Raw genomic sequence first — 57,671 nt, 5'->3', positions numbered from 1 at the left:
CATAAACAGCATCGCATTATACCATTCGTTCCATCTGGCGACCGCGTAAAACAAGGTAATCGCAGCAATCGTCGGCTTGGAAATCGGAATGACGATGCGAAAGAGGATATACAGATCATTCGCCCCATCGATCTTAGCGGACTCCTCGAGACTCGGCGGGATCGTGCGAAAGTGATTGATCATGACAATCAAGAAGAAGGTGCTGACTGCTACAGGGAATATCATGGCTCCATAGTGATTGATCAACTGAAGCCCCTTAATCGTCAAATAATATGGAATAAGTCCTCCCGAAAAGAGCATCGTAAATACGATGCCTGCCATCATAATGGAGCGGCCGGGCATGGATTTCTTGGACAAGGCATAAGCTCCGCATGTGGTCACCAGCATATTAACCGACGTTCCGAACACCGTGACAATGAGGGAGTTCAACAGCGCTTTCCCGACATAACTGCCGTCAAGCAGCATACGGTATGAGCTGAGATTAAAGCTGGTGGGAATTAAATAGAACTGCTGCTTAACGACCGACGCCGGATCGGCAAATGAAGTGATGAATACATTGTAAAAGGGCAGAATGGTCATGACGGCCATCAGCATAAGCAGGATGTGAATCATGTAATCGGCTCCATTCGCTTTCGGTTTCATTGGCGTCCTCCTTTCACCCGAAATACAAGCAGCAACGCAGCTTGGCATGCTTTAGTAGAGACCATCCTGGCCCAACCTCTTGGCCGCGCGGTTTGCCGCTACCAGCAGCGCAAGATTGATGATGGATTTAAACAAGCCGACGGCCGTTGACGTCCCATAGCTGTCGCCGACCGAAAAAGTCCTTCGGTAGACATAGGTATCGAGAATATCCGCTTTTTCATAAACAGCCGGGTTGTACAGATTAAAAATTTGGTCAAACCCGCTCCCACCGGAACTCATCGTATTGCCGATTTGCAGAATCAACAGGATCACAACCGTGCTCTTTAGAGACGGCCAGGTAATATATCGCATCTGGTGAAACCGATTGGCTCCATCGATGCTGGCCGCTTCGTAGAGTGACGGATTAATCCCGGCGATGGCCGCCAAATAAATGATCGTCCCCCACCCCATATCCTTCCAAATGCTGCTGCCGAACAAAAGACCGCGAAATGATTCGGGGTCTACCAGCAGGCTGACTTTTTCAAACCCCAATATGTCCAGCAATTGATTCAGTACGCCGAACGAGCCCAGAAAATTAACGAGAATTCCGCTAACGATAACCCAAGATAAAAAGTGCGGAAACGTGTACACAACCTGATAAAATTTCTTTAGTCTGGCCGTTCGGACTTCATTCAGAAGCAGTGCAACTACAATCGGTACGGGAAATTCAAAGATTAGCCGGCCAAGTGCAATGATGACCGTGTTTCGGAACGCCGTCCAAAAGTCATCCAATAAAAAGATCTCTTGAAAATTGGCCAGTCCAATCCATTCGCTGCCCCATACGCCCTCGGCGAAATTAAATTCCTTGAAGGCAAGCTGCAGGCCATACAGCGGGACATACTCGAACAGGATGTAGAACACTAGCAGCGGAAACACGAGCAAGTACATGTATTTATGCTCCACCATCCGCGCCCATAAGCTTTTCTCCATCGCATCTGCCCTCTCTTTCATGGCGTTATCTTTTAATGCTCCAAGTATACGGTGCGCTGAAGGTAAACCATATGTACGATCCTCAGATATGCTATGTACTTTTCTAACATCATTCGCTCAAAGCCTTGCGTGTCAAATCCGCTTCAGTCGCACGAAAAAGCCCCGGACACACTAGGTGTTCCGAGGCATTCAGCGGGGCTGATCCGAATCTATGGTTTTGTCGATGCATCTATGGAACGGTACTCGGTCGGCGTCAAGCCCGTGTGCCGTTTAAACATTTTTGCGAAATAGAAATAGTCTTTGTACCCGGCCTGTTCCGCCACCTCTCGGACGGATAAGCGACTGTTGAGCAATAAGCTGCAAGCGTGCTCCATTCGGATATCGTTTAGAAACTTCGTGAAATTGACCCCGAATTCCCGTTTAAACAGCGAACTTAAATAGTTCGGATGGAGAAAGAACTGTCTGGAAATATCCTGAACCGTTAGAGGCTCCCGGAAATTCCCGCGAATGTACTGCTCAATCGAGCGCAGTGTATCGTCCCCCGGGCGCGAATCTGCCGTATCCGTAATCGCGTCAGATGGCCGAATGGCTTCGGGCTGCTTTTCGCGTTTCAGACGATTCTTCAAACCCTGCAGCACTTCGGATATTTCTTCGTTACGAAATGGTTTAAGGATATATCCGCCAGCACCGTAATGCATAGCTTGCCTGGCGTACTCAAACTCCGCGTATCCGCTGGCGACCACGCAACAGACCCCGGTCTCTTCTTCATACAGCTTCTGGATCAATTCGATTCCGTTCATGCCCGGCATCCGGATATCAATGAACGCAACATCCGGTCGATGGTGCTTCATCTGCCGGTAAGCATCCAGTCCGTTGCTGGATTCCCCCACAATTTCAAAACCGTGGGACGGCCAGTCAAGCATTCGCTTCAAGCTTTCCAAGATCCAGGGTTCGTCATCTGCAAGCCAAACCTTATACTGCATTTGTCATTCCTCCATGCGGAAGCTTGATAACTACTCTGGTTCCGTTCGACGGTTCGCTATCGACCGATACGATGCCGTACGCCGGCCCATAGGTATATCGGATTCGGTTGTTTACGTTTAACATGCCGATAAATTTTGTATCCGAGGTCAGGTCCGGGCCAGACTTGTCCTCTAAATGAGCACGGATTTCATCCAGCTGGGCAGGCTCCATGCCTACACCATCGTCTTGCACCCATATCAGCATGCTGCTGCCCTCAATCCGGCTTCCTACCGTTAGGAGGCATCGCTCAAGGCTCGGTTCTATTCCATGGAACACCGCATTCTCCACAAGCGGTTGCAAAATCATCTTGATGACCGAAACCCGCAAGCTTCGTTCATCCACATCATACACAACGTCAAACCGATCCTGGAATCGAATCTGTTGAATCCGGATATAGGCATTAACGATCGCAAGCTCCTCCTTGAGCCGTACTTCGTCTCCGCCTTTAATGCTGTAGCGGAAGATGAGTCCAAGAGAATCCGTCATTTCCCGAATCTCGGGGACGTTCTTCACATATGCGATTCCTTTAATGGTTTCGAGCGTATTGTAAAGAAAATGGGGATTGATCTGATTCTTTAAAAATTGCAGCTCCGCTTGCTTCCTAAGAAGCTTCAGCTCATAAATATATGTTTTTGAATCGACAAGCTTCGCAGCCAGATCGTCGATCTCATCGAGCAGTGTATTGAACTGCCTGGCCATGATGCTAATCTCCGCATACCCGTCAAGCGATACACGTTTGTTCGGATTATCTAATCCTTGCGATCGCAGGCCGCTGATAATTTTCATGAAAGCGCGGATCGGGTTAAGGATGTTGCGGCTTATAGCGGTGTAAAAGGCATATAAGATTACGATGGACAACGAAAAGATGCCAAGAACAAGGGTCAGCATATCCTTCAATCCGCTGAATAGCTCACCTGTTTCGAACACGCTTACGATACTTCCGCCGATCGCCGGCACCGGCCTGGCATGCAGGATGAAATCTCCCTCTTCGTTCTGAAACTTAACGGGCTCGCCCTCCTTGACTTGAAGCGCACGAGCAGCATCCTCTGCCATTCCGCCAACCGATTGGCCGATGCTTGGAGCGTCGTTACTTGTCACTACGATTCCGTTACGGTCCAGTACATAAAATTTCCCGGCAAGATGAGTCGACATCGAGCCGAGCTGGGGTGCGATCGCATCGGCCTCCAGAACGATGACGGCATAACCGATTTTTTTCCCGATTGTCACAACGTTTTTCTTATCATACACAGGCGTACCCACATACACCACATTCTTCGTCGGACTTGAGAGCTTATAGTGATAAAGTCCTGAATAATAGGCGTTGGTCTGGTCGGGAATATCGTCAAAAGGAATATAATCCTTGCAGTTTACGCAATTATAGAAGCCTCCCCCTACCGTAGAGAGGAGCACGATTCTATCGATCCCCTGTTTCATGGACTGAAGATTAACAAGAAGTGCTTCAACTGCTCCCTGCAGTTCGAACTGAGCCAGGCGCTCGCGCTCCATCAAAAATCGCTGAATCGTCTCATTATAAGCGATATTAGGCAAAATGCGGTTAATGGAGTCCGCGTTGTCCGCGATATTTTTCTGAATCGTTGATATCAGCTCCAGGGTATATTCGCTGTTCCGTTTGTAGGTGATTCCCCGCATTTGGTCATAACTCCATAGAAAAGTCCCGAACAATAACAGCAGCATCGCCCCACCGATGGTAAGCAGCTGAACGCGGATGGAATACTTCCGGAGTATAGTGATCACGAACGCTCCTCCGTTCTATGAAAGTTATCATTCTGCAAGCGGAGTCACCCCCGCTACGGACCACGGAACATATCCCTCTTCTAACTCCGTATTCTAGCACAAGATGATTCGGTGCCATATATATCATGAGGTTCATCTTCTTATGCGCTGAAACCGCCATCTGAAAGGGGAACGATTGCCTGTTGTTCATATCGATCCATTGGAAGACTCAGGGTTCATACGAACGTTTCCTTAGCCGGCAAATGTATATCTTGCCATCATATCTCCCCAAGGTGCGATCCCCGCTTTCCGAAAACCGGTCTGGAGATATAATCTCTCCGCCCGCTCATTCTCTTTCTTATAACAAAGCATCACATGCTTCGTCTGATCAGGCGCGCTGCGGATCTCTTCGAGCACTAGCCGCAGGGCCGGCTTCGCATAATGCAGCCCCTGATAATGCTCATCGATCATGAACCTGTAAATCCAATAATTATCATCGTAGGTATGAACCCCGTACATGACAAAGCCGATCATGTCCTCATCATGATAAATGGCCCTTGTTCGGAATCCCTCCATAAACTGCGCCTCAGCGATGGAGTAAAGGTTGGGGGCAATCCACTTTGCTTGCTCAGCCTTCGGCTTGAGGCGAATGCAATCCTCCCAGTTGTTTTTATTGATCGCATGAAGTGAAATCATACGCAAGACTCCTTTTTATCTGGTGTATGGGTCTATCCTAATCCAAACCGGGAAGCCGTTCACGGTATTAATCAGATATAACTGAATAATTCACCTGGAAACCTCAACATCGGAGGATGAAGCGTCAGGAGCAAGAGAATGATTCATTATAAATGTTCTCGGCATATGCCAGAGTACGGCTGGGTGGATAAACTATTAGTAACTTTATTGAATATGGAGGCGGTATTGATGCGGCAACTGAAACAGAATGCGCAATCGAAAGGAACGATCACAATGAATTTAATAATGAGGGCTGCTATATATGAAGAACATATTGAATATCGGGGTGTTGGCCCATGTTGATGCTGGCAAAACGACATTAACCGAACAGATTCTCTTTAAGACAGGCGTGATCAACCGAGCCGGCTCGGTTGATCAAGGCAATACAACGACCGATTCGCTCGATATTGAGCGCCGTCGGGGAATTACGGTCAAATCCGCGGCGGTTTCGTTTATGCTGGGAGAATTGAAGGTCAATTTGATCGACACGCCAGGTCATGCGGATTTTATATCGGAAGTCGAGCATTCGTTAAGCGTTCTGGACGGCGTTATCCTGGTTATTTCTGCCGTTGAAGGCGTGCAGGCACAAACAAGGGTACTGATGCAAACGTTGAAGGAACAGGGCATCCCGACCATTTTATTTATAAACAAGCTCGACCGGATGGGGGCGGACTACCGCAAAGTCTGCAGCATGATCCGTCAGCGGCTGAGCGGGAACGTTTGCGAGATGTCGGTCCCATCGGAGGAAGGTACGGCGTGGGCCACGGTCCGTCCCGCCGACCCACATGAAGCTGGCTGGCTCGAGATTCTGGCTTCGAACAACGAAGATATGCTGAGGCATTATGCGCATGACATCCCTGTTTCTGCGGTTCGATTGCAGGCGGAATTGCGCCAGCAGACCAAGAATGCTGCAGCTTATCCGCTATTTGCGGGATCCGCAGCCAGGGGCGTAGGGATCGACCCCCTCCTGGAGGCATTACAGTCGTTCCTGCCTGTTCATACTCCCGTCGAGGACAGCGCCGATCCTTTATCCGGCCTTGCATTCAAGGTCATGAAGCAGGCAAATGGGGAGCGTCTTGTCTATCTCCGGCTGTTCGCCGGAAGCATCCGGAAGCGGGAGCGAATACCGGTCGTTTCGAAAGACGGGCACACAACGTATATGAAGGTAAAACAGCTGTTTTGCCTGATGCATGGAGCCATCGTGCCAACGGACGGCGTCTATGCCGGGGACATCGCGGTGCTGGGCGGCGTGGATGTGAAGGTAGGCGACGTGATCGGCGTTGTATCCGATCGGATGAAGTCCTTCCGCTTTGAACGCCCCCCGATCCAGGTCAAGGTATCCGCTATGGATTCAAAGGATGCTCCTATCCTGCATCTCGCATTGAGCGACCTCACCATGGAGGACCCTTTCCTGCAATATACGCGCGATTCAAGAACGCAAGAAAGCTTCATTCACGTATTCGGCAAGGTCCAGCAGGAAATCCTGCTTGAAATCATACGGGAGCAGTACGGCATCGAAGCCGTCTTCTCCGCTCCAAAAGTGATTTGTTTGGAGAAGCCGGTTTCTATCGGAGCGGCCGTGGAGCGGATGGGAGAGCCTCAGAACCCCTTCTATGCAACCGTCGGTTTCCGGGTGGAGCCGGGAATCGACGGATCGGGATTGCAATACCGATTGGAGGTCGAGCTTGGCTCCCTTCCGCTGTCCTTTCAGAAAGCGATCAAAGATACCGTGTTCGAGGTCCTGCAGGAAGGGCTCTTTGGATGGTCCGTCACGGATATTGTCGTAACGTTAACTCATACCGGCTATGCAAGTCCCGTCTCGACGGCCAAGGATTTCCGGAGTCTGACGCCGCTCGTGCTGATGAAGGCCTTGAACGAGGCTGGAACGAATGTCTATGAACCGGTGAACAAGCTTCAATTCATCGTACCGGAATTTAGCTTGAGCAAGGTGTTATCGTCCCTGGGTGCATTAGAAGGAACCTTCGAGGAGCCGCGGTTTGTGAACGGCATCGTCCACATCAACGGAACGATCCCTGTTCGCACCTCTGACCAGCTCAAAGCCGAGGTTCATGCCTTGACGAGCGGCGAAGGTCTGCTGACCATCAGGCCCGGGGGCCACGTTCGTGTTCGCGGCAATATTCCGGAGAACAGCCGCAAGCAGGTAAACCCGCTTCATCGCGGGGAGTATATGCTCTACTTGAACAACATCATGTGACCGGACCCTAATCCGTCCTTCGCGAGTTGCTCAGCCGTCCGTGGCGAGCTTCGAGCAGCTGCTGTCTATGAGGCGCGCAAACCGGCGGCTATGATTTCCCCTCTCTATTTTTCTTAGTCCGGTGCAACTCTTTTTGCCTCTCGTCACTTATTAAGTGATAGGAAACAACGTTGCTCTAGACCCACCCGTCATCGCCTTGATAATATAGTCAAGTATTGTTTGAGGGATGCGGAAGGAGTCGGCTAGATGTGGAACAACAGCGTTACGAAGATTTGAAAACAGGTGAAAAGGGCGCCATTATCAGTATAATTGCTTATCTGTGCTTATCTGCAATTAAACTCGTAATAGGTTATGCCGGGAACTCCGAAGCCCTAAGGGCGGACGGATTGAATAATGCAACAGACATCGTTGCCTCGATTGCGGTGCTGATCGGGCTCCGCTTATCGCAGAAGCCAGCGGATCAAGACCATCCGTACGGACATTGGAAGGCCGAAACGGTCGCTTCCTTAATGGCCTCCTTCATCATGATGGCGGTCGGTATACAGGTGCTCTTTGGGGCGGTTTCTTCTATATTTGAAGGCAAGCATGAGGCGCCTGACCTGATCTCTGCGTGGACCGGAGCATTCTGCGCCATTGTGATGTACTTTGTCTATCGGTACAATAAGCGCCTCGCCGCCAAAATCAACAGCCAAGCGGTCATGGCTGCAGCCAAGGACAACCTGTCGGATGCTTGGGTGAGCATCGGCACCGTTGTCGGTATTGTCGGCGCCGCTCTCGGCTTGCCTTGGCTCGATCCGGTGACGGCCGTGCTTGTCGGCTTCCTGATCTGCAAGACGGCATGGGATATTTTTCGCGATGCCTCCCACCACTTAACCGATGGTTTCGATGAGGATAAGATCAGCGCCTTCCGAAAAACGGTGCAGCGCGTTCAGGGCGTTAAAGGCGTTAAAAACATCCGCGCCAGGAATTACGGCAGTAACGCCGTGGTCGATGTCGTCATTCTCGTGAAATCCAATATGGACATTCGGGTTGCTCATGATATCGCCGATGAGGTGGAGCATGCATTAAAGCTCTCGCACGGCGTCTATGATGTTCATGTTCATATCGAGCCCAATTGAGAGGGAAAGTCAGCAGCGAACTTGTAAAAAGGGACGGCCGTCATCGAACGGCCGTCCCTTTTTCATGATCACAAACTCACTTCCATCCATCCCTTGTCAGCCATGGAATGGATACCCGCCCCCTGCTTAGCCCCCAGCATCTCCGCGATAACGAAGGCGTCCTTCGAACCTGTCCGCACACATGCTCCGACTAAACGATGCGAAATTGTTTGCATGTTGGAAGCTTGGATTCCTGCTTTTATGCCTTCTAGTCCTTCAGCTTGGCATAATTGTCTATCACCAAGAAATACAATATAATCATATTGCATAATTTTTCTAAAGAAAGCGGTGCATAGGAAATGAGCAGTATGCTTGGTGTATCCGGACTTGCGTTCTTATTAGTAACCTTATTTACGCCGCTCCTCATCTGGGGGCTGCGCACATTGAAGCTGATGCAGCCGATCCGCACGGAGCTTCCTCCCGATCATCAAGCCAAGCGCGGAACGCCTCTCATGGCCGGTCTTATCCTCTTGATCGGAATCATCGTCTCTTTGCAATTTCATCCCGATCCGCTCATGATCTTCTTATGCTCGACCTTTCTTCTGTTCAGCTCGATCGGCTTCATGGATGATTTTAAAAAGGCTGTCTTTCAGGATCCCTCCGGCATATCCGGGCGGATGAAGCTGGTGTTTCAATTTCTGTTTACCGGCGGGCTGCTGCTCGTACTATTCCGGTATTTCTCGCTCTCAAGCGATATCGAACTATTGGGCGGATATTCCCTGCAGCTGCCGATTGCCGCGTACGTGATTATCATGCTGCTCTTTATCGTCGGATCCGCCAATGCGATCAATTTTACTGACGGATTGGACGGGCTGCTGATCAACGTATCCATTCCCACTTATTTCTTCTTTTTTCTCATATCCGACAAGCCGGAGGTACAAGCATTCTCGCTTGTCATGATCGGCTGTCTTCTCGGTTTGCTGCTGTACAACATTTATCCTGCCAGAGCGTTCATGGGGGATACGGGATCGCTTGCCATCGGCGGCTCCCTTTCATTCCTGGCTGTTATCGAGAAGGTTGAAATTTTAATTCCGCTTCTATTTTTCGTTTATTTAGCCGAGCAGCTTTCAGTCATTCTGCAAGTCTGGTATTACAAGCGCACGAAGCTGAGATTATTCCGAATGACACCCATCCATTTTCATTTCAGCTTGAAATACGGCTGGAGCGAGAACAAAATTGTTGTAATCTTCGGATTTGTATCATGGTTTATGGTGTTCACCAGCTGGCTGATTGCTCGTTATGTAATGTGAGGGATCTTCATATCTCGGCTTCGAACTCGAGCAGCTCTTTACGCAGACTGTCCAGCGTATTCCTGCGTTCTTCTTCGGCCTGTTCGTCATACAACAGCTGCTCCATGAATTCCCAAATATCTTCAAGCCGACGCCTGATTTGATAAAACCGCAGCGCATCTTCATCCATCTGGTAGCCGTTATGCCGGGAACGATAAATATGCATAAATTGCTCAAAATACGGCGTATCCGTCATAAACATCAGATCCGATTCCACCGGCGCTAATTTCATTCCTTCCCAGTCGAGAAGCACTAATTCATCCCCGCTCTGCATCAGATTCCAGTGGTGCAGATCCATATGGCAGAGCGCCATGCGCAGATTGCGGCCTGCTAAACGCTCTGATAGCGTGCGAACCGTACGCATCCCTTTGACCAAGTGCGAACGAGCCGGGGCTATTGCTGCTTCCATATCATCCGGCAAGCCTTCTTGCATGCGATCCTCCAGCTTGCGCAGAAACGGAACCTCGAAGCTCTCGCGAATGCCTTGCGTAGAATACGGGATTTCCTCTCCCAGCAGGTGAAGCTCGCTGACGATTTCGGACAGCTGCTTGACCTGCTCTCCCGTCAATTCGTTCTCGCCAATCGTTTCGCCTTCAATATACTCAAACAGCAGATAGATCCCGTGTTCATCCTCACAGCGGTACTGGCCGTCCAGGGTTTGAACAGGCACCGGCACCTTTCCGCGAAAGGATTCCTGCTCCGAAAGCCACGCCAGGATCGGGATGTATTCCCGAATGGCCGCCGTCCATTTCGGCGTAGAGGCGCGGCTCTTCTCATATTGCTTAAGAAAATAGGCGCGGCGATCATCGCTCACTTTAAATGCCAATGCGGCCCAGCCGCCTTGCTGCGGCCTGACACCACTTATTTCGATGCCGTAGTGATTTTTCATAATGGACTGAATCCGTTGCATCCTAACGTTTCCCCCCTTTCATGAATTAGTATAACCTCCCCTGCTCCAATACGTCGATCCGTATTCCATGCCGGAATCCCGCCCTCCGTACCAGTTACACATTCAATCGCTTTTGGAATCTTACGCTGCATTGCAGACGAACGAATTTGGGCTTACAATGAATGAGCCATTTCCATTATGGATAAACCATTCCGTCCTTGAAGCTGCAGCCAATCAAAGGGGGTAATACCATGTGTGCAAATCCTTGGGATCCCGAGTGGGATGTATCCTCCGGACTCGTCCGGCGTTTGCTGGACCGCCAGTTCCCGGAGCTCTCTGCTGAAACGGTTGAGCGGCTGGGCCATGGCTGGGATAATATCGTCTACCGCATCGGGTCCGACTATGTTTTCCGGTTTCCAAGAAGACGGGCCGCCGTGCCTCTACTGCAAACCGAAGCACGGATTCTGCCGAAGCTATCTGATTACATAACCGTACCTTATTCGAAACCGCTTTATTTTGGCAAGGAAAGCACGGACTATCCGGCACCTTTTCTGGGCTATACCCATGTACCCGGCGTGCTTCCAACCGGCTTAAGCGACGCTCAGCGCGCTCGTTCCGCGCAGATTCTTGCGCAATTTCTAAAGTCTCTTCACGCGTTCCCCCTGGATACGGCCGAAGCGGAAGGGGTTCCGCATGATCAGCGAAATCTATCGGATATCGCTGGACGCAAAGAACGCATGCTGGGCTTTCTGCCGAAGCTGAGCCCGCATCTCGGAAGCGAAACGGCCGGCGCGCTTGAAAGCTATATCCATACGATCACGCTCGGCCGGGCTTCCACGCAGAAAGCCCTGATTCACGGTGATCTGCATTATAAAAACATGCTGGTCGACAACACCGGGATCATATCCGGGATCATCGATTGGGGCGACGTTAATGTGGGGCATCCCGCATGCGACTTAAGCGTAGCCTATAGCTTCCTGCCCCCGTCTTCCCGGCCCGCCTTCTTTGAAACGTATGGTGAGGTCGACGATGAGACTCATGTCCTGGCACGCATGCTCGCTGTATTTATGCCGATGCTCATTTTGCTGCAGTCCATCGACGACCGGGATGAACGAAACAAGCTCGAGGCAACCCGGACCATTTTGCGTGCGCTCGCGTAAACGGCCCATTTACTTACCGCGTGCCTCTCCCGGCGCGAAGGTGTAATGATGACTGCTGCGCGATTATCGTCGACGCTCGGACGACAAACCATGCAGGCAAACAAGAAAGAAGCTTGATTCGATCAAGCTTCTTTCACATGGAGAATCTGTGGAACGACCTCAAATCTTCAACATATTGAGGAGAGGCATGATAGACTGGATTACATTCACGCCAAGCTTGATGTGAGGCAAGATATCGCCGATGAATCCGAGTGGTCCCGGGCCACCTCGGTTTTCGGCTTCGGCGGCAGCTCCGGCAGCAGCTGGAGAACCGCTGCTGAACGCGCCGGCACCGAATAAATCGCTGAATAATCCGGAAATTCGAGCACGTTCGCCGTTCTTGGCGATTCGGGCCGCCATCTGGTCATTAACCCGGAATCCCGACAGGGTGACTTCCTTGCCGTGCACCTTATTCAGTTCGCCGACATAACAGCTGCCGTCCTTCAGCACCACAACGACCGGGTGGCCGACCCATCGCTTGGCCGTTTCGGATCTGGATGTTGCACGTCTCTTCCGTCTTGAAGGCATCCTGCACTGTTCACCTCGCTCCCACTCTAGTAGTTACTACATCCTATGCCGGCTCCTGCTTTATTTCTTGTGCCTTTATAAGCAGGGTATGCGTATACTTTGAGAGCGAAGAATCGCGTAAATCTTCCGATTACGGTAAATGGCAGAGCTGCATGTTCCCTAGGTTGCAGGACGATTGGAAGCTCTCACGGTGCCTTGGTTGGATGAGTGATCGGTACATAGCAGCAGTATCAGCCAATAACCGAAATAACCGAGAAGTCCCCCGAAACCGTTGAGAATCAGATCATCCACATCAAAGCTCCCTAAGGAGAAGAGCAGCTGCGAGCATTCCAGCGCAAGACTGACAGCCAGAGAAGCGACCAAGGCTCCTACGGCTTTCCTTTTGGTCAGAAGTCCCAGGAATATGCCGTTCGGCATAAAAATGACCAGATTTCCCAGAAAATTAATCATATGATGCGGGTCCGAGATCCGCCGGATATTCAGTCGAATCGTTAGAAAAGGCGTGAAATTCGCGGACTCCAGCCCATTCTGTATCATATCGGGGTGCTGCATCGCGCGAGCCAGCTGTTTCAACAGAAACGATGCATCCACCGCGCCGAACTTAAACAGGATAACCTTGAGCAGTACATACAAATATCCGCAATACAGCAGCATTAACGTCCATTTGGGCAATGCCTTCATTATCGGTCACCCCCGCTTCGTTTCACCGTGACGATAACACCATCCATATTGCTGCCGGAGAGCTCATATTGGCTATTCTGAGGAAGCTCAATCACGGTGCCGCCGTTTGCAACGGGTACATAGCGAATATCGTACTGCTGTCCTTCGACGGTTGTCGAGTACGCTTTCTCCTTCTTCAAAAACATTAAGTATTCTTCTAACGTAAACCGCTTCTCTTCCATGATCAGACTGTGCGGCAAGCCGACATACCGGAAATGCCAAGGTTCATATTGGATCCCCGTAATTTCAGTCTTATCCTTCGGATACCTGAGAATAAAGCCATGCTTCCAGGCATGCTCCTGAAGCCATTTGCCTTCCGGCGATTGGTCAATCGGCATCTGGGTTGAGCCGATATCCATGGACAGGCCGAGATTATGCTCGCTGTAGCCGGCGGGCAGCGCATAGTCAGCCCCTTTTTCACGATACAGCTGCTCCTGTTCCTCCATGTCCCGATAGCCGCTGCTGAGCATGAAATGGACAACTCCATCCTCCGCGGCAGCTTCCATCATCCCGTTGAATTGCTCGGCTACTTGTCGTGACAGCCGGATCGAGTTGTCCAGCAGCACATACCCTTGCAAGAGCTCGGGGGTATCGTTCAGATTAACGATATCGGATGGTACTGCCCCGGCATCCAGCTTGAACTCCTTGTTTACCAGGACCAGATTACCTCGACGAACTTGATCTTCTTCTACTAGAACGGTCTGCACCTCGGCATCCGGTTTTTGATTCGTCTGATTTTCATCTTTTTTCTGCTTGGCTGGATGAACACCGGAACCCTGACCCAAACCCTCGTTCCCGGCACTCCCCGTAGGGTGCGGTTCCTCGGTCGGTTCGCAGCCGGCCAGCATGAATACGATCAACAGCATGATCCATTTCTTCAACTTTAGCATCTCCCTCTGTCGTCATTAACTCCCTCAGATTACGTGACAACTATTAAGAAAATAGCAGATGAAACCTAAAGATTTTCTTAAGAAGCGGTCGCCCACGATAAAAATATATCCCTTTGACAATCCGTGAGAGAATGGCTTAACTTGGTAACTAGACCATACCCCAAATACCATACACCATACACTAAAAGAAGGTGAATCGCACTCTTGCTCAAATTATTCCGTTACTTGCGCCCCCACTGGGTCGCGGCTGTTCTAGCACCGCTGCTCATGCTGCTGGAGGTAGCCATGGATCTCCTTCAGCCGGTTTTCATGGCGCGCATTATCGACGAAGGAGTCATGCAGAATGATACGACCCGCATCCTGCATACAGGCTTGCTTATGCTAGGATGTGCCGGAGTCGGGCTGCTGGGCGGTCTCGGATGCACCGTCTATTCCTCGATCGCTTCCCAGCGCTTCGGAGCCGACCTGCGGCGGGATTTGTTCCGCAAAGTCCAGACCCTCTCCTTCCGTAACCTGGATGAGCTGTCGACCGGTTCGCTGATTACGCGGCTGACAAATGATATCGTGCAGCTCCAGACAATGGTCCAAATGCTGCTCCGCATTTTCGTACGCTCCCCGCTGCTGGCCATTGGCAGCATGATCATGGCGGTAATCATCAGCCCCAAGCTTGCAGGCATCCTGGCTCTTGCCGTACCGCTGCTGTTCATTGTCATGTTTCTGCTGATCCGGGCAACCTTGCCGCTGTTTTCCAAGGTTCAGAACAAACTCGACAAGGTAAATACGGTACTTAAAGAGAACTTTGCAGGCATCCGCGTATCCAAGGCCTTTGTCAGGGCCGGATACGAGAAGCGGAGATTTCACGAGGCAAACGCGGATTTCACGGATGCTTCCGTCAAAACCCAGCGCCTTGTGGCGCTGAATATGCCGATCCTGACGATGATTTTGAATGTCAGCATCGTTGCCGTCTTATGGTTTGGCGGAAAAAATGCCATCGATGGCAGCTTTGAAGTCGGCAGCCTTGTCGCATTCATCAATTACGTCACCCAGGTGCTGTTTGCCGTCTCATCCGTCGCCATGATGCTGGTGAGGATATCTACCGCCAAGGTCTCGGCCGACCGGATCCAGGAAGTAATGAACACCCAGCCTGATATTGTCTCCCCATCCGCTCCGGTTAAACAGGTGGAGCCTCATGGCGAGGTGGTATTTGACCAGGTTTCATTCGCTTATCGAGCTGACAGCGGAAAGCCTGTTCTGCAAGATATCCAGTTCAGGGCACAGCCCGGACAGAAAATCGCCATCATGGGTGCAACCGGATCAGGCAAGAGCTCTTTGGTTGCCTTGCTTCCTCGTCTGTACGACGTATCGGCCGGAAGCGTGCGGATCGACGGCGTGGATGTGCGGGAATACGATTTGGCTGCGCTGCGCGAGCGGATCGGCATCGTTCTGCAAGAGACCATTCTCTTTACCGGCACGATCCGTGATAACATCCGTTACGGCAAACCGGATGCATCCGACGAGGAGGTTGTTGCTGCGGCAAAAGCAGCCCAAGCGCATGATTTTATCGCCGCCATGCCGGATGGTTACGATACGGTACTCGGACAACGGGGCGTCAATCTGTCTGGCGGGCAGAAACAGCGGATTTCGATTGCCCGGGCTTTGCTTGTAAGGCCGTCCATTTTAATTCTCGATGATAGCACAAGCGCGCTCGATATGAGCACCGAATCCAGATTGCAGCAGGAATTGTCCCGGCTCATGTCAGGCCGGACTTGCTTTATGATCGCGCAGCGGGTCTCGTCCGTAATCGACGCGGACAAAATCCTGGTCATGGATGACGGAAGAATCGTGGCGGAAGGCACGCACACCGAGCTTCTCGCTTCCTGCGAGCTGTATCGGGATATTTACCAATCCCAATACGGCAAGGAGGTGTCCGCCCATGGCTAGAACGGATCAGGAAAGATCGGCTCAGGATGGATCGGAACAGGGTGGATCGGAACAGGAAAGAACGCAGCGTTCGGATCATGCCCCGGATCTTAGCATGCGGGGCGGAAGACCGACGCATGGCATGACCGTAGCAAAAAGCAAGCCCAAGAATACATTCGGCACCATTCGCCGGATTTGGAGCTATATACGGCCTTACAGGGCAGGAATGGCAGCCGTATTCCTGTTCACCCTGGTCAGTACGGTGCTCTCCCTCATCGCTCCATACTTGCTCGGGAGCGCTGTGGATGACTACATTATCCCGGGGGATTATAAGGGGCTTGCCGGTTTATGTGCGGTTCTATTGTCCGTGTATGCAGGGACAGCCCTCTTTGCCTGGCTGCAGCAGCATGTGATGGTGAAGGTTTCCCAATTGTCCATTCAGGACATGCGCCGGGATATTTTTGCTAGGCTGCAGCTCCTCCCTCTTCGTTTTTTTGACAGCAAGACGCACGGAGAACTGATGAGCCGCACAACAAACGATATCGAGAACGTCTCCGGGACGCTGAACCAAAGCGTAACGCAGCTGATCGCCAGCATCCTGTCTCTCATCGGCTCGCTTGGCATTATGCTTTACTTAAACCTATGGCTGACTCTGCTCAGCATGGTAACCATACCACTGGTGATGCTGTTCACGAAGACGGTAGCCGGACGTACCCGCAAGTATTTCTCCAAGCAGCAGGCAAATTTGGGTGAGCTTAACGGGTTTATTGAAGAGACCGTCTCCGGGCAGAAGGTGGTCCAGATCTACCGGAGAGAGCGGCATGCAGGGGAGCAGTTTGACGCGTATAACAAAAAGCTGACCGAAGCGAGCATCCAGGCACAGATCTATGCCGGCACCGTCGGTCCCGTTATGAACGTGCTGAACAACGTCAGCTTCGCTTTGATCGCTGCGGTTGGGGGTTACATGGCCTTCCAGGATTGGACCACCGTTGGAATCGTCGTAGCTTTCCTGAATTATTCCAAGCAGTTCCAGCGTCCGCTGAACGATCTGGCGAATCAGTTCAACCTCGTGCAGTCAGCCGTCGCAGGAGCCGAGCGCGTATTTGAAATCATGGATACGGAATCCGAGTACGAGAATGAAGAACCAATGCAGGACGCCGGCCGCCTACGTGGCGAGGTAGTATTTGATCGGGTATCCTTCAGCTATAAGGAAGATGTGACGGTTCTGAACGATGTGTCGCTAACAGCCAGCCCAGGACAAACCATCGCACTGGTTGGCCCGACAGGCGCGGGCAAAACAACCATCATCAACCTGCTCACCCGTTTCTACGAGATTGATTCGGGCAGCATTACGCTGGATGGCATGGATATCCGACTGCTCGATAAAGACAGCCTCCGCCGCAAGCTGGGCATCGTGCTGCAAGAAGCCTATGTCTTCTCCGCTTCCATCAGGGAGAACATCCGCTACGGTCGAACCGATGCAACGGATGAAGAGATCGAGGTTGCGGCCAAGCTGGCGAACGCCCATGATTTTATCATGAAGCTGCCGGAGGGCTATGACACGATGCTGGTATCCGGCGGGAGCAACCTGAGCCAAGGGCAACGGCAGCTCCTGACCATTGCAAGAGCTGTGCTCGCCGATCCGGTCATTCTGATCCTGGACGAAGCGACCAGCAGCATCGATACGCGGACCGAGATGCATATCCAGTCCGCGATGCGCACGCTGATGCAGGGTCGAACCAGCTTTGTCATTGCGCACCGTCTCAGCACGATCCGCGAAGCGGACGAAATTCTCGTCATGCACCAGGGCGGCATTGCGGAGCGCGGATCGCACGAGCAGCTGCTCGCAAAGCGCGGCTTCTACTACGATCTGTACAACAGCCAATTCAAGCTTCCCGGGTAACGCGAGGCATCCCCATGCATAGGCATGGGGATTTTTTCGCGCCGCCTTAGCGTACAAGAGCCCTAGCTTGTGAACGTATTCCATTAAGCTGGCTTATGTGGGCCCTGCCCGGATATCCTTAGTCCATTCCGTTAAGTCACTTCAGGGAGAACAGAAGCGATTCGAGTATCTGTCTCCGTTTAGAAGTCCCCAGGAGACATGTTACGCTATAACTTCCCTACAAAGGTGTGATCGATCCCCATTCACTTTTGCGGGTCCGTGTGACTTTACTGCAGCTTAAGAACCCGCAATCAACCCAAAGGCAAGGTAAGCAGCCGTCCCCCACATGATTACCGCCGAAATCCGGTTGATCACCGTAAGCAGTCGGCCCGAGGTGTCCATGCTTCCCACAGCCTTCCCGGCGATTCCAAGGGCTATAAACCACAACCAGGATACCCCGATGCACACTGCAGCAAAAACCGCTTTCTGCACTCCTGCATACTGAAGAGAGCTGGTGCCGATAACACCGACCGTATCAAGCAGTGCATGCGGATTCAGCAGCGATACGGACATCGCGAAGGCAATCTGCTTCTTGGGGGTTAACGAACGGGGACTGCCTTCCTCCTGCTTCCGGGGCTTGCTCTTCCATGTCGCTTGCCCCATGTAGATTAGAAACCCGATCCCGAGCGTGATCATGGTCATGCGCAGCCAATCGTATTGTAGAACGACCACCGATACTCCCATAACGGCCAATGTAATGAGCAGCGTATCACACAGCGCTGCGGTGATAATCACAGGCAGCGCCCTAATAAGTCGCGGTTGGACCGCCCCCTGATTAAATACAAACACATTTTGCACCCCCAAGGGCAGAATCAGACCCAATGCCAATATAAATCCATGAACAATAACGCCGGCCATTTTATTTCATTACGCCTCCAGCTCCATTTTTACCTCATTGTAGGGGAAGGTTGCCCTGGTGTCTCCGTCCAATTGGTTGGCATTTCACCCAACCAATTCGATATAATAGTGGAATCACCATACGGAAAGCTGGGGTAACTGTGTCAGAAGAATGGAGCTTGAACAAGTCAGCAGGCATACCGCTTCATCAGCAAATTTATGACCGTATCAAAGAGAAGATTATGAACGGGGAGTGGCCTGTCGGCACCCGGATTCCACCGCAGCGGGAGCTGGCCGAGCGGTTCGGGGTGAACCGGAGCACGGTGGTGTATGCGCTGGGCGAGCTTGCTGCCGACGGCTTGATTGAAGCCATGACCGGCAGGGGAACCGTCGTTGCCAACAACACCTGGAATCTGCTGTCTTCCGCACCTTCGCCTGATTGGAACCGATATGTGAGCTCGGGCTTCTATCAGCCTAATATTCGGATGATTCAGGCCATCAATAAGGCAGAGGCCGATCCCGGCATCGTTCGCCTCGGGACGGGCGAGCTTTCTTCGGAACTGCTGCCTGCCGGCGAGATGCTGGATAAGCTTAACCGGAGCCATGCCGCAGCCTTTTCACTAGGCTATTCCGAGCCGAAAGGCAGCCTGGCGTTACGAGAAGCCGTCAGCCGTTATTTGCGCAGCAAAGCGATTATCGCATCGCCCGCATCTATTTTGATCGTATCCGGCGGTCTCCAAGCGCTTCAGCTCATCTCATTAGGCCTGCTGCACCGCGGCTCCACCATATTCGTTGAAAATCCGTCCTATCTAAATTCCATTCATGTATTCCAATCGGCAGGCGTGCATATGCATGGGCTTCCCATGGACGAGGAAGGGCTGCGGACAGAGTCGATCAGCCGATTGAAACGGCAGCATAACGCTTCACTGCTTTATACCATCCCCTCCTTCCACAATCCGACCGGCTCGCATATGTCATCCGCAAGACGGCAGGAGCTGCTGAATTTATGCTCCCGGGAACGGCTTCCTGTCATCGAAGATGATGTTTACGGTGATCTCTGGTTGGAGCAGCCGGCGCCGCTTCCGTTAAAAGCAAGGGATCAGCAAGGTCTTGTGCTCTACTTGGGAAGCATGTCCAAGACACTAGGTCCCGGCCTTCGCATCGGCTGGATTGTCGGACCGGAACCGGTCATTGACCGTCTGGCGGACATTAAAATGCAGACCGATTACGGCTCGAGCGCCTTGTCACAGCATGCTGTAGCGCAGTGGCTGTCAGAAGGGCTGTATGAGGAGCATTTGACACGGATTCGCAGAGTATTGAAGCTTCGCAGAGATTATACCCTTCGTTTATTGGAGGAGGATTATCGCGAGCTTGCGGATTGGAGCTGCCCTCAGGGCGGATTTTACATATGGCTCCGTTTCAAACGGGCCCTCTCGATTCGGTCCCTGTTCGATCATGCCCTGGCGGAGGGCATACTGCTTAACCCCGGCATGATCTACGACCGGAACGACCGGCAGCACCTCAGGCTTTCCTATGCCTATGCATCCATGGAGGAGCTGCGCGATGGGCTCCAGCGTCTTTCCCGCATGATCCGCGGGTTGGCATAGCCGGAGCATCCGATTGACGGAACAAATAAGGGCAACCGGAGTAGATGCCTTCCGGCTGCCCTTTTTTTAGGTCGAATCGCCATTATCCCGCTGCATGGATCCTATGATATTGAATAATGTGATCATAACATGGCGATACATGCAATTGAGAGATATTTCACTCAACATGATTTGTTAGGAGAAGTGTTGTCATACATGACGCCGTTCCATCAGATTGATTCCGATGCCCATACATAAAACTGCGATCAGAATAAGCTTGGACAGCGGCAGCCACAGCTCCCCGATTCCATTGTCGTATATCGCAATCCCGGTCAAAGCCTCCATCGCGTGCGTGATCGGAAAGATTTCCGCCACCCCCAGCAGGATCGGGCTCGTAATGGTTCCCGGCGGCATATATACGCCGCTGACGAGCGGCATAATCGGAACGATGGACGGAAACAGCATGTTAAATTTTTCGGGTGTCCGGAGTATCCCCGCCAGCAGGATGCACATCGCAACTATGGTCATGGAGTACAGGGCAATGACCAGAAGCAATAATCCGTATCGATGGCCCAAACCGAAGTTGAAGGCGTAGCGAAAGATCAGAAATACGACTGTGATTTGCACGATGCCAATCATTGTGCTGTATAACAAATGCCCAAAGTAAATCTCCGATTTCCGAACAGGTGACAGGATGAGTCTGCTCCATATGCCAGTGATTTTGTCCTTCGTGATCGTGTTAACTTTGAATCCGATCGTCAGCATCACGAGGAACAAAGAGAACCCAAACATCAGCTGCAGGCCCATGTCGTAACGAAGCAGTTCCTCACCGTCTGTTCCCTTGACCTGAAGCGTTAACGGCGGTTCTTCCAGGTAGGTGTCTATCCGACTGCGAAATCCCTTTTCATCCCCTGCAGCGGCCGATACGGCCCGCAGCTCGAGCTCCCGCTCGAACACGGTGCGAATATGCTGCTCGGCGAGTTGAGCATTGGGACTTTCCTTTACGGCGATTATCCGATAATCGTCCCCCGTCAGCTTGACGGCCAGATCGGCGCGTCCCTCCCTCACCTTCGTTCTCGCAGATTGCTCGTCTTGAGCCCTAAACTTGAACGTATCGCCCTTGTTTAACAGAAGGAGCCATTCCTTCTCACTCTCCTTCAACTCCCCGGTCTCGCTGAACACGTCAATTTTCATCTTCTGCGTCATGCCCCCGCCGAACATCAGGGTCGCGATGATGCTAATTCCGATGAACAAAAGCAGCAGAAAGGGATTTCTTCGTTCTCTCATCCAATGCGATAAAAGAATGGAAACCATCAGATCCCCCCCTTTTTAGGAAACATCCATAAACCAGCAGCCATGATTATCACCGTATATATGCCTAAAGACAGCATCGGAAGCCACAGCTCCTGAAGCGGTGTACCCTGAATCCATTGAATCAGGGAGGTTAGCGCAAGCCCGTTTGGAGTCAGCCGGCCAACTTCCATCAGCCAATCCGGTAAAATATACATCGGTACCATGCTCCCTCCAATAACGCCAAGGAGGATCAACGCGATAAATGAAATCCCTACAGCCACATCCCCATCCTTCATGCGAAAAACCATCGCGGTAAACAAACCGGCGAATGCAGCCACCACTGCACAGAGCAAAACCATGAATATCCCTAACCCCAGCCAGAAGGACAGCGGCCTTCCGGGAAACAATTGAAACAAGACATGCGAGAGCAGGATCACGACCAACATTTGAAGCAAGGCGATGCAAAAAGTAGATGCCATCTTTCCGAGTTGAAACTGCATTGGCCGTGCCCCGGAGTACAGAAGACGAGTAAACACCTTCTCCCTCTTCTCTGTGATCGATTTCGAAGCCATTGTAATTGAGATGGACAGCGTGACAAAAATGGTGATCGCAAACGCAAAATATTGAAAAGATGTAATCATCCTGACACCTTCGATCCGTTCGAGTCCGCCGACGGGTGTTCGGGGAGCGGACCACGTACTACCGTCTGACCCGCTACCGGCGGCATGGCTCAAGGCCGCTTGATAATTGACTGTGCTTAGTAAACCGTTTAGCATATTTTGAAGGACGCTAACCTTGGTGGTGTCCTCCTCAGCAGTCAGAAGAAGCGCAGCTCCATCCCCTTCGTTCAGCAACAGCTTGTTTAACGAATCCAATGTATATGTTTCTGGAATCGTTATGACGGCGGTTACTTCCCCCGCTTTCAATTTCGTGTACGCTGTTTCGTGATCCAGTTGCAATACTTCTATATACCTGCTGACATCCTCGCTTCGAAACATTCCCATCAGCATTGCTTCCGGATCAAGATCAAGCATTGCAGTCTCCTCTACAAGCCCATCCTGTTCATCTGGAGACAACAAGCTTCCCTTCAGCTGCTCGTGAAAACGGGCTACCCCTTCCGTATGGCGGTTCTGGTTCACGAGCGCCACCTTCATTTCCAATGACGGATTGGAGTTATTCACCCAGCCCGGCAACGCAAACCCAAGGATTAGCGTCAATGCAATGGGCAAAAGCAATGCGACCAGCACTTCTTTACGGTCTCTCCAGAACAGCAGGATATCCTTTTTAAAATAGATGCCCAAAGGACGATCCTCCCCTCTAATCCCGCAAATTCCGGCCGGTCAGATGAAGGAACACATCTTCAAGGCTCGGTGAATCAATATGAATGTTTAGGATTTGAACGTCAAAACGTTCAGCCGCTTGGACGACCCGAGAGAGGATTTGATGGTTTTTCGTAACAATCAGCTTCAATCCAAGTTCGGTTTCCTCCACCTGCCGGACGGCCGCAAGTGTCTGCAGCTCCTCCGTAAACTCCGCATGCTGACGGTCTAGCCGAAGGAGCAGCGTTTCCTCACCGGATAAAATAAGCTGAAGCTCTTCCTTCGTTCCCGAAGCGATGATCCGGCCATGATCCATGATATACATCCGGCTGCAGAGCTGCTCGACCTCCTCCATGTAATGACTCGTATACAACACGGTCGTTCCCTTTTCACGGCTCAGGTGACGTACGGTATCGAGGATATGATTGCGGGACTGCGGGTCGATGCCCACTGTCGGTTCATCCATGATCACGATTTTCGGATCGTGCATAAGCGCCACCGCAATGTTAATCCGTCGCTTCATCCCTCCGGAATAGGTCCGGATGAGCTCCTTCTGGCGATCACGAAGTCCCACCATGTCGAGCAGCTCCTGAATTTTTAGCTCTAGCTCCTTCCCTTTAAGTCCATAAACCTTTCCGAAAAACTTCAGGTTCTCGTATGAACTGAGCTCCTCGTACAGTGCGATTTCCTGCGGAACAACCCCCAGCACCTTGCGAAGTTGCTGCGGATGCTTAATGACGCTTTGGCCGTTCAGTCGAACGTCTCCAGCCGTCGGCTTAAGAAGCGAAGAAATCATGGAGATGGTGGTTGATTTTCCAGCCCCGTTCGGGCCGATCAATCCAACCGACTCCCCCTCTTTCAAATACAGGCTGACTTCTTCCACCGCCGTCTTGCCTTTAAAAACTTTACGAAGCTCTACCGTTTCCAGCACGTTGTATCCCCCATTTCATGAAAAGGAATATCGCACAGCGAATGGCCGCGGATACCTAATATTTCGAGCTTGCTTACAGCTTCAAGTGTACATGGAAAAAGGCAGTGAATTCACTGCCCCCGGTCACTGCTTTCATATCAAACCATGACTTCAGTCATGTTACGTTCGTATGTATCTATCATCCTCAATTAAGGCCCCTATTCTTCGTCCGTCTATACGACATTGTGACGAATCGCATAAATCGCCAGCTGGGTACGGTCCCGTAGGTCCAGCTTATCCATGATTTGGCTGACATGATTCTTCACGGTGCCGACCGACAACCCAAGCTCACCAGCGATTTCGCGGTTGCTGCGGCCCTCCCCCACCAGACGCATAATGTCCAGCTCCCGTGGTGTAATCGACGTATCGACCGTCAGCTCCTTCCTCTCCTCCAGCAGCTTAGGGATCACCTTCGCCGCAACGTCTTCCTGCAGCGGAAGCCCGCCTGAGAGGCAGCTTTGAATCGCTCGAATCAGTGCTTCAGGCTCAGCATCCTTGAGCATGTATCCGCTCGCCCCGCTCTTCAGCGCTTCCACGGCATACTGATCGTCATTAAAGGTAGTAAGCATCAGTACCTTCAACTTCGGCCATCTCGCGCGAATCGTTCGGGCAGCCTCCAGACCGCTCATCTCGGGCATCCGGATGTCCAGCACCGCTACATCGTAAATATGGCTTTCGCAGAGCGCGACCGCCTCTTTACCGTTACCTGCTTCCCCGGTCACCCGCATGCTCCCACTGCTTTCAATCATCAATTTCAATCCTTGCCGAACCATGGCCTGATCTTCCGCCAACAAAATCCGTATCAGTTGACTCCCTCCTTGGTCTCCCGGTTCAATAACAACTCTCCTCTTACAACGAACACGTTGTCGTAATGCACAACCTCAAGCGAGCCGCCCTCACTCTCCAAACGCTCCCGCATCGATTGAAGGCCGTATCCCTCGCGGAACGACGACCGGAAGCCTTGGTACGGATTCGAAACCTCGAACCTGAACATTCCGCCGCCCGGCGCTTCAAACAGGATGGATACTTCCCGGGTGCTGCCATGCTTCATGGCATTGGTCATCGCTTCTTGAACCGCCCGGTACACTGCAATCGATTGCGAATTGCTAAGCGGGGTGGTAAGTGCACCGTGCCTGGCGGTAAGATGAACCCGCATGAAGCGCTCGGCCTCCAGCCGGCGAAGCAGGCCCATAATCCCTGCAAGGCCCCCGGTTTCTTGCTGCTTCAGCGACTTTACCGCGTTTCTCGTCTCCTCGAGACTTTCTTTTGCCAGCACTTTCAGCCCTTGCAGCACGTTTGCGGTATCATGATCTGCTTGGAGCCGCTGCATCTCAAGCTGCATGAGGAGGGCGGTCAACTTATGTCCGACGGAATCATGGATATCCCTGCCTACCTGCGCCCTCTCCTCCCGTCTCGCCAGCTGCTCATCCGTGACGAGACGGCGTTTCATATTCCGGTACTCGCTTAGCAGGGCTTCATTACGTGCCAGTGTTTCCTCGTATCTTGCCCTTTGCATCCGAAAGATCCCCAGGCCGAGGGCAAGCAGTATCGCGTACAACAGGAGAAACGGCAGCGGTAATCCAGGATACCCCATCAGTTTCGGTAACATCGCGCCGATCAACAGCACTATGCCGATTCCGATGGATTGGGCCGGGGAGACCCTGTATGCAGCCTTGCCAGCAAGTATGGAGAATACCAGCAGACTATATATATTGGGGCTTCCTTCACTGGCTGGCCATAACGAAACGACAGCAAAGACAGAGGCCGTCAATAATGTGACAAATAACATGGCAGGACGGTTCCGGAACAGCGGTGCGATAAAAAATGCGGCCAGAAATACGGCACTGCTCCCGATCCGCCATGAAAGTACATCGAGATCCCCAAGACTAAGATGCCATAACGCAAGCAACCAGCTGGCGATCAGAAGGAGCAGCCATATCCAAAATGAGCGCAAAGCCTTCCCCCGCTTTCTACGATGGTACCGTGCAGCCGAAACCGATCAGTCCATTCATTATTTTACCAATTGTTAGTTCAGCATCATCATATCATACGCCCTAGGCTCGGTTAACAATCAAATTGGAAATGATCTTCGGCTGTTCATCATTTGTGAAATTAACAACATACCAGCTTGAGGCCTTATAAATAAAGGGCTCTCTAGGTTGTATCCTTCCTCTAAATCAAGCAAAAACACGCCCGGATTTGTGACGAAACTGGTAACTCTCGTGAAGTTTTGAACAAAGTATGAACTGCCGAAAAACCGCGCCATTACAATGATTTCTCTCATAGCCCCCTCGTTTTGTAACAATTTGCACACATAACGTTAAACACATTGACAAATATCTGGATTTTTATGTTAGCAAAACCTGTTTATGTCTTTTGCAAAGCATTGCAGAACTTCCTAGTATATAGGTGACAAGAACATTGAATCGAACGAAGCCGTTTCAAGGAAAGGGGTACATCATGAACAAAAGAGGGCCGTTATTTGCAATGTTTGTAATTTTTACCTTGCTCTTATCGGGATGCAGCTCGCTTACGGTATTAAATCCGAAAGGACCGGCTGCCAGAACCCTATCCGATACAATCATATTCTCCATTCTGATGATGATCGGAATTTTGGTTGTAGTTTATGTGCTTTACATCTTCATGCTCACCAAATACCGGGCGAGAAAATCCAACGAGGGATATGAGCCTCCTCACGAGGAAGGGAACAAATGGCTGGAAATCCTGTGGACGGCCATCCCGATTGTGATCGTCGCGATCCTGTCTGTCGTCACGGTTAAGACAACGGTGGCTGTTGAAAAAGTGCCAGAAGGCTACGAGAATCAGAAGCCTCTCGTCATTTATGCTTCCTCATCCAACTGGAAATGGCACTTCAGCTATCCGGAAGAAGGGATCGAAACCGTCAATTACGTTAACATCCCGACCAACCGACCGATCGAGTTCAGACTCTACTCGTTCGGCCCGATTACAAGCTTCTGGATCCCGCAGCTGCACGGCCAGAAATACGCGATGAGCGATATGGTCACTAAGCTGAACATGGTTGCCGACGAGCCGGGCTCCATGCTGGGCCGGAACGCAAACTTCAGCGGCGAAGGCTTCGCCCACATGGAATTCGAGGCGCTGGCGATGTCGCCTGCCGATTACGAAGAATGGGTCAAGGACGTGAAGGATACGGCTCCTGAGCTGACACAGGACGAATTCAATAAGCTTCTGAAAACCGAGCATGTCGGAAGAATGACTTTCTCGACCAACCACTTGGAGTTCAGTCCTCCGCCTGAAGGTCATCATCATGGCGGCGACAGTAACGGCAATGAAGAGCACCAGGGACATAAAGAGCTGCATCCGGACCCTGCCACAACGGAAGAAACGGAGTTCGACAGTGAGAGCAACGTCAATCCGGATGAGCCGCTGCCAACTTCCCCGGCTGAAGAAAGTTCAACACATCAACATGATGGACATTAATTTGGAAGCTTTTGATGCGAAGCGTCTGATCGACTTCATACATCTAGAAAGGAGCTAGGCCTTTATGAAATGGGACGAATTTTTCGTTACCGGTGAACCGTTAATTTACGGTGCCATGGTGAGCATTGTTCTCGTCTCGCTCGCAATCCTCTTCGGATTGACCTATTACAAGAAATGGGGATATCTTTGGCGGGAATGGCTGACCACCGTGGATCACAAGAAAATCGGTGTCATGTACATCATCTGTGCACTGATCATGCTGTTCCGCGGCGGCGTGGACGCAATCATGATGCGCGCGCAGACCGCTGCGCCGGATATGAAGTTTCTTGACGGACAGCACTATAACGAGGTATTTACAACCCATGGCGTCATCATGATTCTGTTTATGGCGATGCCGTTTATTTTCGGTCTTATGAACGTTGTCGTGCCGCTGCAGATCGGCGCGCGCGACGTTGCGTTCCCCAAATTGAATGCGATCAGCTTCTGGTTGTTCTTTGCCGGAGCGATGCTGTTCAATATCTCCTTCGTGATTGGAGGATCTCCGGATGCCGGCTGGACCGCATACTTCCCATTGGCAAGTATCGAATTCAGTCCGACAGTCGGTAACAACTACTATTCCCTGGCGCTTCAGATCTCAGGGATCGGTACGCTGCTTACGGGGGTTAACTTTATCGTAACCATCCTGAAGATGCGTGCGAAAGGCATGACTCTGATGCGCATGCCGATGTTTACTTGGTCCGTGCTGATTACGTGTGTCATCATCATTTTTGCATTCCCGGTCCTTACGATCGCCCTGCTGCTGATGATGTTCGACCGTATCTTCGGTTCCCAGTTCTTCACGATGGCCAATGGCGGTATGGATATGCTGTGGGCCAACCTGTTCTGGGTATGGGGTCACCCTGAAGTCTATATCGTTATTCTCCCGGCGTTCGGGATTTTCAGTGAGATTATCTCGGCGTTTTCGCGGAAAAATCTGTACGGCTACAGCTCAATGGTCGCGAGTATGGTTGTCATCTCCGGCCTGTCCTTCCTAGTCTGGGCCCACCACTTTTATACGATGGGTCAAGGCGCAATGGTCAACGGCTTCTTCTCCATTACCACGATGGCGATTGCCGTTCCGACGGGTGTCAAAATATTCAACTGGCTCTTTACGCTTCATAAGGGCCGAATCAGCTTTACAACACCGATGCTTTATTCACTCGCCTTCATCCCGATCTTTACGATTGGCGGCGTGACCGGCGTCATGCTGGCTATGGCCAGCGCAGACTACCAATATCATAATACGATGTTCCTGGTTGCCCACTTCCACTATGTGCTCATTCCAGGTGCCGTATTCGCCGTCATTGCCGGCTTCCATTACTGGTTCCCTAAAGTATTCGGCTTCCGCCTGAACGAAAAGCTTGGCAAAACGGCATTCTGGTTCATCGCGATTTCGTTCAACGTCACCTTCTTCCCGCTGTTCTTCCTGGGACTGATGGGTATGACGCGCCGGACGTACACGTATTCGGCCGAGACCGGCTTCGGTCCTCTGAACATGCTGTCGATGGTCGGTGCGATCGGCCTGGCGATCGGATTTATCCTGCTGGTATACAACATTTACTGGAGTACGCGTTATCAGCCGCGGGATAAAACGGGTGACCCATGGGATGCACGCTCACTTGAATGGTCTACGCCAAGCCCAGTGCCAGTCTATAACTTTGCGGTTGCGCCTGAGGTTAAAGGCCGCGATGCATTCTGGTTCTCGAAGAAGAATAACGAACCGCTGTCGAATGAGAAAATTACGAAGATTCATATGCCGAGCAATACCGGAAAGCCGTTTATTCTGGGCATCGCCTTCTTCTTCCTTGGCTTCTTCCTGGTATTCAGCTGGTGGATTCCGTCCATCATCGCCGGTATTGCCGTGCTGATCATATTGGCTACCATGTCCTTTGACCGTGATCATGGTTATTACATTCCGGTTGAAGAGATCGTTCAAACCGAACAGAAACTGCGGGGTGATACGGTATGAAAATAGATGCCTCTCAGCCGCTGGAATATGGAACAGAGGAGAACCGTAATCGCATATTTGGATTCTGGCTGTTCCTCGGAGCTGAAATTGCGCTCTTTGCTACCTTGTTTACCGTCTACTTCGTCCTCGCAGACCGCCATGCCAGCGGTCCGAGCGGAGCGGAAATCTTTGAAATTACGCCGGTACTGCTTGAAACGTTCGTGCTCCTGACAAGCAGCTTTACCATCGGCCTTGCGGTTCACGCGATGCGCCTTGGCCTTAAGAAGCAGATGATGATCTTTATGATCATCACGCTTCTCCTGGGAGCAGGCTTTCTCGGAATCGAAATTTTCGAATTCTTTACGTATGTGCACGAAGGCGTCACGCTGTCTACCAGTGCCTTCGCATCAAGCTTGTTCACCCTTCTGGGTACGCACGGAGCTCACGTGACCTTCGGTCTGCTCTGGGGGACCGCGATCCTCATTCAACTCAAGAAATACGGGCTGGATCATTCAACAGCGAACAAGTCCTTCATTTTCTCGCTGTACTGGCATTTCCTTGATGTTGTCTGGATCTTTATCTTCAGCTTTGTTTATCTGAAAGGACTGATGTGACATGTTAAAACAGCTGTTTCCTATTAAGCATGTAGCGGGTTATATCTCGTCCCTCGTCCTTTCAGCCGTCGCCCTTGTCGTCCTGCTGGATATTCCGGCAGGATCGAAAATGGCCATTTTGCTGGTAACTGCAGTTTTGCAGGCTGCCGTTCAGCTTATGCTCTTCATGCACGTCGGAGAAAGCGAGGATAAGAAGTCCGTCTACATCAATATCGCCTATGCCCTTTTCGTTGCGCTAGTGACCATCCTGGGTACGCTGTTCATCTTTGTATGGGGCTGGTACTCCTAAACGGGAGTCCGCCGCAGCGCGGCAAATGAATATGAGAATAGATCTAGACTGCAAGGAACTGTCCCATTCGTAGGTTTTCTACGGCGGGACAGTTTTTTTATGTTGTCGATCAAACCCGTGGATATTGAGAGCCATGGGGCTGCTCTTCTCCGTCTTTACGTTTTCGACATAGCATTTGCAGGATTTCCGATCTTACGATTCCTGTAGCATTTATGTAAGAGTACTAGTCTTACGATTGCCCTAACCTTACGTTTCCCATACGCTTTCAAGGGGAAGTCCCCGTTCTGTTCGCGCTAAATCAACAACGCGCTGGATAAAGGCTGTTTTTGCCTTCGTGTATTCTTCCGGATCGTCATGATACCGTTCAGCCAACATGCGTTTAAGTTCGCCGTATTCCAGGACCAAATCGGGGTGAGCCCGGAGGTAGTCGCGAAACAGCAATTCCTTTCTTTCGTAAAATCCCTCCTTCGGCAGGATATGCAAGTGATGCGTGCGCACCCTTGCATGTTCTTTTATGAATAAATAGCGTCCGGTCATGCCGTTCTCCATAAAGCGGTAGCCTGAATTGCTAAGCAAAGCTGCATAGTCTTGTTTTTGAAGCAATGGGTGTACGGCCGCGTACATATCGATGATTGGCTTGGCATCTTGATTCGGTATCGACGTACTGCCTGCATGTTCGATGGTGACGATGTGAGGGGCCAGAGCGTTAAGCAATCGGTCTTTCTCTTTCTCAAATTCCAGAGACCATTCCGTTTTGTAAGATACTACTTTGACCACATACTTAGACATTGATTCATCCTCCTTCCCTTATCAGGGCGCTAAATATAACAGGACCTCCAAGAGTATCATTTGATGATGGCTTTGTCAATTATATCCAGCCATAAGGAGTGTCTTTCCAAACAAAAACAGGAGGCCCCCCAAAGATCTAGAGATCTTATAGGACTGCCTCCCTTAAAATCGAGCACGAGAATTATAGTTCTTCGAGCAGCTTTTCCTCCTCCATATCGGTTGACAGGGCTAACCGTTCGCCGGAGCGCCTCTGCATCAGCTGATCCTTGAGCATCCGGACGAATGCATCGTCCCGGGCGAGCCAGACGCCATACTGCCGCTTCAAGTGCCGCTCCGCTTCGTCGAAGGAACCGAATCGAAAAGGCAGCTCCTCCCCGTTCCACTCCACGATCCATTCTCCGGACCGGCAGTATACGAAAACAAGGTCCTCTCCCCAGCTCTCATACAGCACTCCCGATTCGGAGCCTTTGAGATTGAATTGATTCCGGTGCGCATCCAGCCGGATCGGCTCCAATTCGAAAGGCTCGGCTGCAAACAGCCTGTACACCTCCTCCGTGATCGTGCACCCGGATGCCTTGGAGTGGCCACCGCCTCCGTAACGCATTGCCACTTCGGATACATCGACATGGTCGTGAATCGTCCGCAGGCTCAATTTCCGGCCGCCCATATTCAAAATGGCGATATAGTCCAGATGCGGGTAGATCGTCCCCAGCTCACTGGCCAATTCGGAATGATAGGACTCTGCATATACGATGCCGACGCAGTACTCATCAATGAAGGTTTGAATGATCTCCCGCTGCTTGCGCCGAATATAGCGGCCAATCTTGTCCTCCTCCATGTCCAGAATCTTTTCTTCGAACTCGTCGAAATAAAACTCTTCCGCACTGCGCAGACGCTCGACCATCTTCGATTCAAACTCATCGATGGACAGCATGTAGAACAGATCGTTCAGCCGCTTGGCCTCCGGCTTCTCGGCTTCCTCCCATTCCCAGGTATCGTACAGCCGCACAAGCTCCACGAATTGATCGAGGGATTCGGATTGGCTGAGATGCCCGTGTTGAATGAGATACTCGTAGAGCAGGGAGGTTGCCGATGCCAATCGTCCGTCCCTGTGCGTTACCGTCACCTGGCCCCACATATAATCGTTTAAATGGAGCGCGGTTTTATGATGATCAATAAGCTGTACCTGTCCGCCTTCCTCTACGAACAGATTCAACTGCTTCTCAATGTCGGGTGCTACCGACAGATCCGTTATGAATAACATGTCGTAGGGATGCTCTTCTAAGGAGAAGCGGTTCAAGTATCTTGCAACCTGCTGGTTCAATCCATTGATCGTGTTGTAGCGCACGTCGACTCCATCGCCGAACGCACATTTTGCAATAATGCCGCAGCCAACGCCATCCAGGTCGTTGTGACTGTAGAGATGGTACATATCCAGCATCCTCCTTGCAGGTCGTATATAGAATCAATCAGGACAATCTCCACACCATACGATTCCCTAATATCTTCCGTTTTAATCTCCGGATCAGATGACCGTGATCAACAAAAAAAAAGAAGCGTATGCGAATACGCTTCCTCGTTCACAAATACAGCTATGATCTAATTAAGCCTGTTGAACAGATCTCGGACCTTTCGTTGCCTTAACTTCATACATGGCATGGCTCGAGCTGATGACATGTTCGGGCTGCGGCTTGCCGCGGGAATCGCGGTGCCCTTGAATATGAGCGGGACTGGTCTCCCAGCGCTTCCAGGCTTCCTTGTCTTCCCAACGGATCATGACGATCACTTCTTCGGTCTCATCGCTCCGCTTGGCATTCTTAACGAGAACGCTCAGATCGATAAATCCTTCGATTTCTTCAATCGGCCCGGGCTTGCTGAAGCGCTCGACAACCAGATGCGAGGTGCCGGCTTTTACGACGATGGTTTTCGTTTCAATTAACATATTCAAAAAGCACTCCTTTGATAATAATACGATTTACATAATAACTCCATTCTAAATGATAACGATTATCATTGTCAAATCAGCGCCAGTGAGACAGCTGTTCAAGCTCGCCGGTTAATTAAGCGTATGTTTCGGATTGAAAAAAGTCTGGTCAGCAATCAGTTTGCTGACCAGACCTTCATGAATTTAGCGTTGGACGCCGCACGGATTGACAACCCTTGCAATCTTCCTGCAGATAGGAAAGGGTACGAAACCCTGCTTTCTTCAGTTTCCGTGCCGCACGGAAGCCGTCGGAGCGCTTGGGTGTTACGATTACAACATGATCGCCTGGGCGAAGCTCTTTCTCCCATACATAAGGCAATCTTCCGAGCGATATATTGATCATTTCTTTATGTGGGTCCGGCGTAAACTCAGAGACATCGCGGACATCCAACAGCTTCAAATCCGGGCATTCCTTCCTCGCTTGCTGCAGGTCGCTGCACTTCATCAGCTGCAAGTCGGCGATTGGCACATATCGCCGGTATAGAACGACGAAGGCCGCTATTAAAAAGGCAAATGCAATCAGCATGGAAGCACTCCCCCGTAATTGTTATTTCGTACTGGCAGATACTCGCCAAGGAACCGATAGATCGAGCGATGGTTATCTCCCACGCCTCTCTACCCCTACGGGTATATAGTATGTGCTTCCCTGCCAATTGTCAACCCATGTTTATAATGCGCATTCCTCAATTTCAAAACCCATATCTTCAATCATGCCCCAGTCGTCTGTATGCGCCTGGCCGGACGTTGTCAGGTAATCACCGATGAAAATCGAATTGGCTGCATATAATCCGAGCGGCTGCAGGGATCGGAGATTGACTTCCCGGCCGCCGGCAACCCGAATCTCCTTCGACGGATTGACAAATCGCATCATCGCAAGAATTTTTAGACACATCCTCGGAGTCAGCTCCTTCCTACCTTCCATCGGCGTGCCGTCAATCGCATTCAAGAAATTGCAAGGGATCGAATCGGCATCAAGCTCTTTCAGTGCGAATGCTATTTGCACCCGTTCTTCCAGGCTTTCGCCCATTCCGAAAATGGCACCTGAGCACGGAGACATGCCGGAGGTAGTCGCCTGCTTGACCGTTTCTACACGTTGATCATAGGTATGCGTCGTTGTGATATTCTCATAATTGTCTTTGGACGTATTAAGGTTGTGGTTGTACCGGTGCACCCCGGCTTCAGCAAGCTGTGCCGCATGCTGCTCGCTTAGAAAGCCCAGACAGCAGCAAACCTTCAAATCCGTTGTCGCCCGGATCTCCTTCACTGCTTCAACCACATGCTCCATTTCCCGGTTGGACGGACGCCGGCCGGAAGCAACAATGCAATAGGTACCGGCTTTGCGGCGGATCGATTCCCGGGCCCCCTCCAGAATTTTCTCCTTGGTCAGCCATGCGTATTTCTCGATCGGGGCTTCGGATACGATTGACTGGGAGCAATAGCCGCAATCCTCGGGACACATCCCCGATTTGGCGTTTACGATCATATTCAGCTTTACCTTATTGCCGTAATACTCTCTGCGGATCCGGTAAGCGGCTTGCATTACCGTCAGCAGCTCTCCATCGTCACTCTGCAGGATCGCCAGCGCTTCTTCCGGCTTTATAGAATACCCTTGCACAATTTGCTCTGCCAGCTTCAGCCAATCCAACTGAACGGAAGTCGTCATCTCTCACTTCTCCTCTACCAATCAAATATACGTCAACCTAAAAACTTCGATTATAGGTTGACAATATGGGTAATCATACCACACGATCAGCGGGGACAACAATACTTATGCGTTGTCTTTAAACACGGATCTGCCTTCGATAGGCTGCTACATACCAATCAAACTCGGCTTTATTCAGAGCGGTTGACGCAAAGCGGCTGATGCAGGGAGGCTCGGTACTGTGCTGACAGTTCTGTGCTGCCTGTTACTGAACTCTTTGCACAGAGCCCATGTATTTTCCGTTATTCTCTGCCTACTGCCCAAGCTGCTTGTTCTTTTAAGAGATATTGTTGTTTATGAACGAACAAAAGAGCCGTTCCACAAGCGCTTAACCGCTTCGTGAAACAGCTCTTAGTCATTACCTATCCCTTAAGTCAGGGTTCCCGCTTCGGAAGCATCTTGACATAGTCGTCCGACAGCTTCATTAACTGCAATATATAATCATAATCCTGCCGGTAGGGTGATAGGTCCTCAACAGGCTCCATCGTCTTGATGGATACGGCGGACCCATCCTCAAAGCCGTCTCCCGGAACGAACAGAATGTCGTTATTGAAGAACGAGCCTGTCGGCAGATAGTAACGCATGCCAATCACATTCCGCTTCACATTCAGCAGATCATGGCCGAATGCCGTAAACTTTTCGTCCGCCAGCGAAATGCCGAGCAGGTTTGCTACGGTCGGGAGAATATCAACCTGCCCTCCCACTTGTTCAATCGTGCGCCCCTTGTCCATACCCGGAACATGAATAATCAGCGGAATGTTAAAGCGGCTAATCCGTTCATGGTAGGGAATGCCCAATGTCTGCGAGATCATATTCGCATCGGCTTCGGCCGGATTGATGCCGAAATGATCGCCGTACACGACGAGCACCGTCTCGTCCCACATCCCGCTTTGCTTAAGCTGATCCACCAGAGTGCCCAGCGCATAATCGGAGTAGTTCACCGATTGCAGGTAGTTCCCGAGATGGGTTCCCCTTAGCTCTGCAGGCAGGGCCAACTTCGCGTACTCCTCTTTCACGGTATACGGGGAGTGATTCGAGACCGTAATCATATGCGCATATGACAGCTTATTCTGCTGCCGGTTCTCGAGCAGCTTTTCCATCCCGACGCGAAACAGCTCTTCATCCGAAGGGCCGAAGTCATTAAAATGATCATTTTTATAATAAGGCTTATCAAAAAAATGTTGAAAATCCAGGGCAGGATACAGTTTATTCCGATCCCAGAACTTCAGATCGTTTACGTGGAATGTGCTGGTGACATACCCTTGCTGCCCCAGGAGTCTCGGAAGACTTGGCAGTTCCTTGCTGCCAAAGCCGGTCGACATCGCAACCGTGCCCGTCGGATAGATGGAGGTATTGACGGCGAACTCGGCATCCGACGTATTTCCTTGGCCGATCTGCTGGAAGATATGCGGAAAATACAAGCCTTCTTCAGCCAGCTTGTTCATAACCGGTGTAATTTCCTGACCGTCCAGGGACTGCCCGATCGGGAATCGCTGCAGCGATTCCATCTGTACGATGATCAGGTTTTTGCCTTTTGCGGCACCAAATCCTTCCGGCTGCTTCCCTTTGTCTTCACCGTAGGGATACGAAGCCTGCAGCTGCCGGATCTCCCCGATTTTCTCTTGCAGATTTCCTTGTGCCAGTGCGCGGTTCTCCTGCGATTGCCGGACGACGGCAGATACCTGATAGTTCATGAAGCCCATATTCTCTGCTCGGACAATTTCATTCTCGATCCCCCATGCCTTCCTTACGATCAGAGTAGAGAGCACCAGGGCTAGCACCAGAATGCCTCCCATGGCCAAACGCCATCTCATTCCTGATCTGGCAGAGGAAATATAAGAGCGCTGCGTGCTGAAGTGCAGTCCTCTATGGGTTCTTGAGCGGATTTTCCGAAAAATAATGACCAGCAGAATGATCAGCAAATCCAGGAAGAATAAAAAATGCGCCGGCTCCAGCAAAGGGATAATGCTGGATCTCACCTGATTCACCTGCCCCAAACCGGCCATGGCTGTATACGTCGGGATTGACCCGAAATGAACGTTATACACAGCCGAGGCAAACAGAATGAAGGAGAAGACAAGATTGATCACCCTATAGGCGGTTTTCTTGCCTTTTATCGGGAGAAGCAGCTCCAGCAAACTGAGCAGGGCCAGAAGGGACAACGCATCCGTAAGCACCTTTCCCCATGCCACCCCGTTAAACAAGAATACCCTTAATAGGATGAGCTTCAAAAATAACGTCAAAAACATAAAAATATATATTTTTAACCTTTGCTCATGATTCCGATCCATGACTCGATCCCTCTTTTGTAAAATGAATTTAAACGTGCAGCCTCCATTATAACAGGAATGTAAAATCCGATCTAATTCCAAGGCCTCCCCCCGCCCAATCCTTTCCATGTGGGGTCAATTGTCTCAAGCGGAAGGGCCCCGTTCAGCGTAGGATAGAGCATCCTAAACTATAAGGCTGGAGGGACCATTCATGAAGATGGTTGTAACCGGCGGAGCGGGTTTTATCGGGTACCACCTGGTGAACGGACTCGTTAATCGCGGATACGAGGTTCATGTTATAGATAATCTGACAACCGGTGATCCCGGCCGCCTTCACAGTGAGGCGATTCTGCATGTGGCCGATGTGAACAGCCTCCATACTACGGAATATATCGCGATGTTAAAACCGGACGTCGTCTTTCATCTAGCCGCCCAGGCCGATGTGCAGCGATCCATTCAGAGTCCCAGACTGGACGCGGATGCGAACATCATGGGCACCCTGAACCTGCTTGAAGCATGCCGCAAAGCGGGTGTGCGAAAGTTCGTGTACGCTTCGACCGCCGGCGTATATGGCGATCTTGAAAAGCCCGAGCTGCATGAAACCGACCCGCTATCGCCAATCTCCTTCTATGCGTTATCGAAAATGGTAGGCGAACATTACGTGCGGCTCTATCACCGTTTCTTCGGCTTGACTTACACGATTCTGCGCTACGGCAACGTATATGGTCCGGGTCAGACGCCCAAAGGCGAAGGCGGCGTCGTTGCCGTTTTCGGGGCTCGACTGCTGCAGAAGCTGCCGCTGCACATATATGGGGACGGCAGCCAGACGAGGGACTTTATTTTTGTCAAGGACGTTGTGGAAGCCAATCTCGCAGCCATCCATCATGGCGATCAAGAGATTCTGCACGTCAGCACCGGAAGCAGCCAACCGATCAATCACCTGGTCGAGTTGATTCGCTGTAATCATCCCGAACCGATCCATATTGAATATCACCCGGCTAAGCCGGGTGACATCGTCCATAGCTGCCTGAACAATTCCCGAGCTCGCGAGATCCTGGAATGGTATCCCCGCTACCGGCTTGAGGAAGGCATTGCGGAAACCTACCATTCCTGGGTGCAGCCGACATAGGAAGGCCCGAAGCCCCTTCTCCGCAGCCCCTTTTCGGGCGGGTAGAGCTGACGGTAATCACTTAAAAAATAGCCCGGCTCGATTCCTGAAGTGGAATGAGCCGGGCTATTGGTCACGGTGCAAGTCCCTTGGAGCTCCTTTTCACCTGCACAAGTCCCTTTTCGGGACGTGCTGCGCCCTTGGAGCTCCTTTTCTCTCGCACAAGTCCCTTTTCGGGACGTGATCCGCCTTCAGAGCTCCGTAAAGATCAAGTAATTGTTCACCCGAACTGACCCACTTTGCATGTTCTTCCGGACCATTCCGGCCAAAACCCATGCAAACCGGCCTGCTCTGTACGACACTTCGTACAAAGCAGGCCGTGCTCGCGCCCCTCACAGCCCGATAGCCTGAAGCATGGATGCAAAGTTCATCGCATACAAATGCGGATTAAAACTCTCGTGCACATGGTTCTTCGCCCGTGTCCGGATGTGCTCACGCAATCCCGGACTCCTCATCAGCTCAAGCCCCTCCTGTACCGCATGCTGGATGTTCCCCAGAACATAGAACTTTCCTGTTTCATTATGATACACCGAGGTTGAGACACCATCCGAATCCGTCGTAAGCACCGGACAACGGCAGCTCATCGCCTCCAGCACCGCGTACGGCGCTCCCTCCACCTTCGATGTGCTGCACAGAAAGCCGCCGGAGTCCCCGATGATGGAGTAATAGTACGGCATCTGTGCATTCGGGACATTCGCACGGATCGTAAGCCGGTCGGACAAGCCGAGCTCGGCGATCAGTGCATGAAACTGCTCGCGTTCCGATGGAATGCTGAGCTGATTATCCTCGAACATCCATAATTGCAGATCCGGTACGTGAGCCATAAGCTGATGTCCAATATGAAGAAATTCGCGCCAGTTCTTATTGTCCTCGATGCGCCCGAGCCACGCTATGATCGGGCTGGCATGAATCCCGGACGGCCTGTATGTGAATTCGGTGCCATCAAAGCAATTATTGAAATTGAATTGCGGTTTGTTGGGATATAAATCCCGGAATAACGCGGAAATATGCGGCGTGTTCGGATTGAGCAGCCCATCCGCATAGGCATTGACATAAGGAATGGCTTGTGTCAGCTGTGCTTGGGCAACGCTCCTTGGTCCGTAGCCTTGGATTTCCAGCAGCATTTTCCCTTGGTAACCCAGCATGCGGAATCTTGGAAAGCTTGCATGATCCGTCGTCACAACGATGCAATTAAAACCGCACGAGTCCAAAATATGCTTGATCTCGATATCGTTCCGGGTCACATATATCGGAAAGTCCGCAGGATTTTGCATACCCGAGCCCCAGGAATAATACAGGCAATGAGATTCAATCCCTGCGAGGCGGAGTGCACGGCACCGCTGTCTGTTCAATGTCTCGACGCCTCCGCTCGGTACATAGTATACGAACAGCACCTTCATGTCGCGCCCTCCTTATTCAATCGTATAAAAATCGGATTTTGAAAATACAGCCACAAGCTGGCCCTGATTTTTGGCATGAACCGTAATTTGCGTGGAGTATGAATAGTTGATGTTCGTTACCAGCAGCAAGCTGAATGTCATATTTTGGTTCGTGATATCTGGCACAAATACGGTAGCCCCCGCTGCGGCATGCACCAGCCCGACGTAATAAACGCCATGGGGATAATACCCGTGGATCAATACGTCAAAGTCCTCCCCGCCCGTGTTCGTAATCGTCAGATCGACCGACTGGATATAACGCGCATCAATACTTCCGTACTCTGCAGCATCTAATCGAAAGATGGACATCGTATTCCCCCCTGCTATTGAAGGATCATTAATAACAGGGTATGTATGACGACCTATCGGCGGAAGGGCCAATCCATTGAGGACGTTCGACCAATTCTGTGGAAGGGTACACCCGGTCCAAGCCGCTTCCCTCCGGCCCGCATTTAATATATTGAAAGAATAAAATATCAAAAAATGAAAGGAGCTGTGTCTTCTCATGGCAACGCTGCAGGATATCAAGGGCGTGTACTCGGCAGTATTCAGCCTAGGGTCAAATTGCTTACCGGGTATGGAAATGAAGGCACACGGCCTTCGCAAGTTCGCCGGTCCCATTGATTGGATGGGAACTCCCGTGCTGCCTCAAATCTCGAGAATGCTCCGCAATCGTTTTCAAGGGATGCTCGTTTACCCGAATTTGGTTCTCGTCAATCAAGCCAGCGATGAGCTGTATAACGTATTGGACCGGGAATACGAGCTTTACATGAACCATGATTTTTACACGCATAACAACTTCCCCCCTCATTTTGCCGCTTTTCCTGAAATCAAGGCAAAATATGACCGGCGCATCGCTAGATTTTTACAATACGTGGAGAGCGGGGGACGAATTCTCTTTATCCGAACGGATTCCAACTACGAGGAAGTCAAAGAATTGGAAGCTGTGCTGAAAGAGCTGTGTACAGGCCCATTCCACGTGCTTGTCGTCAACCATGCTCCGGTCGTCGAGTTGGAATGGCAGGACTGGAATTTGAAGCATGTATGCCCTGTCCTGATGCCGAACGTCGACATATGGATCAGCAACAGGCATCGGTGGAGCTTTTTATTTCGGGACATTTTCGTCGTCTAATGAAAAAGCTTATGTATCGTTCTCGCTTCGTTTACAGTATAAAAGGCAGGCCATGATCAACATGGTCTGCCTTTCCATTGCTCTTGCGGATGGCTAGACGTAATTGACCGGTTCGTCCGGCAGCTTGTATTCCTTAGGCAGCGACTGAAGAATCCGGTTCCACACCGTGTAATCCACAAGCAGCTCCGGCGTTGACACCTGATTAACGAAGATTCGATTGTACAGATCGCTCATTACCGTAAAAGACTGCTGGTTCATGCCGTGCACCTTCTCCTCTCTATCCCGATTTTTGCAAGATTGCGCCCTCGTATATTTTCAGCATCCTGCTGATCATCTTATCCATGGACCAATGCTGCAGCGCAAAGGCTTTCGCATTCTGCCCCAGCTGTTTACGGTACTCATCCTTCTCCAACAAGAGATACAAGAACTGCGCCGTTGCCAGCGGATCGCCTACCGGGGCAATCAAGCCGGTCTGGCCGTGCGTAACCATCTCGGGCAGGCCCCCTGCGGAAGAAACGACGGAGGGAAGACCGGCCATCTGCGCCTCCATGACCGAGAACGGCTGATTGTCCTGAATGCACGTATGCGTGAATATATCCGCCTCCTTCAACAGACTCGGAACATTATGATGCTCGCCAAGGAAGAACACGTCATGCTGCAAGGAAGCCGAGTACGTTTGCGCCTCCAGCTGGCTGCGCAGATCACCGTCCCCGGCAATCCAGCAAACCCAATCGCTGCGCATCTGCTTGAGGATCGCAAGTGCAGAGATCAGGACGTGGATTCCTTTGACGTGAACAAGTCTGGCAGGACAGATAATGACCTTTTTGCCGAGTGGTCTCCGCAGTGTGCTTCCTTCCCGGTATTTGGCCCAGAAGGCTTCGGCATCGAGGCCGTATTGAAACACGGTGATTCGGTAATCCGGGATCCCGCACCGGTGGACCAGGATGTTTTTACACCATTGGTTTGCCGTGATCATCAGGTCAGAGCCCATAGCAGCATGATATTCTACAGCCGGAAAATAACGCCAAGCCGGGCTGCTCTCGTTGACGCCGGCTTCAGGGTGATCCCGGTAATAGTCGGTCATTTCTTGTGTTACGGAACCGTGGACATGGGAAATGAGCGGGGTGCGCTTCGGCTTTACGCGGCCCAGTGATCTAGCCGAGAAAATATCCTGGGTATGGATCAAGTCGTATTGCTCCAGCCCGAAGTAGGCTGCCGCCAGTTCCATGCAATAGCGCTCGAGCTCATAATGGCGAATAGCAAAGTGCTGATTCAATCCCGGCGCCGCCTGGGGAGTCAGCTTGGCCTCAAGCATAGGCACCAGGTGGTCTTTAGAGAGCTCCAGTCCTCGGTTGACGATATGGATTTTTTTATAGTCCGGACTGTTGCCAAGCAAATCGACTTCATGACCGAGCAGCTCGAGTCGGTACTTGAGCTGCTGCATGAAGTTCCAAACGCCGCCTACATGAGGGACCAGCCAATGGGTTGCAAGCAAAATCTTCATCGTATCCCCCGCTATCCGCCGTGCTTCCGAGCAAGATGCTCAAGAATGCCCCGATAATTGTTTTTGACCATTTCATATTCCTTTGCAATCGTCGCGTTATAACGCAGCGTTCCCATTTGTGAATGCACGCGGTACAGCGTAAGCATATCCGGTAAGAAGCCGAAGGCCGCGCCGCTCATTAATAGTCGAATCCACAAGTCGTAATCATGGGTGTAACGAAGATGCTCGTTAAACATGCCTACTCGGAGGAACCAGTCTTTTTTCGCAATAACGGTGCATCCGTTGATGGGATTGGAATAGATGAACTTGCGGCATAGATCGGCTGTGCTGGCCATCGGGATTCCCTCATAGGGCTTGATCATGTGGGTATGCTCATTGATTAAGGAAAAACCAGTGTAGCTGATATCGAGCCCCCGGCTCAACATGAACGCCATCTGTCGCTCGACCTTTTGGGGAACCAGCCGATCATCCGAGCTGAGCCAAGCAATGTATTCTCCCGAAGCATGCAAAATTCCGTGATTTAAGGCGCTGGCCGTCCCCCCGTTGCTTTTCCCCATATAGTAGACCCTGTTCGTGTAAGGAGCGATCAGATCTGCGTGACTCGTCGACCCGTCGTCCACCACGATGATTTCAACCGCGGGATACGTTTGTTGGACCGCGCTATCCAGTGCTTGCTGTATATACGGGCAGTTATAGAAAGGTACGACTATCGTAACCGTCGGCATCATCCCCCGTCTCTCCTCCTTCTGCCTTGTTTCTTTCCTCGTGTTAACACATCATGGGTTAGTACACCATATGCAGCGCCTCCGCTGTCCGCTAGGACCCCTGTCCCCTGACATTAGACCAATTCATCCCTGTTTCATATAAAAACAGCTATTCCTTTCTGCTGTCCGGCAGACAAGAATAGCTGTTGTGACTTGGTGAGCGCTTGATATCAAACGATCAGTCGGAGCACTACCAAGGATAGAATGCCGACCACCACCGTGGCGAACAAGCTCTTTGTCAAAAAGGCGGTAAGAAAAGCAGGCACAGCGGCGATCAGCTCAAGCAAATGGCTGCCGGGATCAACCCGGCCGTCCGAAAGCAGCAGCTCTGAGGCAAGCAGCGCGGACATCACGGCGATCGGCACATGGTCGAGCCAACGGATCGCCAACTCGGGGATACGGAGCTTGCTAAGAATCATAAGCGGCAGCACACGCGGTATAAGCGTTACCACGGCTGAGCCGATAATGAGAAGAGCGATATGCCATCTTATTTCCATCGTTCCACCGCCAATCCCGCCGTAGCCGCGGCCATAATCGCGATAATTACCGCAGCGCTGCCAGGCACGATTGTGCTTGCTGCCATGACGGCAATCACTGAAACGACAACAACCAGCAAATCCAGCTTATACTTCTTGCGACTGATCAGCTGCAGCGCCAGAAGGCCGATGAACATGCCTGGCAACGCGAAATCCAGCCCGTACCGCTCCGGATCCGGTATCCACTCTCCGACCAGTCCACCAGCAACGTTCGCTGCGCACCAGAACAGATAAGCGGTTATATTAAGCCCGACCATCCACTTATAACCCAGTCTCTTCTCCTCGACCGCCTTCGCCGATGCCACTCCGAAGGTTTCATCTGTCAGCAGGGATCCGATGAAGAAGCTCTTTCCTAGCGACAAGCCTTTGAAATAGGGCGCTAGGGCCGCGCTAAGGAGAAAATGCCTCGCATTCACAAAAAAAATGGTCACGATAATCGAGATGACCGGACTAGCTGCGGCAACCATGCCGGCCGCGATAAATTGTCCTGAACCTGCATACAGCAGGAGCGATATCAGCGCAATCTCAAGCAGGCTGAAGCCTGCCGTGCGCTCAACGACCCCCGCTGCAAAGCCGATGCTTAAATATCCGAGCAAGGTCGGAATACAGTCTTTAACCCCCTGCAGAAACGAGTGCTCTGCCGCATCCGGCGTGAGCTCGCTGTATCTGATGCTCATGTTGGTGATCCCTCCCCTACTCCCATTTCTTTTTCTAATAACTATAATACTTCCAAACATTCTGTCAACGGCCTTGTTTCTTTTCGCTTCGCACAAAAAAGCGCTTCGATCAGATTGGGAATCTGTCGAAACGCAGCATTTTCAAATCTTCTATATCCTTTGGTCCTCCGGTCCCGCAGGTCTCGCACCGTCAAGGCTTTAATAGGACTTTAATGCATCCGTCCTTGCGCTCATTGAAAATGTCATACGCATGCGGAGCTTTATCAATTGGCAGCCGGTGCGTAATGATATCCGAAGGGTCGACGATTCCGTCCTTCAGCATCTGATAGATCACCGGAATGTAGTGAGTCACGGGAGCCAACCCCATCTTCAGGGTAATATTCCGTTCGAACAGCTGACCAAGCGGGAATGCGCTATACTTCAGCCCGTAAATCCCGGTCAGCTGAATCGTCCCGAATTTGCGGACCATGCCGGCTGCCATCCGGAATGCTCCGAGTGACCCTCCCTGCACCATCATCAACGTGCCTACCATCTCCAGCCCGTCCGTTTGGCATCCAAACCAACGCAGTCGATGACAATTCTGGCCCCGCCCTTGGTAATTTCCCGGATATACCCTTCGATCTCCTTGAAGCTTTGAAAATTGTAGGTTTCCACAAGGTTCGTCCGTTTGGCATGCTCAAGTCGGTAATCTACATGGTCAATGGCAATGACACGCTCGGCGCCTTTGAGCCAGGCAAACTTCTGGGTTAACAAACCGATAGGGCCGCTTCCAAGGACTACAACCGTATCGCCTGGCTTCACGCCGGCATTCTCCACGCTCCATAGAGCCGTCGGCAGCGCGTCGGACAGCATCAGCAGCTTCTCATCCTCGATTTCGGCGCTCGGCGGGATGACAAATGGCATGAAGTTTCCGTAGGGGACCCGCAGAAGCTCAGCCTGCGCGCCCTGAAAACCGCCAAAAGCGCTGCTGTAGCCGAAGAAGCCTCCGGTGTCCCTCGCGTCATTGGCATAATCGCATTGGCTTTCCATTTGGTTCAGGCAGTACAGGCACTTCCCGCAAGAGACGACGAACGGGATGACGACGCGGTCCCCTTTTTTCACTTTGCCGACTTCGGGCCCGATCTCTTCAACAATGCCCATCGGTTCATGCCCGATAATATAATCATCGGTCATCTGTCTGAGCTCGCCATTGTACAAATGCAAATCCGAGCCGCATATGGCCGTCGTTGTAACCCGGATCACGATGTCATCCCTGCGTAGAAGCGATGCATCCTTCACTTCTTTGACTTTGATGTTATGCCGGCCTTGATAGGTAACAGCTTTCACACGCAAGATTCTCCTTTGACCGTCCGCAGCCCCTGCGAACAAATATATGGCATCGGGCAATATAATCTCAGTGTGCGCCATTACACGCGTAACTAGTCGGCAGCAAGAGGCGAAGCGCTTTTAAGCCGCTCCCTTCTGCTCAAACTCTTTCGGACGCTTAGGGGATGCTCCGACCCGCAAAAACAGAATAAGCCCCAGCAGCACAAGCGCTCCGCCGGCAGCCTGCAGCGGATACATCGTTTCGTGAAGGATAAGAAAAGCCAGCACGCTTGCTCCAACCGGCTCCCCCAGCACGCTCATGGACACGGTTGAAGCCGATGCAAACTTCATCAGCCAATTGAACAGCAAATGCCCGAAGACCGTGGGCACGATGGCAAGCAGCAGGAAGATTCCCCACTCCCTGCCCGAGTATCCGGTAAAGGAATAGCCTTGAATCTGGTTATAGACGGCCAGAATCAGTGACGCCATCACAAACACGAGCCAGCTGTACAGAAAGGAAGGAAGACGTCTTAGAAGAAGCTGTCCGAGCAGCATATGGACCGCAACGGCAGCCGTACCGAGAAGAGACATGAGATCGCCTTTGAAATGTCCTTCCTGTCCGCCGAAGCCGCTGCTGCCGATCAGCAGAAATACGCCCAGGAATGCAATCGACATCCCAAACAGCGCTCCGAGCGAGGTTCTCTCCTTGAACCATAAGTACGCTCCAATCATGACAAATACCGGCTGAAGCGCTAAAATGATCGTGGAACTCGCGACGCTGGTCCACTGCAAGGAGCCCATCCACAATAGAAAATGAAGGGCCAGCATCGCAGCAGAGAGAGCCAAGAGCCCCCATTCCGAGCGCTTTAACGATCTGGCATCGCCCGCATACTTGCCCGCAAAGGGCAGCATCATGATCGCTGTGATCATCAGGCGGTACATGGCCTGGACGGATACAGGACTGTCGGACCATTTCACAAAAATGGAAGAGAATGAAATGGCAATAATGCCTATAAATAAAGGGATGAATACGGGGATAGGTGCTCTGTCTGCCTTCATGTTAGTTGTATGATTCACCTTTCGTGTTATATTAGAGAAAGATTTCAATATTATTTTACATGCAAAGGATCAAAAGGGAATGAAAAAGAAAGATCTGCGAAACCAAATGACCCCGCCAAAATTTCTTGCGATCGGGTTTGCGGCGATCACCTTGTTGGGTACGTTTTTACTTAAGCTTCCAATTTCAACGGCAGACGGAACATCGACGCCCATCATCGATGCTTTCTTTACGGCCGTATCCTCCATCAGCGTAACCGGCCTGGCGGTCGTAGACACCGGCTTGCACTGGTCCGGATTCGGACAAGTCGTCATGCTTCTGCTGATTCAGCTTGGAGGCTTGGGATTCATGACCTCTGCAACCTGGGTCGCCCTGATGTTCAACCGGCGAATCTCGCTGAGGGAAAGAATGATTCTTCAAGAGGCCATGGGACAATATCAAATCCAGGGTATCGTCGATCTGATTCGCCGGGTTCTGATCTACACCTTGATCATCGAAGGCACCGGCGCTCTCCTGCTGACACTGCGGTTCTCATCGATGATGCCGCTATCCGAGGCTGCCTATTTCGGTATATTTCAAAGTATTTCCATATTCAATAATGCCGGATTTGATCTCATGAGCCAAATTCACGGACCCTTTGCCGGGTTTGCCAGCTACGTGACAGATCCGTTCGTCAATATTGTATTGATGGTGCTGATTTTTCTCGGAGGCATCGGGTTTATCGTCATTTTCGACCTGATTGAATATCCGAAGTGCCGGAAGCTGTCGCTGCATTCCAAGGTGGTATTGACCGTCACTTCGCTCCTGATCGTCATCGGAGCCCTCATGATTTTCGTGCTGGAATATCATAATACGAAGACACTTGGTCCGTTATCGTACCCGGCGAAATGGATGGCCGCCATCTTTCAGTCCATTACGCCGCGCTCAGGTGGCGTGAGCACGCTCGATATTGCAAGCTTGGAGCAGTCGACCCAATTCTTCATGATCTTGCTCATGTTCATTGGAGCTGCCCCGGGTTCAACCGGCGGAGGCATCAAAGTAACAACGTTTGCGGTTCTGATCGGCGCGGTCATTACGATGATTCAGGGGAAACGAGATGTGGTCCTCTACCGGCACCGAATTTCGCAAGCCGTTGTTTACCGTTCCGTTACGCTAACCATTCTGTCCCTGCTGCTCCTTGTCGGTGCTTCAATGTTCCTGTCCATCACCGAATCCGGCGAATTTCTGCGAATATTGTTCGAAGCCGTCTCGGCATTCGGTACCGTCGGATTATCCATGGGCCTCACCGGCGAGCTGTCCGGGATCGGAAAAATCACGATCGCATTACTCATGTTCCTGGGCCGTCTTGGGCCGCTGACACTGGCGTATGCGATCAGCAGAAAGAACAGTAAAGAGCTGTACCGGCACCCGGAAGGCCGTATCACAATCGGTTAGACGGCTGAAGTCATTTGCCTTCGTACACGCGAAAAACAAACCGTACGCCTCCTCATGAACCGGAAGTGTACGGTTTGTTGTTTCTCATCGTCAAGAATTTCAAACGACTAACGGTGAATTACCCGGGAACGGCAATGCTTCATTCCGATGCGTCATCGAAATTGCCCGCATCAATCGCAGCATCCAACAGATCGTCAAAAAGCTCGTCGTCCTCTTCAAGACGTTCATCCACCTGCAGGAATTGCTCTTCAAGCCCGGGCTCGGCCGCAAAGTTCAGGCTGTAATCCCAATCCCGGCCGTTCTTGCTCAGGAATGTAATCTCATAGGATGCTGCATGTCCATCTATGGAAAACACGGTGTATCCCACGAATTGATCCTCTTCATCACGTTTCATGTCCGCACGTTCAATCCGGACTTGTGACATGTGTTTCACTCTCCTTCGGTTATCCGATGATGACTCATCATAGAATTTTAGTATATCACTTTTATTTGCTCCTGATTATTGTTTTTCATATGATGCTTGGTCTAGTATATAATATGAGTGTTAAAATTAATTTTCGCAATGGAGGGTACCAAATGTCCGATTTGAATACATCACTCCACAAGTATGCCGAGCTGGCCGTAAAGGTTGGGGTTAACATACAGGAAGGGCAAACTTTGGTCGTGCATGCCCCTGTAGAAGCCGCCGATTTTACCCGTTTGATTGCCGAGAAGGCATATGAAGCAGGTGCGCGCCTGGTAAAGATCATGTGGAACGATGAAGCCATCACTCGTCTACAATTCGAGAAGGCAGCCGATGACGTGTTCACCGAAGCGCCAAAATGGTATGCGGGGGAGCTGACGGAGCTTGTCGAGAACGGTGCCGCTATTCTGCACGTGCTGTCGGAGAATCCGGACCTGCTGAGCGGAATTGACCCGCAGCGAATCGCGAATTTCTACAAAACTCGCGGCGAGGCAATGAAGAAATACCGTGCTTACCAGCAAGCTGATAAATTCAGCTGGTGTTTGATCGCGATTCCGTCGCCAGCATGGGCAGCCGCAGTTTTCCCGGATGTTCCTGAATCGGAGCAAGTACAGAAGCTGTGGGATGCCATCTTCCATACGGTCCGCGTGGACCAGGAGAATCCTGTAGAAGCTTGGAACAAGCATTTGGCTGTGCTGGAGCAAAAGTCCTCCGTGCTGAATGCTAAGAGGTACAAGAAGCTCCATTACGTCGCGCCGGGTACGGATCTCACCATTGAACTGCCGGAGGGTCATATTTGGGCGCAAGGCGACAGCATCAATGAGCGCGGCCATTCCTTTGTTGCGAATATGCCGACGGAAGAAGTGTTTACAGCGCCGCTGAAGACCGGTGTCAACGGGACGGTCGCAAGCACGAAGCCATTGAGTTATGCCGGCAATATCGTGGACAACTTCTCGCTTACCTTTGAGAACGGCAAGGTTGTCAGCTTCACGGCAGAGCAGGGCTACGAAACACTGGAACGTCTCCTGAACATGGACGAAGGTGCCCGTTATCTTGGCGAAGTCGCGCTGGTACCCCACCAGTCCCCAATCTCCGAGTCCAACATTTTATACTACAATACCCTGTTCGATGAAAATGCCTCCAATCACCTCGCCTTAGGAAGCGCATATGCCTTCTGCCTCGAGGGCGGTAAAGACATGAATCAAGAGCAGCTCGCTCAGAAGGGCCTGAACACGAGCGTTACCCATGTGGATTTCATGATCGGCTCGGCCGAAATGGATATCTACGGCATTACCGAGGATGGACGTGAAGAGCCTGTGTTTCTGAAAGGAAATTGGGCATTTTAAGCACTCGATGAATCGTACATAAAGCAGCTGCTTCCTAAGCAGCTGCTTTCTTAACAAGCTAAGCTTCACCTTTTATTGACCTGAGGTCGATTCGTAAAGAGATTGTGGAGGCGCAAGCATAATTCCTTAACTTTTGCGGGGACCTTCGGAAATACGCTAAGAATTGGAGGATCATCCATGCTAAGCTTTGAACAAAAATTAGAAAATTACGCAGAACTTGCCGTAAAAGTCGGTGCCAATGTGCAGCCTGGCCAGACGCTTGTCGTCAATGCCATGATTGATGCTGCCCCGCTCGTGCGCCTGATCGTGAAGAAGGCTTATGAGATCGGTGCCAAGCTGGTAAAGGTGAATTACAGTGATGAGGTTGTCAACCGGATCCGTTACGATTTGGCGCCGGACGAATCCTTTCTTGAACCGCCGAAATACTATGTGGAGGAAGTTACGGAGCTCGCGGAGCAGGGGGCCGCATTTCTAACGATCCTGTCCTCAAATCCGGATCTGCTTAAAGGCGTAGACCCGGAGCGGATTTCCAATTATCAACGCACGTACGGCGCCGCCATGTCGAAATACCGTCAATACCAGCAAGCGGATAAAATGAGCTGGACGGGTCTTGCTTACGCCTCGCCCGATTGGGCCGCCAAGGTGTTCCCTGACGTTCCCCAAGAACAACAGGTGGATAAAATGTGGGATGCCATCTTTCACGCCGTGCGTGCCGATCTTGAGGATCCGATCCAAGCCTGGGAAGATCATATCGCAACGCTTCAGCGCAAATCTGATGAGTTGAACCAAAAGAAATACAGCAAGCTGCGGTTTACATCCCCCGGGACCGATCTCACAATCGAGCTGCCGGAAGGGCATATTTGGGCACAAGCCGGCAGTCATAATGAAAAGGGCGAGCGCTTTGTGGCCAACATCCCGACAGAAGAAGTATTCACGGCTCCGCTCAAAACCGGAGTCAACGGAACGGTTCGCAGCACGAAGCCGCTCAGCTATGGCGGTAACATTATCGACAATTTCTCCCTGACCTTCGAGAACGGGCGTATCGTCAACTTCTCTGCCGAGCAAGGCGAGGATACACTGTCCCGTCTCATTTCTATGGACGAAGGCTCGCATTACTTGGGTGAAGTCGCTCTCGTGCCTTATCGCTCACCGATATCCGAAAGCGGAATACTGTACTACAACACCCTGTTTGATGAAAATGCCTCGTGTCATCTCGCCATTGGCAGCGCGTATGCCTTTAACCTCGAAGGAGGCAAGACGATGACACCTGAACAGCTTCAGGAACACGGTTTGAACTCCAGTATTACGCATGTCGATTTCATGATGGGCTCCAAAGATTTGCAAATTACCGGCATTACCCGTGACGGCAGAGAAGAGCCTGTCTTCATTAACGGAAACTGGGCATAAGCTCATTCTCTAAAAAGCCTTGGCTCAACTTGATCATCGTTACAACCTCATCTGAATGTGGCACAGGGGCTGTCCAAACGTGGAGTTTTCTACCGGGACGGCCTCTTTTGCTTGATTGCTGTTTCAGCATACTCATGCCCTCCTTAACTGGTGTTCCAGCATTCTCATGTCCTGCCTATCCCCTTCTATTCAACCCAGCTTGTTCGACCCTGAATGATTTACCCGATAATATCGTGAAGACCGCCGGCATATTCTTATAAGAGTCTCTTACTGTAATTGTTAATTGAAATCATAGGGCTTTTTCTTTCAATGTGTTGTAAAATGATGAGAGAAATAGGATGGTTACACCAGAGAGGGGAATATCGCGTGTCTAACCGATTACAACTCCTCCTTGCAGCAGATTTCACGGAACTCAGTGAACCTATTCAGGAAGAAATCTATTATGAATTTTATGATCTTGTGTATGGACAAATTTTGTATGTAGTCCGGGATCATGCTGCTGTTGAGGATATAATTCAAGAATCCTTTATTAAAGTCATTACCAGTAAGCCTACATTTGACATGGAGAGCAAGATGCGCGGATGGTTCCGGGTCGTCGCCAAAAATTCGACCATGAATTATTTGCGAAAAAATAAAAAATACCGTAACCAAGTGGATGTTGAACGTGTTTTTATTAATGAAGAAGAAATGGTGGTTTCTTCCACCAATGTTGAGCAGCAGGTGGAGTCGAATATGCTGGAAGAGGCGATTGTGCAATACCTGGATCAGTTAAAGCCGGAATACCGGCTGTTGATCGAGTGCCGCTGGAAGCATAACATGACTTACAAGGAAATTGCTGACCTGCTCGATACTCGGGAAGAGATCGTCAAGCAGCGATTGTTTCGAGCTAGGGAATCCGTGAAGAAAATGCTATATAGAGAGTGGGGTGAATTAGATGAGCAACGAAAAATACGATGATTGGTTTAATGAGGCTTTTGATGAAGCCTTCGATCGTGCAGCTTCTAGCTCCTCATACCCTACGAACGACGATAGCAAGCGTCAATCCTGGCAGCAAGTCAAGATGCAGCTTGAGAAGCTGAACCAGCGCAAGAAACGCCGGCGCAGATTTCAATATGCCGGAATTGTTGCCGCTTCGATGGCTTTCGGCGCCTTCATGTTCTCGCAGCCTACGGTCACGCAAGCGGTATCACCGATTTATCAGCAGATTGTGGATTGGGGCAACGGTTTAGCCGGTCAAATCTTTGGCAAGAAAGCACCTGTTGACGAGAGCAAAGCCCTCACCCCGCCTCCGCCGGATGTATCGTCTGTACCTGGTCAAGAATATGTGCCACCTGCCGAACTGATTGAAACCGAGACCTATGAGTTCACCGATTCGGATGCATCCCTAACCGAATCCCAGAAACGCGTGAATTTCAAGATTCCTGAAGTCGGCTATATTCCTAATGGCTATGAGTTCATCCAGGCGTCAGGAATCTCCAATTCAGAAGACGGCCCTATCGAGGATCTGAAACTCGAATATATGAATGGGGACGGTAAAGTAATCCATGTAAGCTTTATCGAAATAACCGCCGATAAAGCCATCAGCGTAGGCGGCGAGGTAACGGGCACACTGAAGCTGGATTCCGGAGCTGCTGCTTATATCACGGAAACAAACCTTCGTTTCCTGCATAATAATGACCAGATCCTTGTTATGATCAGCGGGTTTATTTCGAAGGAAGAGTTTCTCAAGATCGCGAACGGCATCCGGTAAGCCACACGCAAGGCGTGTGAAGTCGGTTGTATAGAAGAAGAGCACCTCATTGGGTGCTCTTCTTCATTATGCTTATTTTTCTACCAGCAAGGAATTCGTATAATAAACCCCATCTTCATATGTACCATTCTCGTTGATCCAATGCGTAGTCTTGGCACGATAATAATAGCCCTGAGTCACGCTGAATGTCTTGGTAGCGCTGTGGGAAGCTTTGTTCGTCCCGTTATCGGAAGACGCGCCTGCATCGACCCACGCGGTTCCCGTCCATCGCTGAAGGACGAACTGGATGCCAATGGCGTCGACGGCTTGTCCGGCACTCGTAGAGCCATAAACGCTGACCTGCGAGCTGCTAGCCTTGCTGATCGAAGAGTAGTAACTCGTAAGATAGTTGTTGGCCATCAGATTCATAGAATTCACGTTCAATTCCACTGGTGGCGGAGGAGTTAAGGCACCGGGTGCAATGTCTGTAGCCGAATCCGCGTAAGCCCCTCCCGCCAAGGTTAAACTTAAAAGTGCACTTACTGCAAGAGCGGAGACCATACGTTTAGGACTGCGTACGTTTGACATAACATCACCTTTCTCTCAATTTGATAGGAACATCCATATTTTAACATAGTCTATTAATGCAATCTTATCGTTTTCTTCATCTTTTGATATATTTTTTGAAACTTTTCTGCAAATAAAAAGAAACAACGACAATTATTGTCGTTGTTTCTTATAACACCCAGTTTAAGCCCCTGCTTCCTCTTGCAGCAGCTCCTGCTGCTGTCTTGCAAGGCGGATGCGCGAGATTCGTTTATTTTCCGTCTCCTCAATCATGAACGAATAATCTCCGTACATGACGAATTGGCCTTTATGCGGATGCAAAACTTCCAGACGCGATGACAGCCATCCACCGATGGTGTCGTAGTCCTCCGTTTCCATATCCAGACCAAACTGTTCGTTAATTTCTTCAATCAGCATCAATCCGTCGATGGAGTATTCATCCTCCCCCACCAACTCAATTCCCGGCCGCTCTTCATCGAATTCGTCCTGAATTTCGCCGACGATCTCTTCCATAATGTCCTCCAATGTTACCAGACCGGAAGTACCGCCGTATTCATCAATGAGAATTGCGATCTGCGTCTTGCTTCGCTGCATTCTGCGCAGAAGCTCGCTAATCTTGATCGATTCAGGCACGGCGAGAATCGGACGAATCAAGGAAAGCTGGTCACGGATGTGTCCACGCATCAAGTCTTTAATATGAATGAAGCCAATAATATGGTCTTTATCTTCATCACAGACGGGATATCTGGTCCGCATGCCTTCGCTGGCGATCTTCATATTTTCTTCCATCGGCAAATTGTTGTAGAGACAGATCATTTCAGTTCGGGGAATCATGATTTCTCGGGCTGTCGTATCGGAGAATTCGAAGATATTGTCGACCAGCGTCATTTCCGTATTATCGATCAGGCCGATCTCACTGCTCTCCTTCATCATATCCCGAAGCTCTTCTTCGGTGTGAACGTTCCGTTCAACCACCGGCTGCATGCGGAACAGGCGCAGAATGGTATTCGAGAATCCGTTGACGAACCAGATAAAAGGAAACATAATCTTGTAAAATACGCTGAGCGGTGCTGAAGATAACAGCGCAATTCGTTCTGCCTTGCGGACAGCAACCGTTTTTGGCGCTAGCGCCCCGAACACAATGTGCATGATGGAGATAAGTACGAATGCAATCACCAGAGATACCGCATGGATGGCCGTTTCGCTCCAGCCGATTCCGGTAAACCATGGCGAGATCAGGGAGGATATCGTCCGTTCGCCGATCCACCCGAGTCCAATCGACACCAAGGTTATGCCGAACTGGCAGGCCGATACATATCCGTCCAGATTTCTTAATATTTTCTGGGCATACCTTGCGTTCCGATGCCCTTCTTCAGCTAATGCATCAATTCGACTGCTCTTCACTTTAACCAAAGCGATTTCAGCCGATACAAAAAAACCGTTTAACAATACGAGAAACAATACCAAGGTAAGACTAATCAAACTCGGTAAGGGGTCACTCAATCGATCTCCTATCCGTCATTCCAGATGCGATGACGAACAGGAACACCTCCTTCGGTTATTAAAAATGTGTGGTGCCATTAAGCATAACGACCTGTTCGGACAAAGCGTCAACTTCCCAATGGACTCATCTCCTTATCTTATTCCGACGTTTACGAGCTATATAAGTAATTATATAGTACTACGATACACAGTCAAACTTTGTCTTATGACATTAAAACGCGTTGTTACAAGCTATGTTTTGATTTTCTTCACTTAACCCTCGTTTCCCGGGAATTGATATATTCTATTAATAACAGATAGAATTGGTTCCTCATGTTCGATAAACGTCAGCACTGGTTTCTCTGCAGCCCGTTGCACATGCTAAATAACCTTCGCTTTCCCAGGGAAGCGAAGGTTACATTAGCGAGCGGTGAATATGATCGGATTTACCGACCGGTCGGCGGGTTGCCGATCACACCCGGATATTGGTATTGAAGCGGCTCGTCAAACACGACATAGTCGAGATTGACCATCAGGAGAAGAATGCGACGGCCGGTTGAGCGCTCACTGATAATGATATGATCGCGGCCAGCGGCTTCGATTACGCCAGTGAACACTTTGGCGTTCCACTGCGAGTTATTTTCATAAGTCATGTAAAAGGTGCCGGTTTTGCCTAGATTCAGACGAAGAATGTTCTCAACGTAGGACTGCTCGAATTGAGGCATCGGCATGACGGCGCCTCCCTGCGTAATTTGGCTCCCGCTTGAAACTTGTGGCGGTACATTTCCGGTATACCCTGCGGTTCCACGGCTTGGTACGCCCGGATAACGAACTCCATTCATGTAATTCACAGGTGGCACGCCTTGATTAAACATAAGTATTCCTCCTTCTATATGCCCGCAAGATGCGGTGGTTTACAGAATAAATCAAAACACACTCGGACAATCGGCGTAGGACGGGGTGAAGAAGCAGTGCGCCTTGAAACGCCCTGTATTCTGCTGATTGTACCAGGTTGCCGGGCATTCTCCAGCCGGGCGGAAGAACCAGAGGGCGTTAGAAGCAGGCCAGATTCGTTCCCCGTTGATGACTCGTTGAGCAAGCCGCCGATCTCTATCCCGGGCTCTTTGATAAAAGTATCCCTTTTGTGTGGCTTCAAATCCTCCCGGGTTTTGAAACACCATTTGGTTCATGGTGCGGATGCCTTGAAAGTCCAAGCAGTTGGAGCGAATGCGATTTACGCCGACATTCCCCACCATGAGCATCCCCTGCTCTCCTTCGCCCTCCGCCTCTGCGCGAATGAGTCTAGCCAGCAGATCCACATCGTTTGAGTTGACATTGATGACTGCCACAGATTTCCCCTCGCTTCCTTGATATCACTCTGTATCGTATGTGCATTCGCCCAGAAATGTGCCTGTGCTCGCAAAATTTTTGCTGGAATGGTTTGAGCGGGGAGTTGTGTAAATTCATGCGCGGTCAGGGGACCAACAGCATAACCTTGATCCCGTTTATGTACCATTTCCGCCGGTATTCATTTCGCTGAGGCACAAGGGAATTTTCGTTCCGGATAGGGCGCTCACTTGAAATACTCGCTGCTGCTCCGTCCAATTTAGATCTTTGCTAGCTAACTTTTACGGCGCACACTCATACCTGGCAGATGACCTTCACAACAAATCATTTGTAAGCTACGCATTTACCTTGCCCGGAACAGAATGCAATTTCATATTCATTTACTTGGTAAACTAAATGCAGTAGAATGAAATCAAGTAAATATTGCAGAGTATTACCGTTAGCGAAGAACGCCTCGAAAGTTCCGTCAGGAACAATCGAGGCTTTTTTTGTACTCTGATTGAAAAGGAGGACATTATGATTAGCTTTGAAGATAGGTTCAATTTATTTCTCAAGGAACAAAAAAGCACAACCGACAAACGCCGCCTTGAAATGCTGAATCGGGATATGACAGGTACTAAGCTTCTAATTAAGAATGTTGTCTTGCCAGTCCTCGGCACCCTTCAAGGAGTGGATCTGGAGTATCGAATTAAGAACTCCGCGGGTGTGTCATTGTTTATCGATGTCTTTTATACTCCGCTTCGGCTTGGTTTGGAATGTGAGGGATTCGCTGCGCACGCCGAAACGATAACCCGTGAACGGTTCAGCTTCGAAAGAAGCAAAATTCGAACCATGGCAGCGCTCGGGATATCCTACCTGCCATTCAGCATGGATGATATCGAGAAGCGCCCGGAGACTTGCAGAAACTCATTGGCCGATATTCTTGATTACTACAGTCACACCATGCCCAAAATAGCAGAGTTATCCTTATATGAACGAGAGGCCATGCGATATTTCAGCACGTTACACACCCCATTCGCCCTTGCGGACGTACGGCGACACTTCAAAATTTCTCGAAACAAGTCTATTAAAATCATGCATAGTTTACTCGCTAAGGGGCTTATTAAACCGCTTAATCCAAATGCAAAACGCTATCACCGATATACACTAGCCGATGATGCGACCCACTACATGAAGTAAGTTTACTTTTAGCGGCACGCAAGATGCACACACAAGTCCCTATTGAGGACTTGCCGCGCCTGCGGAGCTCCCTTTCACCCGCACACGTCCCTTTTTGCAGCTAGAATAAAAAGTGGACACCCCTTAGTGATAAAACGATAATGAAACAAAGCAGACGAAAGGGTGTCAAAAATATGAGTGG

53 protein-coding genes and 1 pseudogene (1 of these 54 running past the window's edge) are annotated in these 57,671 nt (G+C 50.8%); 19 read left to right on the top strand and 35 right to left on the bottom strand.

Annotated features, from left to right (window positions below; all coding sequences use genetic code 11):
- The 5 genes from J2Z18_RS21390 to J2Z18_RS21370 form a co-directional block, all read right to left on the bottom strand.
- A protein-coding gene (locus J2Z18_RS21390; RefSeq protein WP_007130357.1) for a carbohydrate ABC transporter permease crosses the window boundary here: on the bottom strand, nt 1-642 show its 5' portion. 234 nt of this gene lie to the left of the window's left edge; only the first 642 of its 876 coding nucleotides appear in the window; the start codon lies at nt 640-642; its stop codon lies off the left edge, out of view.
- Between the two features lie 51 nt (nt 643-693).
- Nucleotides 694-1,611, bottom strand: a complete 918-nt coding sequence (locus J2Z18_RS21385) for an ABC transporter permease (protein ID WP_007130358.1) — start codon at nt 1,609-1,611, stop codon at nt 694-696.
- A 209-nt stretch (nt 1,612-1,820) separates the two neighbouring features.
- Nucleotides 1,821-2,594 carry a response regulator transcription factor gene (locus J2Z18_RS21380; protein ID WP_007130359.1) on the bottom strand — a complete coding sequence of 258 codons (774 nt, stop codon included), beginning with the start codon at nt 2,592-2,594 and terminating at the stop codon, nt 1,821-1,823.
- Nucleotides 2,584-4,389 (bottom strand): cache domain-containing sensor histidine kinase, encoded by a 1,806-nt coding sequence (locus tag J2Z18_RS21375; RefSeq protein WP_007130360.1) that lies wholly within the window; start codon nt 4,387-4,389, stop codon nt 2,584-2,586. Before J2Z18_RS21375 ends, J2Z18_RS21380 begins: the two co-directional genes overlap by 11 nt.
- A 231-nt stretch (nt 4,390-4,620) precedes the next feature.
- Nucleotides 4,621-5,064 carry a GNAT family N-acetyltransferase gene (locus J2Z18_RS21370; RefSeq protein WP_007130361.1) on the bottom strand — a complete coding sequence of 148 codons (444 nt, stop codon included), beginning with the start codon at nt 5,062-5,064 and terminating at the stop codon, nt 4,621-4,623.
- 301 nt (nt 5,065-5,365) lie between these two features.
- Between J2Z18_RS21370 and J2Z18_RS21365 the strand changes: the two genes are divergently transcribed.
- The 3 genes from J2Z18_RS21365 (at nt 5,366) to mraY (ending at nt 9,725) form a co-directional block, all read left to right on the top strand.
- The gene (locus tag J2Z18_RS21365; protein WP_007130363.1) at nt 5,366-7,318 is read left to right on the top strand and encodes an elongation factor G; all 1,953 of its coding nucleotides are present in this window, start codon (nt 5,366-5,368) and stop codon (nt 7,316-7,318) included.
- 248 nt (nt 7,319-7,566) lie between these two features.
- A complete protein-coding gene (locus tag J2Z18_RS21360; protein WP_007130364.1) occupies nt 7,567-8,436 on the top strand; it encodes a cation diffusion facilitator family transporter in 870 nt (289 codons plus the stop codon).
- Between the two features lie 338 nt (nt 8,437-8,774).
- Nucleotides 8,775-9,725 carry a phospho-N-acetylmuramoyl-pentapeptide-transferase gene (mraY, locus tag J2Z18_RS21355; protein ID WP_028405522.1) on the top strand — a complete coding sequence of 317 codons (951 nt, stop codon included), beginning with the start codon at nt 8,775-8,777 and terminating at the stop codon, nt 9,723-9,725.
- A gap of 7 nt (nt 9,726-9,732) precedes the next feature.
- Here mraY and J2Z18_RS21350 read toward each other — a convergent pair whose 3' ends face one another.
- On the bottom strand, nt 9,733-10,674 hold the full coding sequence (locus tag J2Z18_RS21350; protein ID WP_210095291.1) for an aminoglycoside phosphotransferase family protein: 942 nt from the start codon (nt 10,672-10,674) through the stop codon (nt 9,733-9,735).
- A 230-nt stretch (nt 10,675-10,904) separates the two neighbouring features.
- Between J2Z18_RS21350 and J2Z18_RS21345 the strand changes: the two genes are divergently transcribed.
- Complete coding sequence (locus J2Z18_RS21345) at nt 10,905-11,813, top strand: phosphotransferase (RefSeq protein ID WP_007130367.1); 909 nt, start codon at nt 10,905-10,907, stop codon at nt 11,811-11,813.
- A 159-nt stretch (nt 11,814-11,972) separates the two neighbouring features.
- On the opposite strand, the gene J2Z18_RS21340 is transcribed toward J2Z18_RS21345, so the two are convergent.
- From J2Z18_RS21340 to J2Z18_RS21330, 3 genes are all read right to left on the bottom strand, one after another.
- Nucleotides 11,973-12,380: a hypothetical protein gene (locus J2Z18_RS21340; RefSeq protein WP_007130368.1), complete on the bottom strand. Its 408-nt coding sequence runs from the start codon at nt 12,378-12,380 to the stop codon at nt 11,973-11,975.
- Between the two features lie 159 nt (nt 12,381-12,539).
- Nucleotides 12,540-13,061: a VanZ family protein gene (locus tag J2Z18_RS21335; protein ID WP_144870112.1), complete on the bottom strand. Its 522-nt coding sequence runs from the start codon at nt 13,059-13,061 to the stop codon at nt 12,540-12,542.
- Nucleotides 13,061-13,981 (bottom strand): M15 family metallopeptidase, encoded by a 921-nt coding sequence (locus J2Z18_RS21330; RefSeq protein ID WP_210095290.1) that lies wholly within the window; start codon nt 13,979-13,981, stop codon nt 13,061-13,063. The genes J2Z18_RS21335 and J2Z18_RS21330 overlap by 1 nt, the downstream gene beginning before the upstream one ends.
- Before the next feature lie 213 nt (nt 13,982-14,194).
- Between J2Z18_RS21330 and J2Z18_RS21325 the strand changes: the two genes are divergently transcribed.
- Entirely contained in the window at nt 14,195-15,931 is a 1,737-nt protein-coding gene (locus J2Z18_RS21325) for an ABC transporter ATP-binding protein (protein WP_028405517.1), read from the top strand.
- Nucleotides 15,924-17,813: an ABC transporter ATP-binding protein gene (locus tag J2Z18_RS21320; RefSeq protein ID WP_028405516.1), complete on the top strand. Its 1,890-nt coding sequence runs from the start codon at nt 15,924-15,926 to the stop codon at nt 17,811-17,813. Before J2Z18_RS21325 ends, J2Z18_RS21320 begins: the two co-directional genes overlap by 8 nt.
- Before the next feature lie 276 nt (nt 17,814-18,089).
- On the opposite strand, the gene J2Z18_RS21315 is transcribed toward J2Z18_RS21320, so the two are convergent.
- A complete protein-coding gene (locus J2Z18_RS21315; protein WP_007130373.1) occupies nt 18,090-18,710 on the bottom strand; it encodes a LysE/ArgO family amino acid transporter in 621 nt (206 codons plus the stop codon).
- 140 nt (nt 18,711-18,850) lie between these two features.
- Here J2Z18_RS21315 and pdxR point away from each other — a divergent pair, with 140 nt between their 5' ends.
- Nucleotides 18,851-20,296, top strand: coding sequence for a MocR-like pyridoxine biosynthesis transcription factor PdxR (pdxR, locus tag J2Z18_RS21310; RefSeq protein ID WP_210095289.1), 1,446 nt, complete (start codon nt 18,851-18,853; stop codon nt 20,294-20,296).
- Between the two features lie 189 nt (nt 20,297-20,485).
- On the opposite strand, the gene J2Z18_RS21305 is transcribed toward pdxR, so the two are convergent.
- From J2Z18_RS21305 to J2Z18_RS21285, 5 genes are all read right to left on the bottom strand, one after another.
- Nucleotides 20,486-21,589, bottom strand: coding sequence for an ABC transporter permease (locus J2Z18_RS21305; RefSeq protein ID WP_210095288.1), 1,104 nt, complete (start codon nt 21,587-21,589; stop codon nt 20,486-20,488).
- Nucleotides 21,589-22,869: an ABC transporter permease gene (locus J2Z18_RS21300; protein WP_210095287.1), complete on the bottom strand. Its 1,281-nt coding sequence runs from the start codon at nt 22,867-22,869 to the stop codon at nt 21,589-21,591. The genes J2Z18_RS21305 and J2Z18_RS21300 overlap by 1 nt, the downstream gene beginning before the upstream one ends.
- Before the next feature lie 16 nt (nt 22,870-22,885).
- Entirely contained in the window at nt 22,886-23,818 is a 933-nt protein-coding gene (locus tag J2Z18_RS21295) for an ABC transporter ATP-binding protein (protein ID WP_210095286.1), read from the bottom strand.
- A 212-nt stretch (nt 23,819-24,030) separates the two neighbouring features.
- Entirely contained in the window at nt 24,031-24,663 is a 633-nt protein-coding gene (locus J2Z18_RS21290; RefSeq protein WP_210095323.1) for a response regulator, read from the bottom strand.
- Nucleotides 24,660-25,811: a sensor histidine kinase gene (locus J2Z18_RS21285; RefSeq protein WP_210095285.1), complete on the bottom strand. Its 1,152-nt coding sequence runs from the start codon at nt 25,809-25,811 to the stop codon at nt 24,660-24,662. Before J2Z18_RS21285 ends, J2Z18_RS21290 begins: the two co-directional genes overlap by 4 nt.
- 506 nt (nt 25,812-26,317) lie before the next feature.
- Between J2Z18_RS21285 and qoxA the strand changes: the two genes are divergently transcribed.
- The 4 genes from qoxA (at nt 26,318) to qoxD (ending at nt 30,209) form a co-directional block, all read left to right on the top strand.
- Entirely contained in the window at nt 26,318-27,319 is a 1,002-nt protein-coding gene (qoxA, locus tag J2Z18_RS21280; RefSeq protein ID WP_028405515.1) for a cytochrome aa3 quinol oxidase subunit II, read from the top strand.
- Between the two features lie 64 nt (nt 27,320-27,383).
- The gene (gene qoxB / locus J2Z18_RS21275) at nt 27,384-29,327 is read left to right on the top strand and encodes a cytochrome aa3 quinol oxidase subunit I (protein ID WP_007130377.1); all 1,944 of its coding nucleotides are present in this window, start codon (nt 27,384-27,386) and stop codon (nt 29,325-29,327) included.
- Nucleotides 29,324-29,920, top strand: coding sequence for a cytochrome aa3 quinol oxidase subunit III (qoxC, locus tag J2Z18_RS21270; protein ID WP_028405514.1), 597 nt, complete (start codon nt 29,324-29,326; stop codon nt 29,918-29,920). Before qoxB ends, qoxC begins: the two co-directional genes overlap by 4 nt.
- Nucleotide 29,921: 1 nt before the next feature.
- Entirely contained in the window at nt 29,922-30,209 is a 288-nt protein-coding gene (gene qoxD / locus J2Z18_RS21265) for a cytochrome aa3 quinol oxidase subunit IV (RefSeq protein WP_028405513.1), read from the top strand.
- A 246-nt stretch (nt 30,210-30,455) separates the two neighbouring features.
- Here the strand turns inward: qoxD and J2Z18_RS21260 are convergent, their stop codons facing one another.
- From J2Z18_RS21260 to J2Z18_RS21235, 6 genes are all read right to left on the bottom strand, one after another.
- Nucleotides 30,456-30,998, bottom strand: coding sequence for a GrpB family protein (locus J2Z18_RS21260; RefSeq protein WP_210095284.1), 543 nt, complete (start codon nt 30,996-30,998; stop codon nt 30,456-30,458).
- Between the two features lie 181 nt (nt 30,999-31,179).
- Nucleotides 31,180-32,430: a DHH family phosphoesterase gene (locus J2Z18_RS21255; protein ID WP_028405512.1), complete on the bottom strand. Its 1,251-nt coding sequence runs from the start codon at nt 32,428-32,430 to the stop codon at nt 31,180-31,182.
- 171 nt (nt 32,431-32,601) lie between these two features.
- A complete protein-coding gene (locus tag J2Z18_RS21250) occupies nt 32,602-32,940 on the bottom strand; it encodes an antibiotic biosynthesis monooxygenase (protein WP_007130382.1) in 339 nt (112 codons plus the stop codon).
- Nucleotides 32,941-33,118: 178 nt separating this feature from the next.
- Nucleotides 33,119-33,508 (bottom strand): rhodanese-like domain-containing protein, encoded by a 390-nt coding sequence (locus J2Z18_RS21245; RefSeq protein WP_007130383.1) that lies wholly within the window; start codon nt 33,506-33,508, stop codon nt 33,119-33,121.
- Nucleotides 33,509-33,649: 141 nt separating this feature from the next.
- Nucleotides 33,650-34,645 (bottom strand): biotin synthase BioB, encoded by a 996-nt coding sequence (bioB, locus tag J2Z18_RS21240; RefSeq protein ID WP_210095283.1) that lies wholly within the window; start codon nt 34,643-34,645, stop codon nt 33,650-33,652.
- A 413-nt stretch (nt 34,646-35,058) separates the two neighbouring features.
- The gene (locus tag J2Z18_RS21235; protein WP_210095282.1) at nt 35,059-36,975 is read right to left on the bottom strand and encodes an LTA synthase family protein; all 1,917 of its coding nucleotides are present in this window, start codon (nt 36,973-36,975) and stop codon (nt 35,059-35,061) included.
- A 190-nt stretch (nt 36,976-37,165) separates the two neighbouring features.
- On the opposite strand from J2Z18_RS21235, the gene J2Z18_RS21230 reads away from it, so the two are divergent.
- Nucleotides 37,166-38,083 carry an NAD-dependent epimerase/dehydratase family protein gene (locus J2Z18_RS21230; RefSeq protein ID WP_210095281.1) on the top strand — a complete coding sequence of 306 codons (918 nt, stop codon included), beginning with the start codon at nt 37,166-37,168 and terminating at the stop codon, nt 38,081-38,083.
- Between the two features lie 371 nt (nt 38,084-38,454).
- Here J2Z18_RS21230 and J2Z18_RS21225 read toward each other — a convergent pair whose 3' ends face one another.
- Both J2Z18_RS21225 and J2Z18_RS21220 read right to left on the bottom strand, forming a co-directional pair.
- On the bottom strand, nt 38,455-39,522 hold the full coding sequence (locus J2Z18_RS21225) for a glycosyltransferase family 4 protein (protein WP_210095280.1): 1,068 nt from the start codon (nt 39,520-39,522) through the stop codon (nt 38,455-38,457).
- 12 nt (nt 39,523-39,534) lie between these two features.
- Nucleotides 39,535-39,870, bottom strand: a complete 336-nt coding sequence (locus J2Z18_RS21220) for a hypothetical protein (RefSeq protein ID WP_007130388.1) — start codon at nt 39,868-39,870, stop codon at nt 39,535-39,537.
- A gap of 196 nt (nt 39,871-40,066) precedes the next feature.
- Between J2Z18_RS21220 and J2Z18_RS21215 the strand changes: the two genes are divergently transcribed.
- Nucleotides 40,067-40,693, top strand: coding sequence for a DUF1796 family putative cysteine peptidase (locus tag J2Z18_RS21215; protein ID WP_007130389.1), 627 nt, complete (start codon nt 40,067-40,069; stop codon nt 40,691-40,693).
- A gap of 93 nt (nt 40,694-40,786) precedes the next feature.
- Here the strand turns inward: J2Z18_RS21215 and J2Z18_RS21210 are convergent, their stop codons facing one another.
- The 7 genes and pseudogenes from J2Z18_RS21210 to J2Z18_RS21180 form a co-directional block, all read right to left on the bottom strand.
- The gene (locus J2Z18_RS21210) at nt 40,787-40,951 is read right to left on the bottom strand and encodes a hypothetical protein (RefSeq protein ID WP_007130390.1); all 165 of its coding nucleotides are present in this window, start codon (nt 40,949-40,951) and stop codon (nt 40,787-40,789) included.
- A gap of 19 nt (nt 40,952-40,970) precedes the next feature.
- On the bottom strand, nt 40,971-42,197 hold the full coding sequence (locus J2Z18_RS21205; protein ID WP_210095279.1) for a glycosyltransferase family 4 protein: 1,227 nt from the start codon (nt 42,195-42,197) through the stop codon (nt 40,971-40,973).
- Between the two features lie 11 nt (nt 42,198-42,208).
- Nucleotides 42,209-42,925, bottom strand: a complete 717-nt coding sequence (locus tag J2Z18_RS21200; RefSeq protein ID WP_007130392.1) for a glycosyltransferase — start codon at nt 42,923-42,925, stop codon at nt 42,209-42,211.
- 206 nt (nt 42,926-43,131) lie between these two features.
- Nucleotides 43,132-43,458 (bottom strand): branched-chain amino acid transport AzlD family protein, encoded by a 327-nt coding sequence (locus J2Z18_RS21195; protein WP_007130393.1) that lies wholly within the window; start codon nt 43,456-43,458, stop codon nt 43,132-43,134.
- Nucleotides 43,449-44,174: an AzlC family ABC transporter permease gene (locus tag J2Z18_RS21190; protein ID WP_007130394.1), complete on the bottom strand. Its 726-nt coding sequence runs from the start codon at nt 44,172-44,174 to the stop codon at nt 43,449-43,451. The genes J2Z18_RS21195 and J2Z18_RS21190 overlap by 10 nt, the downstream gene beginning before the upstream one ends.
- A gap of 190 nt (nt 44,175-44,364) precedes the next feature.
- A pseudogene (locus tag J2Z18_RS21185) lies at nt 44,365-45,500 on the bottom strand (alcohol dehydrogenase catalytic domain-containing protein).
- A 120-nt stretch (nt 45,501-45,620) separates the two neighbouring features.
- Nucleotides 45,621-46,538 carry a DMT family transporter gene (locus tag J2Z18_RS21180; protein ID WP_007130396.1) on the bottom strand — a complete coding sequence of 306 codons (918 nt, stop codon included), beginning with the start codon at nt 46,536-46,538 and terminating at the stop codon, nt 45,621-45,623.
- Between the two features lie 79 nt (nt 46,539-46,617).
- On the opposite strand from J2Z18_RS21180, the gene J2Z18_RS21175 reads away from it, so the two are divergent.
- The gene (locus tag J2Z18_RS21175) at nt 46,618-47,970 is read left to right on the top strand and encodes a TrkH family potassium uptake protein (protein WP_007130397.1); all 1,353 of its coding nucleotides are present in this window, start codon (nt 46,618-46,620) and stop codon (nt 47,968-47,970) included.
- A 139-nt stretch (nt 47,971-48,109) separates the two neighbouring features.
- Here the strand turns inward: J2Z18_RS21175 and J2Z18_RS21170 are convergent, their stop codons facing one another.
- Nucleotides 48,110-48,394 (bottom strand): hypothetical protein, encoded by a 285-nt coding sequence (locus J2Z18_RS21170; protein ID WP_007130398.1) that lies wholly within the window; start codon nt 48,392-48,394, stop codon nt 48,110-48,112.
- A 152-nt stretch (nt 48,395-48,546) separates the two neighbouring features.
- Between J2Z18_RS21170 and J2Z18_RS21165 the strand changes: the two genes are divergently transcribed.
- From J2Z18_RS21165 to J2Z18_RS21150, 4 genes are all read left to right on the top strand, one after another.
- Complete coding sequence (locus J2Z18_RS21165) at nt 48,547-49,779, top strand: aminopeptidase (protein WP_007130399.1); 1,233 nt, start codon at nt 48,547-48,549, stop codon at nt 49,777-49,779.
- Between the two features lie 177 nt (nt 49,780-49,956).
- On the top strand, nt 49,957-51,186 hold the full coding sequence (locus J2Z18_RS21160) for an aminopeptidase (RefSeq protein WP_007130400.1): 1,230 nt from the start codon (nt 49,957-49,959) through the stop codon (nt 51,184-51,186).
- A gap of 366 nt (nt 51,187-51,552) precedes the next feature.
- Nucleotides 51,553-52,143, top strand: coding sequence for an RNA polymerase sigma factor (locus J2Z18_RS21155; RefSeq protein WP_007130401.1), 591 nt, complete (start codon nt 51,553-51,555; stop codon nt 52,141-52,143).
- Entirely contained in the window at nt 52,121-52,936 is an 816-nt protein-coding gene (locus tag J2Z18_RS21150; protein WP_007130402.1) for a DUF4367 domain-containing protein, read from the top strand. Before J2Z18_RS21155 ends, J2Z18_RS21150 begins: the two co-directional genes overlap by 23 nt.
- 72 nt (nt 52,937-53,008) lie before the next feature.
- Here J2Z18_RS21150 and J2Z18_RS21145 read toward each other — a convergent pair whose 3' ends face one another.
- The 4 genes from J2Z18_RS21145 to J2Z18_RS21130 form a co-directional block, all read right to left on the bottom strand.
- Nucleotides 53,009-53,353, bottom strand: coding sequence for a hypothetical protein (locus J2Z18_RS21145; RefSeq protein ID WP_232239339.1), 345 nt, complete (start codon nt 53,351-53,353; stop codon nt 53,009-53,011).
- Between the two features lie 312 nt (nt 53,354-53,665).
- Nucleotides 53,666-54,985, bottom strand: coding sequence for a hemolysin family protein (locus J2Z18_RS21140; protein WP_007130404.1), 1,320 nt, complete (start codon nt 54,983-54,985; stop codon nt 53,666-53,668).
- Nucleotides 54,986-55,410: 425 nt separating this feature from the next.
- On the bottom strand, nt 55,411-55,839 hold the full coding sequence (gerQ, locus tag J2Z18_RS21135) for a spore coat protein GerQ (RefSeq protein ID WP_007130405.1): 429 nt from the start codon (nt 55,837-55,839) through the stop codon (nt 55,411-55,413).
- 51 nt (nt 55,840-55,890) lie between these two features.
- Complete coding sequence (locus J2Z18_RS21130; RefSeq protein ID WP_007130406.1) at nt 55,891-56,313, bottom strand: cell wall hydrolase; 423 nt, start codon at nt 56,311-56,313, stop codon at nt 55,891-55,893.
- Nucleotides 56,314-56,827: 514 nt separating this feature from the next.
- On the opposite strand from J2Z18_RS21130, the gene J2Z18_RS21125 reads away from it, so the two are divergent.
- A complete protein-coding gene (locus J2Z18_RS21125) occupies nt 56,828-57,490 on the top strand; it encodes a hypothetical protein (protein ID WP_007130407.1) in 663 nt (220 codons plus the stop codon).
- Nucleotides 57,491-57,671 lie beyond the last annotated feature (181 nt).

This window comes from Paenibacillus lactis, from assembly GCF_017873605.1.
In the GTDB taxonomy this organism is placed as follows: domain Bacteria; phylum Bacillota; class Bacilli; order Paenibacillales; family Paenibacillaceae; genus Paenibacillus_AQ; species Paenibacillus_AQ lactis.
The sequence above is the reverse complement of the archived record's forward strand: the minus strand, read 5'-3'. Positions and strand labels throughout refer to the sequence as shown.

What these genes read in the sequence shown, in the direction of transcription:
- J2Z18_RS21220 (WP_007130388.1), bottom strand. Translation starts at nt 39,870, where the DNA reads ATGTCCATCTTTCGATTAGATGCTGCAGAGTACGGAAGTATTGATGCG.
- J2Z18_RS21245 (WP_007130383.1), bottom strand. Translation starts at nt 33,508, where the DNA reads ATGCTGATTGCATTTGCCTTTTTAATAGCGGCCTTCGTCGTTCTATAC.
- J2Z18_RS21385 (WP_007130358.1), bottom strand. Translation starts at nt 1,611, where the DNA reads ATGGAGAAAAGCTTATGGGCGCGGATGGTGGAGCATAAATACATGTAC.
- J2Z18_RS21305 (WP_210095288.1), bottom strand. Translation starts at nt 21,589, where the DNA reads ATGGTTTCCATTCTTTTATCGCATTGGATGAGAGAACGAAGAAATCCC.
- J2Z18_RS21150 (WP_007130402.1), top strand. Translation starts at nt 52,121, where the DNA reads ATGAGCAACGAAAAATACGATGATTGGTTTAATGAGGCTTTTGATGAA.
- J2Z18_RS21195 (WP_007130393.1), bottom strand. Translation starts at nt 43,458, where the DNA reads ATGGAAATAAGATGGCATATCGCTCTTCTCATTATCGGCTCAGCCGTG.
- J2Z18_RS21230 (WP_210095281.1), top strand. Translation starts at nt 37,166, where the DNA reads ATGAAGATGGTTGTAACCGGCGGAGCGGGTTTTATCGGGTACCACCTG.
- J2Z18_RS21320 (WP_028405516.1), top strand. Translation starts at nt 15,924, where the DNA reads ATGGCTAGAACGGATCAGGAAAGATCGGCTCAGGATGGATCGGAACAG.
- J2Z18_RS21345 (WP_007130367.1), top strand. Translation starts at nt 10,905, where the DNA reads ATGTGTGCAAATCCTTGGGATCCCGAGTGGGATGTATCCTCCGGACTC.
- mraY (WP_028405522.1), top strand. Translation starts at nt 8,775, where the DNA reads ATGAGCAGTATGCTTGGTGTATCCGGACTTGCGTTCTTATTAGTAACC.
- J2Z18_RS21225 (WP_210095280.1), bottom strand. Translation starts at nt 39,522, where the DNA reads ATGAAGGTGCTGTTCGTATACTATGTACCGAGCGGAGGCGTCGAGACA.
- J2Z18_RS21250 (WP_007130382.1), bottom strand. Translation starts at nt 32,940, where the DNA reads ATGTTAATTGAAACGAAAACCATCGTCGTAAAAGCCGGCACCTCGCAT.
- J2Z18_RS21370 (WP_007130361.1), bottom strand. Translation starts at nt 5,064, where the DNA reads ATGATTTCACTTCATGCGATCAATAAAAACAACTGGGAGGATTGCATT.
- J2Z18_RS21255 (WP_028405512.1), bottom strand. Translation starts at nt 32,430, where the DNA reads ATGTACCATCTCTACAGTCACAACGACCTGGATGGCGTTGGCTGCGGC.
- J2Z18_RS21180 (WP_007130396.1), bottom strand. Translation starts at nt 46,538, where the DNA reads ATGAAGGCAGACAGAGCACCTATCCCCGTATTCATCCCTTTATTTATA.
- J2Z18_RS21170 (WP_007130398.1), bottom strand. Translation starts at nt 48,394, where the DNA reads ATGTCACAAGTCCGGATTGAACGTGCGGACATGAAACGTGATGAAGAG.
- J2Z18_RS21315 (WP_007130373.1), bottom strand. Translation starts at nt 18,710, where the DNA reads ATGGCCGGCGTTATTGTTCATGGATTTATATTGGCATTGGGTCTGATT.
- J2Z18_RS21350 (WP_210095291.1), bottom strand. Translation starts at nt 10,674, where the DNA reads ATGCAACGGATTCAGTCCATTATGAAAAATCACTACGGCATCGAAATA.
- J2Z18_RS21165 (WP_007130399.1), top strand. Translation starts at nt 48,547, where the DNA reads ATGTCCGATTTGAATACATCACTCCACAAGTATGCCGAGCTGGCCGTA.
- J2Z18_RS21235 (WP_210095282.1), bottom strand. Translation starts at nt 36,975, where the DNA reads ATGGATCGGAATCATGAGCAAAGGTTAAAAATATATATTTTTATGTTT.
- J2Z18_RS21260 (WP_210095284.1), bottom strand. Translation starts at nt 30,998, where the DNA reads ATGTCTAAGTATGTGGTCAAAGTAGTATCTTACAAAACGGAATGGTCT.
- qoxD (WP_028405513.1), top strand. Translation starts at nt 29,922, where the DNA reads ATGTTAAAACAGCTGTTTCCTATTAAGCATGTAGCGGGTTATATCTCG.
- J2Z18_RS21200 (WP_007130392.1), bottom strand. Translation starts at nt 42,925, where the DNA reads ATGATGCCGACGGTTACGATAGTCGTACCTTTCTATAACTGCCCGTAT.
- J2Z18_RS21210 (WP_007130390.1), bottom strand. Translation starts at nt 40,951, where the DNA reads ATGAACCAGCAGTCTTTTACGGTAATGAGCGATCTGTACAATCGAATC.
- J2Z18_RS21125 (WP_007130407.1), top strand. Translation starts at nt 56,828, where the DNA reads ATGATTAGCTTTGAAGATAGGTTCAATTTATTTCTCAAGGAACAAAAA.
- J2Z18_RS21175 (WP_007130397.1), top strand. Translation starts at nt 46,618, where the DNA reads ATGAAAAAGAAAGATCTGCGAAACCAAATGACCCCGCCAAAATTTCTT.
- J2Z18_RS21215 (WP_007130389.1), top strand. Translation starts at nt 40,067, where the DNA reads ATGGCAACGCTGCAGGATATCAAGGGCGTGTACTCGGCAGTATTCAGC.
- J2Z18_RS21190 (WP_007130394.1), bottom strand. Translation starts at nt 44,174, where the DNA reads ATGAGCATCAGATACAGCGAGCTCACGCCGGATGCGGCAGAGCACTCG.
- J2Z18_RS21335 (WP_144870112.1), bottom strand. Translation starts at nt 13,061, where the DNA reads ATGAAGGCATTGCCCAAATGGACGTTAATGCTGCTGTATTGCGGATAT.
- qoxA (WP_028405515.1), top strand. Translation starts at nt 26,318, where the DNA reads ATGAACAAAAGAGGGCCGTTATTTGCAATGTTTGTAATTTTTACCTTG.
- gerQ (WP_007130405.1), bottom strand. Translation starts at nt 55,839, where the DNA reads ATGTTTAATCAAGGCGTGCCACCTGTGAATTACATGAATGGAGTTCGT.
- qoxC (WP_028405514.1), top strand. Translation starts at nt 29,324, where the DNA reads ATGAAAATAGATGCCTCTCAGCCGCTGGAATATGGAACAGAGGAGAAC.
- J2Z18_RS21340 (WP_007130368.1), bottom strand. Translation starts at nt 12,380, where the DNA reads ATGCCTTCAAGACGGAAGAGACGTGCAACATCCAGATCCGAAACGGCC.
- J2Z18_RS21160 (WP_007130400.1), top strand. Translation starts at nt 49,957, where the DNA reads ATGCTAAGCTTTGAACAAAAATTAGAAAATTACGCAGAACTTGCCGTA.
- qoxB (WP_007130377.1), top strand. Translation starts at nt 27,384, where the DNA reads ATGAAATGGGACGAATTTTTCGTTACCGGTGAACCGTTAATTTACGGT.
- bioB (WP_210095283.1), bottom strand. Translation starts at nt 34,645, where the DNA reads ATGACGACTTCCGTTCAGTTGGATTGGCTGAAGCTGGCAGAGCAAATT.
- J2Z18_RS21205 (WP_210095279.1), bottom strand. Translation starts at nt 42,197, where the DNA reads ATGAAGATTTTGCTTGCAACCCATTGGCTGGTCCCTCATGTAGGCGGC.
- J2Z18_RS21380 (WP_007130359.1), bottom strand. Translation starts at nt 2,594, where the DNA reads ATGCAGTATAAGGTTTGGCTTGCAGATGACGAACCCTGGATCTTGGAA.
- J2Z18_RS21365 (WP_007130363.1), top strand. Translation starts at nt 5,366, where the DNA reads ATGAAGAACATATTGAATATCGGGGTGTTGGCCCATGTTGATGCTGGC.